The organism is Lysinibacillus parviboronicapiens, assembly GCF_003049575.1.
GTDB lineage: Bacteria > Bacillota > Bacilli > Bacillales_A > Planococcaceae > Lysinibacillus > Lysinibacillus parviboronicapiens.
This window is the reverse complement of the sequence record NZ_PYWI01000008.1, coordinates 1-57,671: the sequence shown is the minus strand read 5'-3', so window position 1 is coordinate 57,671 and position 57,671 is coordinate 1. Positions and strand designations below refer to the sequence as shown.

Genomic DNA, 57,671 nt, shown 5'->3' with positions numbered 1-57,671 from the left:
TTTTGGTACTTCAACATCCTTAATGCCGTATGCCATGCGCTTGATATTCATTAAATGTCTAGCTGTAATGTTATCGGACGTTATATTGCCGCCAAATGTCCCACAGCCTAATGTGAAGGATGGAGCAAGGCCAGTCGTTCCTCCAACAGCACCGATGGATGAAAGCGTATTGACAACAATGCGTGACACAGGCAAATCAATGGCAAACTGCTCAGCTAAGGCTTCGTTTTCCGTATGAATTGCACAAGAATGTCCACGCCCACCAATATTCAATAAATCAATCATGACCTGTTTAGCCTCCGTACTTCCTTCTACTGTGTACAAGGCAAATATCGGAGAGAGCTTTTCAAGTGAAAATGGAATATTCTTCCCAATCATCGTTTCGACACCGACAAGTACTTTGGTGTCATCTGGCACCGTGATGCCAACCGAATCTGCTAAGCAGGAGGCGGATTTCCCAACAATTTGTGGGTTGACTTTGCCGGGCACCGGTGAAATCATTTTCTCCATCTTCAATTTTTCTTCATCACTCAAAATATAAGCATGGTTTTTCTTTAACTCCGCCATGACTTGCTGTGCAATGCTGCGATCGACAATAATGGCCTGTTCTGTTGCACAAATGGTGCCATTATCAAATGACTTACTTTGTACAAGCTGACGCACGGCTTTTGCAATATTGGCGGATTTTTCGATATAGGCGGGCACATTGCCTGGACCTACCCCATAAGCGGGCTTGCCTGAGCTATAAGCCGCTTTCACCAACGCACCTCCACCAGTCGCTAATATTAAATGAATATTAGGATGCTTTAACAATTGCTGTGTTGCCTCCATCGACGACATAGTTAAACATTGCAGTAATCCTTCGGGTGCTCCTGCCTTTTCAGCAGCGATTCTACAAACATCCAAAGCTTCCTTCGTACATTTAACGGCATATGGGTGGGGACTTAACACAAGGCCATTTCTTGTTTTCAACGAAATAATCGTTTTAAAGATGGCTGTTGACGTCGGATTTGTCGTTGGCACAATGCCTGCAATAACCCCAAATGGGCTAGCAATTTCTGTAACTTTTTTCAGGTGATCGACACCAATAACGCCTACCGTCTTTAAATCTTTTATATCTTCATAAACATCTCTTGAAGCAACTTCATTTTTCATTTTCTTATGATTGGGTATGCCCATCCCTGTCTCTTGCACAGCCATTTTCGCCAATCGATCTGCCTCTTTAAAGGCTGCGTCTGCAACTGCCTTGACGATTGTATCTACTTGTTGCTGTGAAAATTGTAGGTAGGCAGCCTGTGCACTATTAGCACGGGTTACAGCATCTCTCATTTCTTGAATAGCTAATAAATCTTTATCTAATGTGGCCATAACGCCACCTCCTTTCTAAATCACTGGGTTTCTCGCCAAATTGTCAATGGCTTCCCTAAAAGCATCTGCTGCCGCTTGGCACGACGATTGACTACCACTTAATAAGCCACCACCAAAATTGGTTTCAGAAGGTGGGCCATAGAATACCTTGAGCTCTACATCTGCTGCCTTTAATGCGGCATCTAAGCCAACAACGGCTTCGAGTGGTGGTGCGATTAAGTAAGCAAGAGCTGTGCCCACTTTGACATTAGCCTGTTCAGCCAGATACGTTCCGCAACTCGCTACCGTATGCGCAAAAAGTGCATGCTGTTCATTGCCAAGAATCGCTTCAAAATACGTATCAAACTGTATTTTCTGCTGAATTGCCTCTAAACCACTGCGTATTTCATCTGGCGAGCTGCCTGCGATAATGCCAATCACTTCCCCAGATAACGGACCAGATGCATGCGCAGCACCTGCATAAAAGCTTTTCGCATAGACCACTTCGACATCTGCTTTTTTTGTTGCTTCGTCAAATGCTACATAGCCAACATCATCAATGGTCAGCGTGACAATGCCAATGCTCGTGTGGTTCGGTTTTAAGGCTAATTGCTCGGCTAACTCGTTATTCACTCGAGGTATTATTTGCATGGCTAATAGTTGGGCCATTATTTTTTGAGGATTCAATGCGCATCACCTCTAACTTTCTTTTGCCACAAGACCAACACCACTTGCCTTGTACTGCAATATTTTTTCAACAACCGTTCCTAAATAAGCACCTGCCTCTAATGGCGGGATACCACCTTTATGGATGTTGGATATAACCATCCGATCTGCTTCTACTGTGCCAAATCTCGGCTTGTAGCAAAGATAGGCACTCATCGACTCAGCAGAGACAAGACCAGGCCGTTCGCCTATTAAATAAACAACTACCTCTGCTTGTAAAAGCTCGCCAATCTCATCCATTAGTGCCACTCGCCCTTTATCAATATAAAAGGTAGTTCCTATGTCAATATTTAAATTGCTTAAGCTCTGCTGTAAGGCTAAATAAACATCTTGGATATTGGTTTCAATTGCACTGGCACTTAAGCCATTCGAAATAATAATTTGGACTTGCGGATTATTTTGACATTTTGCTTGAATCAGTGCCTTTGATTCATCCGATAAACGGCGACCTAAATCCGGTCTTGTAATGTACTCCTCTTTGTTTGTTACTCTCGTTGTGACTTGGAAGACATTTAACTGCTTCAATAAATTGTCCGTCACTTCTCCATAGACCGCATCCACCGCAGCTGCATGATCGAGTCGAAACTTAAGCCATGTTTTCGTTTTAGGTCTAGTGCCTGCACGTCCAACCCCTATCCTTGCTGGTGTATGCTTTCTTGCGGCCTGTACACTTTCAGAGACGTTGTCATCTTCAAATTGAAATGTGGTGATAGGGGCTATACGGTCAGCCGGCTCACCAAAGCTTGGCTCATACGACTGTTGTTGCGTATGGGATGCATGGTTGTAAAGTTTAATCAATGTATCGTTAGGTGCTGCAGTTGGCATTTCATGGGCAACATTGCCTGCAGTCTCATCCAATTTACTTAGCTTTTCTTTTGATTTTTCGCTTGGCGTAACAGTGTTTTTAGGAGCATCTGTTACCGTACTCCCACCCATTTTTTCCATTACGAGTTGTGTTATCATCGATACTAATTGTTCATTCACGTTATTCACCTACCTTTCAAACAAAGATAAATCGCCTGCCCTCGCTGAAAGACGACCATTTTCATAAATCCCCATTTTTTCTAGCCACGCTAAATAGGCAGGGGTTGGCTTTTTGCCAAACGTTTGCAGCAATGTGGCTACATCGTGGAAGCTCATTGACTGGTAGTTCAGCATGACATCGTCTCCCATTGCCGCGGCAATGATAAAATTCACACCAGCCGCCGTTAGTAAAACGCTTAAATCCTCAATATCATTTTGGTCTGCTTTTATATGATTCGTATAACAAATATCGACGCCCATTGGGATGCCATGCATTTTGCCCATGAAATGATCTTCCAGACCAGCACGTATAACTTGCTTATTGTTGTATAAATACTCTGGGCCGATAAAACCAACAACCGTGTTGACGATATACGGATTAAAATGTCGGGCAAAGCCATAATTGCGAGATTCTAACGTGACTTGGTCAATGCCCATATGTGCTTCTGCGGAAAGCTCCGACCCCTGTCCCGTTTCAAAGTAAAATAAATTTGGCCCCGTACCAGTGCCTTGCTTTTTCACAAGCTCTTGTGCTTCTCTTATCATGTCAGCAGAAATACCGAACGAGCGATTCGCTATTTCTGTCCCAGCGATACTTTGGAAAATCATATCTGCTGGTGCCCCCTGCTTAATGGCCTTCATCTGTGTTGTAATATGTGCCAAGACACAGTTTTGCGTAGGAATCGACCAGTCATTGATGAAATCTTTCGTGGCATGCAAAACTTTTTTGACACTTTCTACTGAATCATCTACAGGGTTAATACCGATGACGGCATCGCCAATCCCATAAGACAAACCTTCTTTTAATGAGGCAATGATGCCATCAATATTGTCTGTCGGGTGATTTGGCTGTAAGCGGGAGGCCAGTGTACCCTTTTGTCCGATGGTACTATTACAGGTCGATAATATTTCTACTTTATTGGCCGCATGAACGAGATCTAAATTAGACATGAGCTTTGTCACAGCCGCAATAATTTCTGAATTCATGCCCTTACTTAAACGCTTTAACTCCCGATCACCTGTGTCATTCGACAAAATGTATTCTCGAAGTTGCTCAATGCTCCAGTTTTTAATTTCTCCATAGATTTGCTCATTGACGTCTTGTTCAATGATACGTGTAACTTCATCATTTTCTGGAGGAATTAGTGGATTTTCTCTAATGTCTTTTACTAATAGTTCACTTATTACTGCTTTTGCTGCAATTCGCTGTTGTACAGATTCGGCGGCGATCCCAGCTAGCTGATCGCCCGATTTTTCTTCGTTGGCCTTGGCCATGACATCTTTTAATGAATCAAAATTATATTTTTCTCCACCAAACATCATCGATAGTTTCACATTCATCCTCCTTTACTTTGAGTGGAATGCAAGTGTTTTGACAACAACAGGGACCACACCAGACGGTAGTACTTCCCCTATGTCGATATAATCACCTGTTTCTACTTTGATTTGATCGATGCAAATAATTGGGACAGTGCGATGAAGAGCTTGTATTGTTTGCCCTATGACCTTTGCATAATCTGATTGCATAACGATAATAATTGGCATTTCTTTGGAACTTTTTGCCGCTAATTGTTGCAAGATGACCTCACATAATCGATGGACATCTTGAAAACTTAAATAGGGTAAATGACTAAAATATAGGGCAAAAGGTGAGCGGTTCTCTTGTATTGAAAAAAGGGTGTCTGCTCTTTCTACAGCTGTTTTCACCACATGTTCAACCTCTTCCAATGGGCTAGCCATATGGCAAGTAATAACAGGGACATTTTTTAATGGCAAAACATCGGCATTCACTTGAATCGTTGCACCACTAATTTCAGTTGTCTGTGTACCTGCTCCGGTCACCGTTGCCCGTGACGTTTCCTGCGGTTTTAGCCATAAAAATGATTGTAGCTGCTCATGTTGCAACAGCATTTTCGCTAGTTTTTCGCCAATATCATCATACTGACGTTCACTACAATCATTTTCATAGAGACAAGCGGCAACCCCGCCGGAAAACATAATGGCATCTATCGGTTTATCCCAGCTGGGCAAATGCCCCAACAATAACGGATGCCGTTCATCTGTTAATTGCCCACTTAATGTCATTGCTAAAGTGTCTACCATTTCTTCCATACATCGAATGACACGCTTATCCTCTGCCGCATCACCAACGCTTAATGGATCGGGCCATGTGTCCATTAATTTGCGAATGGGTGATGAAATCGATTGGACAACTCCATGATGAAATTCGATAAGTCGTCCACCGATATGTAATGTGCATGTGCCAATGACTTCTCCAAATTGCATAACAGCAATATTTGCCGTCCCGCCACCGATATCAATATTGGCGATGACTTTCGCTGTATTCTTTGACTGCTGTAACGTGCCTGCACCTTTTGCTGCAATAATTCCTTCTAAATCAGGGCCAGCAGTGGCGACTAAAAAATGTCCCGCAGTGTTCGCGATAGCATGTATAACCTCGCTGGCATTTTGCTTTGTTGCGGATTCACCTGTGATAATAATTGCTCCGGTTGCAATATCTGCCGGTGCAATACCCGCCAGTTCATATTGCTGAAAAATAAACTGTTCTATTTTTTCCATATCAATTACTTCTTTGTTGATAAAGGGTGTTCTAATAATGGGACTTTGATGTAAAATCGTTTTTTCAATAATTTCTATTCGTGGTACATGTGTCAGTCCAGCTACGTTTTTTAGCAACAAACTACTGACAACCATCTTCGTTGTACTCGTTCCAATATCGATGCCTGCACTATAAATTTTCTCTGTCTTCAACTCACTTCACCTTCCATCCCCTATTGGCTATACATGAGATATGGACTATCACTATTGTTCACAAATTGGCGAATGTCTTCGTCACAATTGAGCTGAATCAGCGGTGCAATATACTCAATACCCAGCTTTTGCCATGCAGAGGTTTTTATGATAGGGCCATGTGTCATGACTTTTTTTAATAAGGCGGTGGCTCTCTCTACATCTGCAAGGGGTGCGTCAATTTTCGTAATGACGCCAATTTGTATTTTGGGAATCCCTAAGCTAAATTGCGGTGGGAAAACACTCCTTGATGACGTGGCATCTTGTAAATAGATGACATGTGTTACTTCGAGTGATGTCGCCATGATATTTCTGTAATACATTGGATTTTCAATATATTCTCCGGGTGTATCGACAATCCAGTCATCATAAACAAGTGCCTGTGTTTTATGGGCGAGTCCATCTTTCCCTAATAGTGCATTCATGAGCGTGGATTTCCCCGCCTGAACGCCGCCTATGATCATTACTCGATTTTTCATATGGCACATCCTAAGACTTCGTAATTTTTGATGGCGTATAGCCTAAGCTTTCCGATAAAAATCGATTTATCTCTAACATCGCCATTTCAACCTCAGACACACTACCCACAATAACCAGACTGCCAGTAAAACGATCTAAAAATCCTAGTCGTACATTTGCCGCCTTTGTCGCTAAATCACCCGCAATAATAACTGTTTCACTCGGTGTACAAGTCATAATACCTAGCGCACCCGCTTCTTGAATGCCAAGTTTTTGAAACATATCGGGATCAGGATTGGCGATTAGATGACTTAATGTTAGCTGTTTACCTGGCACGAACTCCTGAATAAAACGTTTTTTTTCTTCACTCACACATCATCACCTCTTCATCATTTTTGTCTTGCTATTCGGACTTTCGATCTGTTAAGTATTCGTCTGCTTTAATAATGCCCGCTTGACGATCCTCTTGTTCGAGCCTTAGTGCTGTTGGAACCGATAGTTTATAAGCTAGATAAATGGCAATAATACCTGCTAGTAGTTTCCCGGTAATAACCGGCAAGATAATCGTTGGTTGGAAATTCGCCGTAAACGATAAATGATCCCCTAGTAGGAAAGCCGCACAGACACCAAAGGCAATATTGATGACCTTATCTTTCGGTGGCATATCTCGAATAAGTGTGAACATCGCTAAAATATTGGCAATCGTCGCTAAAATACCAGCACTGCCTACAGAAGATAAACCTAATTTTTTACCAGCTGCTTCAAGCGGCACAGAAGCATATTTTCGAATTAAGTACACCATCGGGAACGCGCCCGCTAACATAATACCGATATACCCTGCTGTTTCTAATGCACGGAATTGATCGATTTCATCGGCCATGATTGGGTCAAAGCCCCACGCGCCAAAAATCTTAGTGAAAATGCCTGTGAAAATTTCCACGATGGAGAACACTAACACTAATTTAATCGCTGCATCCATCACACGTCCAAATAACATGAAACCTGTAATCATACCGTTTGGAATAAGCTTTAGACCAAGTGCAATCAACACGACAAATATAAACAGTGGCAATAAATTGATTAGTATTTGTAACACAGAGATGGCGAAAACATAGGTTGGAGCCTCTGTTGTACTAATTACTTCACGGACTTCCGTATTAAATAACACGATCATGATAGAAGAAATAAATGCACCAATCGGAATCGTTAATACACCAGCCATAATGCCTAGTGCCATATATTTATGATCACGCTTGTCCAACATCGCAAGCCCCATCGGAATAGAGAATACAATGGTTGCACCTGACATAAATCCGACAACCAAGGCCATAACCCAACCTTCATAGGATTCTTTCAAGGCATTTGCTAGCTGATAACCACCCATATCGGAGGCTAAAATAGTTGTTGCCGCAATGGCAGGATCTGCCCCAATCAACTCAAAAATAGGACTTATAAAATGACTAATAAACCAAGTTAAGTAAGGAATTGCAGCCATTATCCCTGCAGCTGGCACAAAAATATGGCCAACGGTATGGATGCCATTCATAAACTCTTTACCAATTCCATACTCTGCATCTCGAATTGCACCGATTGCCCCTAAAACAGCACAAATCATAATAATATAAACGATTACCGTTCCGATCATTGCCATCCTTCTAACCACCTCTCTTGTTTTTTATCTATATAAAAAAGACGCATTAAAGAAGAAATCTCTTTAAGCGTCTTTGCTTTAACTATTTACTTGTAGGGTATTTATATATCTCTCGGCAATGCGTACCATTTCCTGTTGCGTTTGCATACTCTCATTACGAATTTTCTTATAGGCCTCGTCCTCACTGAGGTTTTCTGCCTCCATCAGCAAGCCCTTTGCCCGTTCTATGATCTTTCGTTTCTCTATTTCGGTTTGAATATGCAACAATTCACCGTTTAAACGGTTGAATTTCTCAATTTGGTGAAAAGCAACCTCCAGCGCCGGAAGTACATTCTTCTCAGAAAACGGTTTCATGACATAACCAAGGATATTGTCTTGTTTCATGTAGAGTAATAATTCTTTTTCACTGTAGGCTGATATAAAAAGCACTGGTATACCGAGTTGCTGTTCAATGATTTTACTAGCTTTTAATCCATCCAGCTTCGGCATTTTAATGTCCATTAAGATTAGATGTGGCTTATAAGTAAAGGCCAGCTCTATCGCGGACTCTCCATTATTTGCCTGTGCTACGACCTCATAGCCATTATCTTCTAGCATAAATTTCAAGTCAATCGCAATGAGTGATTCATCTTCGACAATCATAACTTTCCTAGTCATTTACGATAAATACCTCCTCACTTACAGGAAACTGAATCTGAGTATGCGTACCTCTTTCACTAGGGACAATTGTAAATGTGCCTGCTAAATCATATTCAACGAGCCTTGTGATAATCTCCATTCCAAACGATGCTTTCACTTCCTGCATTCCAACGCCGTTGTCAGAAATATGGAGTGAAATAGTGGATTCGTTGTGAAAAAATTGAATGTCGATTATTCCTTCTGTACGACCAACAAACGCATATTTTAGTGCATTCTGTAGTAACTCACAGATGATGAGCGCAAGCGATACTGCTTTTTTGGAATGGCAAAATAATTGAATGTTTTCGTGATGAAAGGCTAATTGTATGGATGGTGAACTTGCTGTGCCAACCATTTTATGCCCAATCTTTTTAGACAATGCGATAACATCAACTTTTTCTTCCGCATTATCTTCATTTTCTAAAATAAGTTCATAGACAGATGAAATGCTATAAATTCGATTTAATGCCTCTTGAAACGCCGTGACATTTGATGCTGACAATTCATTACGCATTTGCAAGCGCAATAAACTCGTAACTGTTTGCAAATTATTTTTCACACGGTGGTGAATTTCTCGAATCGCAAACGTTTTCATCGTCAGTTCATTTTCTTTCAGCTTAAGCTCTGTAAGATCTTGAATGATGAGCAGTGTTACTTTGTCATTTTGATTGCGGATAGGTATTTTTTTTACGATAAAGGATTTACGGTCAAAGGTAATTTCTAAAAAGAATACATCATCACCTTCAGCATAGACCTCTTGTAAAAAAGGTAAAATCTTATCTAATGCAATCTGCTCAAAGGATTCTAATCCTGAAAGTTCGGATATAAAACGATAGCCGGCAGGATTGGTATAGATCACTTTGTTTTCATGATTTGTTAAAATAATCGATTCCACTAGCAAATCGGAAACAACTGGAATTGGCTGTAGATTTGGTGCTACGATATGCTCGATTAATGCAAATGGCATATTTTGAAAATCGTCTGGTTGTGTGAGCGTTTCCACTTGTTTTTCTTGAATCAACACAGCAATCACTTGCTGTAGCTCATTAAAGATTGGGATGACGTTTTGCTCAACCGTTAAGCCTTCCTGTGTAATAGCTCGTGGAATAGACGATTTTTCTCTATTTTTAAAAGCAGAAAAGACAGCTGGCTCAAAACTTTCAAAAACAAATTTTCCAATAACGGTTTTTTCATATAAACCATGTTGTTTCTTGGGGTAGGCCTCTGCCACGACAATTGCATGCGGTAAATTTTCCATCATGCAATCTATGAACATATAACAATCTGTCAATTCAGCATAATACGTTAGCGTAGCTTCAATCTCTATTAACTTCTCTATATCTGTTGCTGATAAGTTTGTATATTTTCTACACAATGATTGAATGTTCGACAGGTTTAAAACCCCCTATCACAAAAATAACCAACATTTAATTTGATTATTATAAATTTTCTTGTCATTATTATAAACCTTTTGCAAAAATATTTTCAATAAAAAAAATAATTTCTTTTACTAAAATAGATGCATTACTAAGGACTATATAGCTTAAAAGAGAAATATTCAACACTTTTTTAATCGAACCGTATATTTTTGCAACATTTTATTATTCTAATATAAAAAAGTGATTCTGTGAAATTCACAAAATCACTTTTCCATGTTATTTAATTTCTGGACTTACAGCTAAAATATTCTCAAAAGATTGACGTTGTTTTGCTTCTTGTTCGTTCAGCAAAATATGAATATCTCCATGGTCATTGGACGTACGAATTAAACGCCCCATCCCTTGTTGTAATCGCAGTTGCATAAATGGTAATTCGACCTCTTCAAAAGCGTTTTCTGCAAAAGTACGCTTGGCATCAAATAATGGGTCATGTGGTGGGAATGGCAAATCATAAATAATGACGCGTGTTAGTGCTTCCTCCGGTAGGTCCAACCCTTCCCATAAATGATATGAGCATAATGTTCTAACAGTACCTTCTTGGAAATCGCGGACAATTGCAGAGAGCTCACGATCCCCTTCAAAAGCTATATACATTCGTTCCATAATTGGTAATTGTGCCTTAAAATCTAACATTGCCTGCTTTGATTTAAAGAGAATTAACGTTTTTTCACCATCTTTTAAAAGCTTTTGCACGCGTTCTGCTTTCTCCTGCTGAGATAGCTCATGCAAGTAAATTTTCATCACTTCTTCATAATCAAACGGTGAAGGGACAGAGAATGATTGGTAATTTCGGATTCCTAAACTATAGGCAATATAAGAAAAATCTTTATTCACCGATAATGTTGCAGAAGAAAATACGATTGGTAACTTTTTCGAGAATAGCTTTTCTTCTAAAACTTCGGTAATCAGACGTGGCATAATAACGAGTGTTTCTTCCCCATCTGTTTCCTCAAGCCAATCAACTGCATCACCTTGCGCTGTGAAAATGCGCAGGGATGCTTCGTATTGCTCTAGATATTCCTCTGCCATATTTAACTCATACTCTGGAATCATATACATTTCTGATTCAAAGACAAATTCTTCAAGTAATACTTCTACATCGGCAATTAATTGCTTGCCGTATGTTAATAGTGTCGCGGATTTATTGATACGTTTGCGCTCTTCTTCCGATGCTACGATATCGTCACGTAGCTGGTCGAAAAATAGTTCGTGATCGTCTTGTAATTTTTCCATTGCATACAATGTACGCTCACGCACACCATCTACCATTAAGCGCTCCAATAGTTGCACAATTGTTGTGGCCTGCACTTTATATGTCATCGCTTTTTGAGCAGCATATTCCAATAAATGGCCTTCATCTAGCACCATCATGGAAACTTCAGGTAGTAAAGCTAGCTGCCCTTCACGTTCACGTGATTCCTTTGTTGCTAAGTGTTCCATTAGGAAGTCTTGTGAGCAAATAATAAGATCTGTTGATTTACGATAATGTGCACGGTGAAGCGTTTGACCACATCGATTTCGCAGATCACAAACTGAACATTGCATAATCGAGTTATAATTTACTTTTTGCCAATCCTCGTCACTAACCGTTGGATAATCACTGCGATCTCCGTATGGTTGCACAGCAATCATCGAGCCTTGTGCGTACACGCCATCAGGAATCGAGAACGCAATATCATCAATCCATTCGTCTGTTTCCACCTTTTCGGCTTCCTCAAAACGTTTTAAACACAAATATTGGTCACGAGATTTTGCTAAGCGCACATCGATATCCAATCCGAGTGTTTTTTGTAATTTATAAATATCGCCGCCCTCTTTAACAAGCTGGTCGATTAATGTTTCATCTGCACAGGCAATCAGTGCCGGTTTTCCTGTATAACGTGCATACGATACAGCTGGCAGTAAATAAGCGATTGTTTTTCCTGTCCCTACGCCGGCTTCAGCAAATAGCACGCTTTTCTCTTTTAAGGCCTGCTCAATTTGATAGGCCATGAAAATTTGCTCATCACGGCATTCAAAGCCCTTTTCTGGTAGTTCATCATAAAGGACATCTCCCATCCAGTCACCTAGTGACTCGAAAAATGAGCGATCCTTCGTTAATACAAATGGTAAAGATTTACGCAATTGACGTTCCCCCTCTTACAATCTGCTCCTATTATACGCGACGAAACGGAAGATAAGAAAAAATCTCACCTTCCGTTAGCTACATAGTCACTCTTTTTTTGACTTTTGTCCCCAGAATTGATAATAATTCGTTTCGATAAAGCCATTGAATAATTTACGTTTCTTCGTCGATTGGCGACCATATAATTCTTCAAAGTTTTTCATTGAGGACAACATGTACACAGACCAAGTTGGGTAATTTTTCATGACCTGACCTAAATCGCGAATCACTTGTTCCACAACTTCAACATCACCAATACGCTCGCCATATGGTGGATTACCTATCATAACACCGTCTGTTAGCTGGGAAGTAAAATCACGTGCTTGCATTTGCTTGAACGTAATAATGTCGCCAAAGCCTGCTTCTAGTGCATTTTCTTGGGCAATGCTCACCATGCGATGGTCAATGTCCGAACCGATAATTTCAAGTGGTTGGTCATAATTCGCTAGGCTATCTGCCTCATCACGTGCCGCATCCCAAATTATAGCCTTCATCCATGGCCAGTCTTCTGAGATGAATTCACGGTTATAGCCTGGTGCAATATTTTGTCCGAACATTGCTGCTTCTAAAGTAATTGTCCCTGAGCCGCAAAATGGATCAACAAAAGGACGATTTGGATTCCATTTTGAAATTTGAACAAGAGCCGCCGCTAATGTTTCTTTCAGCGGTGCTTCCCCTTGTACTTGACGGTAGCCACGTTTATGTAAGCCAGCGCCAGATGTATCAAGTGTCAGTGTAGCCACATCTTTCAAAATTGAAACTTCAATTTTATAAGTCGCACCAGATTCATCTAAAAACCCAAGACGTTTATAATGCTGTTTCATGCGTTCAACAATTGCTTTTTTTGTAATAGCTTGACAATCTGGTACACTAAATAATTTTGATTTTACTGATTTCCCGGATACCGGAAACGCCGCATCCACGGGTAAATATTTTTCCCAAGGTAGTGCTTTTACACTTTCAAACAATTGCTCGAAAGATGTTGCAGGGAATTGTCCCACAACGATTTTCACACGATCAGCCACGCGCAACCATAAGTTTGTGCGGGCAATGGCCGTTTCATCACCTTCAAAATAAACCTTGCCATTGTCGACTGTCGTTTCATATCCTAATGCCTGTACTTCTTGTGCCACAATGGCCTCTAAGCCCATTGCTGAAGTTGCTACTAATTTATAATTTGCCATACATTATTTCCTTCCTTGATGTTCAATTTCCCAAAACTCAATAAATTCGAGTAATTCGTCGAGTGGTAATGGTTTACTGTAATAATAGCCCTGAATAATATCACAGTTCATTTTACGTAGTATATCCACTTGTTGTGCTTGTTCTACACCTTCAGCGACAACTTTCATTTTTAAGCGATGCGACATTTGAATAATCGCATCCACGACTGCTTGTTTTTCATCCAGTGAGGATATGTGTTGAATAAAACTACGATCAATTTTTAAGCAATCGAGTGGGAATCGAACTAAATAACTTAATGATGAATAGCCTGTACCAAAATCGTCGATTGAGATTTTAAAGCCTAGCTGTTTGAGACGTACGAGCTTACTGACCGTTTCAGTCGCACTGTTCATCACGGTACGCTCCGTAACCTCAATTTCAAAGTTATTAGCTGGCGTGTTATAACGTTCTAATATTACTTGAACGGACTCTAAAAAGTTCGACTGTTTGAAATGAATGCTTGATATATTAATCGCAATTGGAATTTTCAGACCGAATTGCTGCAATTTTATAACTGCTTCACAAGCTTTTTCGATGATTATTTCACTTAATGGAATGATTAAGCCGGTTTCCTCTGCATATGGAATAAATTCTGCCGGCGATACAAAACCAAGGCTCTCACTATTCCAACGCACCAGTGCCTCTAAGCCTTGAATTTGTTCATTGTCCATTTCAATTTTCGGCTGGAAATATAGCTCAAATTCACGCTCATCTATGGCTTTCCGTAACTCAGAATCTAACAATAGTACACGCTGTGAATCTGTTTGCAGCTCATCAAAGTAAAACGAATAGCCATTACGTCCATTCTTTTTTGAATATGTCATCGCTTTATCCGCGCAGTGCGTTAGCTGTTCAGTTGATTCGCCATCAACCGGGTACATGCTAATACCAATGCTCGTTGAGATAAAAATATTTTGGCCATTGATGTCCATCGGCTGTTCAATCACTTGAATAATTTGCTCTGCAAACTTTGCTGCTTCTCGAACATTTTTCACATTCGTTAATGTAATGATGAACTCATCCCCGCCGTACCTTGCAATGATATCTTTATTTTTTAGCAATGTTTGCAGACGTGTTGCTATTTCAATAAGGATAGTGTCGCCCACTGCATGTCCTAATGTATCATTAATTTGTTTAAATCTGTCCAGATCCAGAAAATAGACCGCATGTTGTACTGAATGAGAAATAGCGGAAGTCGATTCTAACAGACTATCCATTCTCTCAATATAAGCAAATCGATTTGATACATCTGTTAAGGAGTCTGTTAACAAACGTTTTTCTAGTTCATTTTCTACTATTTTTCTTTCAGACAAATCTGTGAAGATGCCACAGTAATTTGAAATCTCTCCCGCATCATTGGTGACACCAACAATGGTTAACCATTCAGGATATACGTCTCCAGTTTTACGGCGATTCCATATTTCACCCTGCCAAATTCCTTCTTGTCGTATCTTTTCCCACATATTTAAATAAAAAGGTAATTCATGCACACCCGACTGTAATACTGCCGGTGTTTTCCCGATTACTTCATCTCGCTTGTAGCCTGTAACGAATTCAAACGCGGGATTCACCATCTCTATTTTTTTATGTTTATCCGTAATCATGATGCCTTCAGATACATTTTCGAAGATTTTCGTAATTAAGGCAGTAGGATATTTGGAAATCGAATTTAGCTTCTCCAGACTATTCCAATTGTTCACTTCGTTCATGTTTCCGCTCCATCCTATCTCTCTATACTACCCTCATTTTTATAAGAAAAGCGCACTTGCTGCTCCACACACACGTTGTCAAAAAGTAATGTCCAGGCAGCCATTCTTCTGCGTGAAGGCGTAACAAGAGCAGCGACGGCCACAAGTTTTTTGTGCAACAATTAAGGACAAAGGCATAGCCAACTCTTGTTAGCCTGTCCTTGAACGGGTGGTGGAAAATACCTAAAGAGTGAATATAAGTTTATACTTTCTTAATTAGTTCAAAATAAAAGCTCTCCACCAAATTGGAGAGCGCTTGTTATTCATAGATAAGCATCAAAAAATTCAGTAAGCCATGTTTTGTTCCCGAGTACTCAAACAGCTTGCGCCTCGTACGACCGGGCAGTAATCATCTATCTACAGAGCGAACTCTGTCCCTCTATCCGTTCAATTCCTTCAAGAGAGTGCCCCTACCATAATTTGGGTTTCTCACTCGTGGGGTTTACCTCGTTCCACCTTGCATGTTTCCAAGCAAGCTTCGTCACTGTGGCACTTTCAGGAAGTTTCAACCATATCCTAAGGACTTAGGTCTTCCTTCCGCCGTCAGCCTTAAGCTGCCTTACCTTATTTTTTCAGTAAGCACGAACACTACGGACATCTCAGTACCGTGTGAGCATGGACTTTCCTCTACGACGTCTAGCGTCGCAGCGATTACTCGAATTTCATGATGATAGGAAAGATTATACTAGAGTTTTATGATAAATACAATGTAATTGATAAAAATTATTCGTATAACTTACTACCAAATACATGTTTTTCTAAATTCGAAAGACGTTTTAAAATATCAAAGTTTGTCGTACCTGCCGCTGAAACTGCAGGTTGAGGTTGTCTTTTTGGTGTGTTTTCAATATCTTCTTTAAGTTGTTTATTCTCTTCTCTTAGTTGGGCCACTACTTTTTCAAACGTTTCATAATCTTGAATAATTTCATCAAGAAATGAATCGACTTCTTCTACATTGTAGCCTTTAAAGTTTTTCTTAAATTCCTTTTCAAGAATCATTTTTGACGTTAATTTAATGTCCATTCACATCGCCCTTCCTCACACTACATACACGAATTTATTATAGCATATTTCATAACATTATATCGTCTGCAAACATCAATTGTAAGGCTAAACTTGTCGTTTCTTGCGCTTACCCGGGAAATTATTTCTTATTTCCTAATCTTCGCAATCTATTTTCCCAAGTAATTTCCCATTTTTCCTTCTGTTCTATTCGCCATTCCTCAGTCTTATTAATCAGTTGTATGCCTTCTAGTGTATAAATAAGGGCCTGCTGGTAATCTTTGAATTGATGTTCATAGATTATCGCTAACTGTTCGAGTGCCTGCAATTTTTTTCTTGGTTCAATAAAATGCAATGAAGCCACAAAAGCATCAATGGCTTCATTGAAATTTTTATTTTTTTTATGCTGCATAGCTAAGTAAAATTGAGCATTTCCTGCATCAAGTGCATCGAACCGTGTGGTTACCTTTTCTAAAACCTTCACACTTTGTGTGCTTGCCTTTAAATCTGCATACCATTTCCCTATATTGGTGTAGGTCTTTGCAGATTCCTCGCTCGCCTCTTCAAACAACAAGTTAGTAGAGTGTACATATAAGGTAATGAGCGAAAGTAAGTCCCATTCGTTGTGCAGTAGAACCTTCATCAGGGCATCTGGTACGCCACTTTTCACAGCATCTAAGTAAATAATCGGCGCTAAGAAGCCGGGAATGTCCCCTACGCGTGTAAAACCAAGCTTCTCTTCTTCAACAGATTTTAACTTCAGACGTTCCATATCATTTTTCCATAAACGCTTCGAGCTATGCAACAAATCAATGTGACGTTGTGTGCGTAATTTCGGTAATTGTTTTTGATTGAGCGTCCAGCGAGTTTCAAGTTGTTGCCAATCAAAGCTCTTGCCATTGTAAGTAATCATGGTCGCCGTTTTTTGCCAGAGCTTGGACTCAAATAGCAAAGCTACCTCATGACCAGGGTCTGCAAGAACATATTGCGTTAAGACAAAATCCTCGTCTGTTACTTCTAAAAAGCCTAGGAGGAAAATTTGTGTGCCCACACCTTTTAAACCCGTAGTTTCTGTATCAAAAAACAACACCTTTTCATCCATCTCTAATGCATAGGGATGCTCAAATTCAGCTGACTGCCATTTTACTAACGCATCGAAAAAGCTCTGCAATTGATAGTGACCATGCTGATAAGTGAATGGATAATGCACCTGTCGTTTAAATACTATGCCATAGTCATTATCGATACGCGTCAATCCTGCATTTTCCCAGCGCTGTGTATAGCCAGGGACGGTGGGCTTTTGAAAAGCTGGTTTTTCCTCTACTTGGACTGGTTTTTGCGCTTTTTTACCGAGCATTTTTTTCATTTGTAAGATTTTATTTTCATAAGACATCGACTTCACTCATTTTCTGGCATTAAATTATTGTAGTACGCTTCCTGTTATGTGTTGCAGGTTATCTTGTGCTTTCGTAAGGATGACACAGCCTACTCCACAAGCACAGTCCTCTCTATGATACGTTTCTGTGCTGACAACAATAACCAAGAACTGCTTGTAAATATGGCTTCTGGTAGGTATTAATTGGAACCTAAACACATGTTACCGTGTGTGCCCAATCGACTGTTATTAAACAACCTACATAGCTTCAATTTTGAATAGGCTGTTGTCTTTACCACAAGTATACCCCATCCTCCCCTAACCTTTAATACCTTTATGTTAAACCATTCCCCAGAAAATGACGAAAGATTGGCAAAGGACGAACAAATGGATGGGATTTATTTCCTTGCAAGGAAAAGAAAAGTGTGAATGCGCATGCATGTTTAAAACTTTACACAAACAAAAACTGCAAGCGATTTTACCAAACACTTGCAGCTCTCTGTGCTATTCACCTAATTCATTCGATTAACTCTTATTGCCAGACGAGTTGCCATGTCACTCCGAATTGATCCGTGACCCATGCCACTTTACGGAATTGCATCACAGCCTCAGGTCCCATCATAATAGAGCCTTCCTTGGCAAGCCCGCTAAAAACAGCATCAAATTCTGCTTCGCTTTGACAGTGCATAAAAAATGACGTCGCCCAACTAAAATCCGGAGCAGGGTTGGCAGATGGCATATCCATAAACATAAATTGCTGACCCATCAAGGAAAGAGTACCATTTAATACCTTGCCCTCATCGCCGTGAGGCTGTCCCTTTTCATAACGCACAAGCGACGTAATTTTTGCGCGAGGCACAACAGAGACATAGAAATTCAGTGCTTCCTCCGCATTGCCTGTGAAGGACAGGAATGGGATTATTTTTTGATCATTCATTTGAAAAACCTCCTTTTTCTCCTGTCTCAAAAAGTCCCATGCTTTTTATGATAAGCTTCTCACCAGCAGTGATGGAAATATAGCGATACTTCGCCTTTCCAGAGTGGTGATTTGAGCTACCCGAGCGGTTTTCCGTCTGACCTGAGCGGTGGCTTCGGCTACCCGAGCGCTTCTCCGTCTGATCTGAGCGTTTGTTTGATCAGTTTTGGAAGGAGCTAGAGTTTGTCTTTTTCACTTGCATCCTTATGGTAGAAAGGATTTCCACCTTATCTTGTCATATTGCAAAGACTATTATTTTTATGATAGCATACCCATTATGGCATGTACTAAAATATCCATTTTTATATAATTTTACAATCCAAATTTTAAACAAAATATCAACTGGAAGTGAATGGAATGCTAAAAGTTAACCGAGACGATAAAAATCCTATATGGCAACAATTACTTGACCAAGCTATACATAACATTACAACGGGAAAATGGCCTCCAGGCGAGTTACTGCCCCCCTCTCGAGAGCTCGCCTTATTAGTCGGTGTTTCGCGTTCAACAATTCAAATTGTTTATGAGGAATTATTCAGTCGTGGTTACACCGTTACAAATTGGCGTGGTGGCACAAGGGTTAGTGAATGGGGATATCAAACCAACTCGTCAGAGCAGATTACGCCGCAAGGACCATCCACGCCAGAGATACCTTTATTAAACACGGCGGTTGACCAGTTGAACAGTTGGTTTAGAGGCAAAGAAAAGCAACACGTAGAATTTGATTTTAGCCCCCATGAGCCGTATTTAGATGAGCATTTTCGTAAACTTTGGCGACAATCCTTTTTACAGGCATCAGCCGAAGCAGATTTGGTCAATTGGGGTTATGGTAACGCCTATGGTTTCATACCACTCCGAGAGCAGATTCAGCGTTACTTAACATTCGAAAGAGGCATTCATGTAGATATTGACCAAATTATCTTAACTTCCGGTGCACAGCATAGCATAGACTTAATTGCTCAAGCACTTTTACATGAAGGAGATACGGTTTCTGTTGAGGATCCTGGATTTCCCGCTGCCTGGATGACCATGAACTATCGGCGCATGCATGTTGTGCCTGTGCCTGTTGATGAGTACGGATTACAAGTAGATCGCATTCCTCCACAATCCAAACTTACGTTTATTACGCCTTCGCATCAATGTGCAGTTGGTGTCATTATGTCTGAACCACGCAGGCAACAATTGCTACAAAAGTCTGCGCAAGATCAATTTTGGATTGTAGAAGATGATTATGATGGCGAATTTAGGTATCGTGGCGGTCCGCTTCCAACCTTGTTTAGCCAGCAACCTCAAAACACATTATATATGATGAGTTTTTCCAAAATGGTTGCGCCCGGCATACGAATTTCGGCAATCGTTGGTCCAAAAAAGGCCATCCGCCAACTTGCTCAAGTACAAGAACTCACCTATCGGCATCTTCCGATTATGGAGCAATTAACGCTTGCTCATTTTATTGAGCACGGCCATTTTATGCGCCATATGAGGAGAGTAAGAAATGTCTATCGACGCAGACATGAAGCTATGACGAAGGCTATCATTGCAAGCGGACTCGCTGAACGTTTCAAACTAAGCGGTATTGAAACGGGCTTACATATGCTTCTTGAAGCCGAAGAAGAATTTGATGAAGAAGCAATGACAAACCTAGCGTTGGAAAAAGGTATTCGTGTTTATCCGCTGAGCAATTATTGTTTGAACAGTCATCGTAAAGGATGGGTACTGGGATTTGCTAAAATGGATGAGGCAGCAATTGAAGCAGGCATTTTGCGACTTGCGGGGATACTTTTATAAGACCAATCACGCTCACCAACTTTATCGTTGCTTAACAAAAAACAGGGCTGCCTCAAAGTCCTTCAATATAATAACAAACGCTTTCCACATGGTAAAAATCTGTTTGCTTTTTGCAGGGTGTCTACACAGATTTTTACCTTTCTATCAAAAACAGTATGCTATGAGGACTTCTAGCACCGCTATTAGTAACTTGTAAAGCTTTTAAGTACTAACGGAAAAGTACAATGAATTTCTTCGTTCATGAAAAATAGCAAAACGATGATGTTTACTAAAAATATAACAGCATCGTTTTGCTTTTAACCTCTTACTAGCACTGGACACTTACTGTATTCATTTTTTAGTTGGGTGTAGTCCATTCATCTGTTGTTTACTGAAAAATTGACCATTCATCACTAAATGGGCCACTAAACCAGCAACAAGTCCCCAAAATGCCCCTCCGACTCCAAGTAGTGTAACATTTGCGGCTGTTGCCAAAAAAGTAATGAGTGCTGTTTCGCGGCCATTCGGTTTTGTTAGCGCATTGGCAAGGCTACTACCAATTGTACCGAGCAACGCTAATCCCGCTAATGTCGCAATGAACGTAGCAGGAAGAACTAAAAACAATGCGGCCAATGTCACGCCAAAAATGCCAACAATACTATAAAAAATACCACAGGCAATACCCGCAATATAGCGTTTCGTTGCATCCTCATGGGCGTCTTTTCCGGTACAAATGGCCGCTGTAATCGCTGCAACGTTAAAAGCATGAGAGCCAAATGGTGCTGTCAGGAGCGAGCCCAATCCGGTCACAATCAAAATCGGATTCGCACTCGTTTTGAATCCGTCATTTCGCAACACTAACATTCCTGGCATGTATTGTCCCGTCAAAGTAATAATAAAAAGCGGCAATGCGACGCCCAATAAAGCATGAAGCGAAAACTCTGGCATAACAAACACTGGAGATGCGATAGACAATTTGACATTGCTGAAATCGACTTTTCCAACACTTACCAAATAAAGCAAGCCAATTACCAAGATCCCTACGATTGCATATCGAGATGTAAATCGTCTTAATAGGATATACGCAGTAAAAAGCACAATGACAAGTAAAGGGTCCGATTTCGCACCACCAAAGGCTGAAATGCCAAACTGTAATAGAATACCTGCTAGTAGCCCAGAAGCAATGCCTGGCGGAATAAGTTGAACAAAACGTTCGAACATTCCTGATAAACCTAAAATGACAAATGCTACAGCAGAAATGATATAAGCGCCAATGGCTTCAGCATAGGGCGTAACTGCCAAAGCTGAAACAAGAAATGCCACACCTGGTGTTGACCAAGCGGTAATAATGGGTTCACGGTATCGGTAACTTAACCAAATACCAGTTGCCCCCACACCAATGGAAATCGACCATATCCATGACGCAGTCATTTCTGGACTTAGACCAGCTACCTTTGCCGCCTGAAACACCAGGATAAAAGTACCCCCGTAGTTGACTAGGACGGATATAAAAGCAGCTATGGTGGGCGATAGTAAATCATGCCCCCGCAGTGAAACTGATGTTGTGTTCATTGCATTTCCTACCTCTCTACTAATCTACCTGAACCACATTTTCATTCCAGTAATATTCATCTGGTAAATAACGTTGACCAAATACGCTTGTCCCTACTCTTATAATCGTAGCGCCTTCTTCAATGGCCACTTCGAAATCTCCAGACATCCCCATCGAGAGAATGCCCATTTCTACACGTGGAAAATTTTTTGCTATTATTTGTGCTTGAATTTGTTTTAATAATTGGAAGCAATGTCTGGTCTCATCCTGTTTGGCGTTTAATTTTCCAATCGTCATTAACCCTTTGATATGCAATGTGTCGAATTGAGATAATTGTTCAACCAACTCTAGTGCTGATTCCGGTAAGACGCCAAATTTGCTGGATTCGCGGGATGTATTAACTTGTACTAAAATAGCCATCGTCTTGTTCTCTTTGACAAGTTGTTGATGTAGCGCCTGCCCTAATTTCAAACGATCCACAGAATGAATGAGTGTAACATGTTTTACAACGTACTTCACTTTGTTCGTTTGCAGGTGTCCGATAAAATGCCATTCTACCTGGTTATATTGCTGCATAAGTGGAAATTTGTCCCGAAGTTCTTGAGCTTTATTTTCACCAAATAAAGTTTCCCCTGCTTCGATCGCCATTGCTAATTTTTCAAGCGGTACCGTTTTTGTTGCCAACAACAATTTTACGTCCTCTTTCTTGCGTCCTGAAGCTTGGCAAGCTAATGCCATTTGCTTCCTCACAGCTAAGAGATTCTCTTCAACTAAATTGACCATGTTATGCCCCCTTATTTGTCAGTTTATGAATGAACGCTCTAAGCATATCGAATTATGGATTAAGAAAAAACATCCAAAAACACAATTTTCAACAGTCCATATTTAACCTTATACAGTTATTATAGACAATCCACTTACTAGAAAACTATATTTCTCACACCATTGCATAAGCGCTCGCCCTGCTGTTCGTTGCTGTTGTGACCTTTAAAAAGGTGACATTTTCATGTTTTAGCATCCACAAAAGCCACTGTCCCTGTGTGACCAAGGTTAGTGGCTTTTAACTAGAATTGGTTGATTATTCATACCAAATTCTGCACATATTTATTTCCCCATATTTTTTCCAATAGGCCTCCTCCAATCAATGTCCAATCGATTGGCGAGATCTAATACATTGTAAATCACATCGCACAGCTCCAAGCCTATGTTTTCCTTTGCTAAACCCACTTTTCCCTCTGTTGGATGAAAAGAAATACTTAAAATTTCTTTAGCTAGTTCGCCAACCTCAGTCACTAAATACAATGTTCTCGTGTGAATTGTATTAACATGGAACCCTTTTCTTCACTAAACTGTTTGACATATTTTTGCATGCTAGCATCAACATTTCTCAACTAGCTAAGTTAACGCTTTATCAACATCATTGCCATTGAGCGTTAATTATTTGCTTGTGTATAACGATTTCGTACTAGCACCGCAACACACACCAAGTGCCACATAGTCGGTCCTTTTCGACTGCAAAATAACTGGCATTTCTCACAGAGAACTAAAGTGCATATCTATATCTGTCATTTTTAAGAAAGCTCAGGTTTGAACATTTGCCCTACTTCGATTGGATTTTCCTTCGCAGTAATGTGTTGTGGATCGATGCGGTAAACTTGAACTGGACCACCGAAAACTGCTGATCGATATTTGTTTACGTGTTGCTCGGATAACGGACGATTATAATAACCAGGCACATACTTGTACATCATTTCTTGCAGCATGTGTGTTGCCTCATCCAGATCGACGATGGGTTGTGCCTTGCCAAAAACCATGACACTCATATAGGCGGTGTCCGTCTTCGCTGGTACTGGATTCGTAATCGTTCCATACTCTTCACACACGGTAAAACAGACCTCTGGATTGTCATCCATCACCTGATTTCGTCTCCCGCCAGTGGCGCCATGAAAATACAGCACCCCGTTTGTCCACACGAAATTAAGCGGCACAACATAGGGCAAATGTCCATCAACCATGCCAAGATGACCAATTCGCGCTTGCTGCAAAAATGTATCAATTTTGCTCTTGTCCAACACTTCTCTTACCTTGTAACGTACTTCAACCATTGTTATCACTCCTCTATGTAGTATTGTGTAAGTGTATCAACCACTGGCTTGAATATAAATGTCCAAAACTACCAACATGAGGCAATCCATATTTCCATTGAAGCAGTGCTTCTCGATGTCCATTAATAGGACTAAAGACAACAGAAGGACTCACCAATCGGTAAGTCCTGCTAAGCATTAAATATGGAATTTCAAATGATCTTTGACATCCACAACTTGTGGTTCGTATCAAACGACTAATTCTAAAGTTGCCCTAGTTTTCGATTCCTAAACATCCCAACATTTATAAAAAATGGTATAGTGTAAGCATTAAACACAGATTACAAAGAAGGTGTGATTCATCAGTGGTTTTTCATTCAAAAGGGGACGTTTTCCTTTTAACACTTATATTTTTAGTGATATTTATAACGGGGGCTATACCAATGCTAGCCATTTATAAGGAAGCATCATTATCAATGATAATGATTATATCTGCTATCTTTATTATGTCCTTAGGTTGTATAGTGTGGTATGGAACTTCTAGACAACGCCGCAAAATGGGTAGGTGGCTAGCCGACCTCTCACACCACCGTAGGATTGTTCCGTATACGCCCGTTCAATCTATGTATTAAAATTATGCTATTCTTAATCATAAATTCCCATTAAAATGCAATGTATAAATAAAATATAATTTATTAAGGAGTACGGCAACATGGATTCATTTTTAATAAATAACAAAATATGTAGTGTTAATATCGTTCCTTATGAAGACAAATGCGGACTAAAAACCGATGGAACTTACTTAATTTGTTATAGTGGATGGAGATTCCATTTTCACTACGATGATAAAGAAATATTAAATGCTTCTATATCTGAAGAAAGTCCAGAATTAATAAGTTTTAAAAGAAACCCATTGCATACTTTTGGTAAAGATATAGCGAGAGTAAAAGAATATTTACAAGAAAAACACGGGATAAGAGAATTCCAATATTTTGACCCAGACAGAGATGAAGATTGTTATGTAACATTTTAATCATGAATTAAAAAATGACCAAGACGGCAAGTAAGCTATCTCGGTCTTAAAGAGGTAGAGTGAACTGCTCTATCTTTTTTGTGTCCTCTCACAAGCCCACAGTCACACTAAAACACCTTGAAGCTTCTGAGCGAGATTTAGAAAAACTAACAGGGTTTAACCGTAAAATGTTATATACACTTATCAAAAAAGAGGGCTTGAAGGATTAGCCCTAGACTTTTCCTCTCAAACCCTCTTTGGTATCTCGTGTTAAATATGAAGAAGCTTGACTACTTTTTGTTTTAAATTACCGAAAGAATCTTGCGCTCCTATACAGGATGGACAGCCTGATTCACAAGGACAATTTGCCACATGATGTTGTGTCTTTACTAGAAGCTCTTCCCACAATTCGTAGACCTTCTCACTTAAACCGATACCGCCTGGGTACTTATCATAGACAAAAAACGTCGGTTGCTCGTTGTGGGTTGCCTTTACTTGTGGCACGACTGCTACATCACTGCTATCACATTGGATGAATAAGGGGATAAATGCATTCATTGCATAGGCAGCTCCTGTCATAGCATCTGTTAACTCTTCCTCTGACCACTTTTCGGGCGCTGCAAACGATAACCACGACGAACTGGTATGCATTTCATCTGGTGGTAAATGAATAGGACCTGAGCCAATATTGTCGTGTGTGCCAAAACGAATCTTTTTGAAAATCGTAGCTTGGGCTACTAAGCCGACATCACCGAAACCAATTGCCCCTCCCCCGTAAGTTCGGTTACGATCCTCTTCTAACACTTTCATCTCTACCGCTAGATTAGCATCTGTATAGTAATCGACATCGACCTCACGCACAAACGCCTTCTTTTCTTCCCAGTCTAGCTTCTCGACTTGAAATTGAATCCCTTGATGCAAATAGATGGCTTCCTCATGTAGCAAGGTCATTGCGCTATGACGGTCCATTTCTCCAATCACCTTGGTCTGAGCAGGTACTGTCATATCAATAATGACGACATTTTCCTGCGAGGCAGAACGGAGACTAATATCGTGTGCTGGGAAACGATCACTCATCCAATGCCACTTGTCACTTGTTTTAAAAACAACGCCTTCTTCCGCTAAATAGTCGAGCAATTCTTGAATATCATATTCACCGTACATATCTTGTGTGGTAAACGGCAGTTCAAAGGCCGCACATTTTAAATGGTCCATCAAAATCAACATATTTTCAGGATAAATGCGCGCCTCCTCAGGAGCACTGCCAAGTAAAAATAACGGATGATTTACGACATACTGATCGAGTGCTGTAGATTGCGCCACATAGATAATAAGCGCCTCATCCTGACGACGCCCTGCACGTCCTGCTTGTTGCCATGCACTCGCAATATTCCCCGGGTAACCCGTCATGATACAAGCCTGTAATTGACCTATATCGACCCCTAGTTCTAATGCGTTTGTACTGACTACTGTTTGAATCGTTCCATCACGCAGTCCACGTTCAATAACACGTCGCTCCGAAGGTAAATAGCCTCCTCGATAGCCACGCACAGATTCATCTAACAATTTATCACGTGTCAGTTCCTTTAAATAGGTAACAATCATTTCCACACGTACTCGGCTTTTAGCAAAAATGATAGTTTGAATGCCTGCTGTATAAAGCCTTTTTGCCACATCACTTACTTCCAATACCGCACTGCGTCGCACACCAAAAGTTTTATGGACAATGGGCGGATTGTAAAACAGGAATGTTTTCTTGCCTACAGGTGCTCCAGAATCGGCGATTAAGCTATGTCTTTCATTCGTTAAATTTTCTGCGAGCTCTTGTGGATTTTTAATGGTCGCCGACGTACAAATAAAAACAGGCTTACTCCCATAAAACTCACAAATACGTTTGAGTCTTCGAATAACATGCGCAACATGTGAACCAAATACACCCTTATATGTATGCAACTCATCGATGACGATAAACTGTAAATTTTCAAAGAGTGACACCCATTTCGTATGATGTGGCAAAATGCCTGAATGCAGCATATCAGGATTTGTCATCACAATATGGCCTGCCTTACGCACCTTCTGGCGAATACCAGGGGCTGTATCCCCATCATACGTATAGCTTAAAATGTCCTCTCCACTCTGCTCAATCAGGTCATTTAAATCATTTTTCTGATCCTGTGCTAAAGCTTTGGTCGGAAACAAATAGATTGCACGGGCATTTCGATCCTCTAAAATCTTTTGTAAAACAGGTAGATGATAGCAATAGGATTTACCCGAAGCTGTTGGTGTAACAGCGGTAAACGATTGCCCACTTGTCGCCAAGTCAAATGCTTCACGTTGATGGGTATACAATTGGTGAATGCCACGTGTATGCAATGCTTTGACAAGTGACGGATGCAAATTTGCTGGGAACGGAGCAAGCTTTGCATCGCGGCCTTCTAACGTTTGCCAATGTATGATGCGTTCTTTTAATTCCTCATCGTAACGCCATTCATTCAAGAGCGCACTAATCGTCCGTTTTTTCGATAGCATCGGAATGCTCCTCCTTCACTAAGCGATAAAAATTTTTCAGTGTATAGGAAGCCGAATGGGTGGCATCTAAAAAACGTTTTTTACTTGTTTCTTTATAAAAAGATTGCACAACAAATTGCTCCATCGATTCAACCGCTGAAGCAATTTGTTGTGTATGCATATATTTCGGCCGATTTTTTTGTATCCACGTATTTGCCTGCTGTTGCCAGTCCTTCAACAATTGATGGATCACATCAGCATGTGGCTTAACCTCTGCAAAAAAATCTGGCGCACGATCCTCCTCACGCATTTGCCAAAAGCGTGAAACACATTTATCACATTCATCTATTAATATGGAAGTTTGCTGTATCAATAACAATTCCGCACCTCATTTATTTTTAATCTTATGAGGATAGTGTACCAAAGTCTATCATTTTTCACTACTAATAGGCGAACAAGCATTCTTTACTTGCCAGTTCTTTTCTGCTAAGCTTACTTTCTGGCTTACAGATTTGAGCTGCATAAAAAATTGCAGGCTATGTGCATTGTCTTCCAATGACACTCTCGTTAAAAGTAATTGATTGACTAGATCCAGCTGCGCAACTAATTGTTTTATCTTATTCAATACAACGCCTCCTTTTACTTTACTTATGTATTCCTCGCATGTATAAAATTACCTTCATGCGTGACAAAATAAGCGTAAGTTAGCTGAAAGAAGAAGTATTTCGATAAATATTTTTAATGCTCAATGACAATGAACAACTTTGCTTCAAAATAGTACCAATTTCAAGGGACACTGGCCTATTCCTCTCGTAATGAAACTGGAGATTTATCGGAGATGTTGACGGATGTCATAGCGAAATTTCGCTGCTCTACAAGCGCATTTTCGACTTCTAACGGCGATTTTACTATTATCCTGGCATCCACTACACAGACAATTTACCTTAGGTTTTAATATTTTTAGCCGCCACCTTTCATCATGTAATTGATGGCTAGTCAACCACTAATTGGCATAGGAAAACCACATCTTTCTCACTACTGATGGAAGTGGAGAACTTCTACTGAATCATGGTAAACTATTGTGTATAATAGCAGTATTATAGAGGGTGATTCTAAATGACAATTCGTTATCCAAATGGGAAATTGTATACCCCTGCCTCATCTGTAGCAAAAGCTGAGAAACAGGGAAAAACGAAAGATTTCTCCTTTAGTAATCGCGGTAAAACGTTAGAGGATGAAATTAATGAAGCAAACGACTATTATTTAGAAAGGCGGCTTGCCATCATTCATAAGAAACCTGTTCCCGTGCAAATCGTCAAAGTAGAGTACCCATCGCGAAGCGCTGCAGTCATTAAGGAAGCTTATTTTCGAACGCCCTCTACAACAGACTATAATGGTGTTTGGAATGGGCATTATATTGATTTTGATGCAAAGGAAACAGCCTCAAAAACAAGTTTTCCGTTAAAAAATATACACACACATCAAATGACACATATGCAGCAAGTGACGGAACAAAATGGTGTGGCATTTATAATCATTCGTTTTTCAGCCTTTGAACGTTACTTTATAGTGCCATACGAAGTTTTACAAAAGGCCTGGCAAGCGATGGCCCATGGTGAACGTAAATCGATACCCTTTTCGACAATCGAAAAAGAAGCCTATGAAATTCCAACAAGCTATTATCCACGTATCGATTATTTACCCGTTCTCCAACAGCTCATCGTTGCAAAAAGTCATGGCTTTGAAAGTGAGGAGATAGTAGAATGACTGAACGTCGTCAAACACGCGGTGAGCATCAAAAAGCTCGCGCTCAAAAAAATAAAAAGAAAGCACCAAAATCAACATCACCATCATCGGTCAAAACATGGGTAAAGCGTATTTTCTTAACCTTGGTAGCCATTGGGGTTGTAGGATTTATAGGTGGCGCTGGATTATTTGCCTATTACGCCAGCACAGCTCCAGAACTAAATGAAGAATTATTGAAAGACCCTGTTTCTTCCGAATTCTACGATAAAAACGGTGAAATTTTTGCGACAATCGGGGCAGAAAACCGGAAATATATAAAATACGAAGATATTCCTGAGGATATGGTCAATGCCATCCTTGCCACAGAAGATGTTCGCTTCTTCCAGCATCATGGGATGGATTTTTATCGTCTCGGTGGTGCCATTCTTGCCAACTTCCGTGATGGCTTTGGCGCACAAGGGGCATCGACATTAACACAGCAAGTTGTCAAAAACTCATTTTTACAAAACGAGAAAAAATTAAAACGTAAGGCACAAGAAGCTTGGCTAGCTTTCCAGCTTGAGCGTAAATATTCAAAAGAAGAAATTTTTGAAATGTACTTTAACAAAATGCTGATGTCTGGTCGAATCTACGGTTTTGGTACAGCATCACAATATTTTTACGGTAAAGAGCTAAGTGAATTATCGCTGGATGAAGAAGCATTACTGGCAGGTATGGTGCAACGACCAAATGCCTACAATCCATTGAAAAATCCAGATCTTGCTGAGAAGCGTCGTAATATCGTGTTAGGTTTAATGTTACAACACGGTAAAATTTCCAAGGCTGAAATGGAAGAAGCAAAGGCTGTGGATGTAACAGCAGGTCTAGCTGATGACGCAACACGCCAATCATTTGCAGGCTCTAAATATGATGCTTTCTTAGATATCGTCATTAATGAACTTGAGAAAAATGATGATGGCACAGCCATGGCAGAGGGCATTAAAGTTTATACAACACTTGACCCGAATGCTCAGAAAATTGTAGAAAACATTATGAATGATGACGCTAACTTCCCTACTGAAAACATTGAGTCAGGTATAGCTGTCGTTGATACAAAAACGGGTCAAATTCAAGCAGTTGGCGGCGGACGCAATTACGGTGCTGAACGTGGCTTCAACTATGCGGATGACTTAACAATGAATCATCCAGGTTCTACGATGAAACCACTACTTGATTACGGTCCGGCAATCGAATATTTAAAATGGTCAACAGGTCAAACACTTGTCGATGAGCGCATGAATTATACAGGTTCTAAACAAACCATCACAAACTGGGATGGTAAATACATGGGTGCAATGACAGCACGTAAAGCTTTATATGCTTCTCGTAACGTGCCAGCAGTAAAAGCATTGCAGGAAGTTGGCGCAGATAAGGCGAAAGAATTTATTGGTCGCCTAGGTGTCGAAGCGAAAAATGTTTATGAGGCCGATGCAATCGGTGGTGGTGATATTACCATGTCCCCTATCCAAATGGCAGCTTCGTATGCAGCCTTTGGCAATAACGGTGTGTATACAGACCCATACGCAATTACAAAAATTGTTTACCGTGATGGAAAATCTTCAAAAGACTATACACCTGAATCGAATGTTGCGATGAGTGACTATACAGCTTATATGGTCACAGATATGCTACGTGATGTTGTGGGCAACAAACCTGATGCTTCAGGTAAAGCTGCCAATGTTCCAGGCTTAGATATTGCTGGTAAAACAGGTACAACAAACTATTCAACCGATGAGTTTAACAAATATAATTTACCAAATACGAGTGTGCCCGATTCTTGGTTTGCCGGGTATACTACCAATTACTCTATCGCTATTTGGAGCGGTTATGAAAAACGTTCTGATCCAATTACGACATGGGATGAACGCCGATTACCACAAGAGTTATTTAAAAATATTATGAAAGACCTTTCCGCAAATGTGGAGACAGCTCGTTTCACGAAACCAAGTTCTGTAGTAGAAGCTACCATTGAAGTCGGGTCAAACCCACTGAAATTAGCGAGTGATTTTACACCGAGCGATCGACGTCAAACGGAATTATTCGTTCGAGGTACAGAACCTACTGAGGTTTCTAACGAATACGAGGCACCTGAACTATCTACGCCTTATAATGTAAGTGCAAACTTAGATTTAGGTGGTCAATCGATCAACATCGGATGGGAACATGATGCATTGTTAGATCCAGAAACAAATGAGCCACTGCCGACTACATTTGAAGTATCTGCTACACTTGAGGGTGGCGAAACCATTTCTCTAGGTACTACTGATAGTAAAGGCTTAACGGTCTCCAACACACTGGCGGACGGCAATTACGTCATTTCTGTAGTAGCCATTTTTGATGGAACGCGCAGTGAACCAGGTACCACGTCCTTCCAAGTAACAAGTATGCCTGATGAGGATTTAGAGACAGAGAATCCAGATGAACCAGACATTGAGAACCCAACGCCACCAGACCAAGGTGACAATAACGGCAACCATAATGGCAACGGCAACGATGGAAACAACGGAAATAATGGCAATAACGGCAACGGTAACGGAAATGGCAATAATGACAACACCGGCAATAACAACGGTGGCCAAACGCCAACTCCGCCAACCGAACCTACAACGCCTGATGGTGAAGTCGAAAGCACCGAATAAATGGAAAAAGCAGAGAAGCTTGAAGCTTCTCTGCTTTTTTATGTTCTATACGGTTGCGTGTTGCTTGGTTCTATCCGCCAGTTCGACGGTGGCGACTTCAACGCCACTTCGACACTGCTATTTGTTTACCCTAACGTTTTGCTGCTTGTAGCCGTAAGCGTGCTGTGCGCTTTTTTGTTTCTTTAAATAATTCATCTAATTGCCGGTAACAGGCATATTGGCCTGGTTTTGCTTGAATAAAGCTTAAGCGCTCCATGCCGTTAATTGGCATGACCTCTTCACCGGCCTCCTGCATTAAACGTTCAAATAGTGCAATGCCCTGCTCCATCAAGCCCTTTGCAGTGCCGTTGCGCCTATCATGCGCAACATGGATTTGTCCTTCTAGCGCTATCCATTCAGCAAACCATGCCTCGACCTTGTCTTGTGCTATTGCCTCTACATTCACGCTTCCTTCACCAGCCCTTTTTTCAATCGCTTTTGACCTTCGCGGCACTCGCCCAATAATGGACATGTATGGCAGCCGGGATTTTGTGCCTTACAATGATAACGTCCGAAGAAAATCAGCTGATGATGGGTTTTCGACCATTTATTCATTGGCGTTTTTTTCATAATTGTTTCCTCAACCTCTAGCACGGAATCCTTCCAGCGGCACAATCCTAGTCGCTTAGAAACGCGCTCCACATGAGTATCCACAGCAAGTGCAGGTACGTCAAAGGCTACGGACAACACTACATTGGCAGTTTTACGACCTACACCTGGCAATGTCACTAATGCTTCTCGGCTTGCAGGGATTTCCCCACCGTATTCAACAAGCAGACGTTCACACAGTGCTTGAATATTTTTTGCCTTATTGCGATATAAGCCGATCGAGCGAATATCCTGTTGTAGCTCCTCTAAAGGTACGGCTAAATAGTCCTCTGGCTTTTTATATTTTTGAAACAAGGTTTTCGTTACTTTATTGACAAGTACATCCGTACACTGTGCGGATAATAAGGTTGCAATTGTTAGCTCAAATGGATTGTCATGAACAAGCTCACAATGTGCCTCGGGAAACATTCGGTCCATCTCTGCTAGACAATGCTCCCATTGTTTTTTCGTTAACATGCCTCGAAGCCCCCTATTCTCTTTCTTCTAACCAATTATAAAAAGCTACTTTGTTTGTCGACTGTATCTCTTGCTGTGTTGAACGGGCTGGTGGTCTGTTAAAGCTTTGCTTTTCACGGAACTGTTCCCCCTGCTTTTGTGCCGCTTGTGGCGTGTTAATATTTTTCTTTTTCCACTCCAATAAAATACGGTCAATATATCGAATACTCAGTTTGCTAGCAAACACCGCTTCCTTGAGCGCCTCTTTAATAAGTGCTGGACTGTGTTTATCTTCATCTAGCCAAGAACCGATTTTTTCAAGCTCTAAAGGAGATAAAAGACGCCCCATTTCCTCTTCGAACAAACGGAATAACTCGCCTTCTTCTTGTTGAAGGGTAGTCGCTGATTTTTTTTGTTCCCTCATTTCAATGATTTGCATGATGCGCTCCCACAGTGGGTAGACCGAATATTTTTCGTATATTTTGCCACCTGCATCAACATCGCGTGTAATTTCGAGGAAGCCCTTTTGCATTAAGCGCTGTAGCCGTGATGAAATAGCATCACTTGGCATTGTTAGGCGGCTCATCAAATCATTCGGTGTAGGGAATTCATTGCCCTCGATATGAAAAGCAAGTAAGTGCACGACAATCAAGGCCTCTTCATCCTCTATGTTTAACTCCTTATAAAACTGAAAAAAAAGCTGAGGAATTTGAATCGTTCTCTGCTCAGTCCATGTACGGAGTCGATTATTATTTGTGCTCATGTAGACATGACTCCTTCTTTCTAATTAAGTAGAAAAGCCGCGTAGACATTTCACTACGCGACTTTTAAATTGTTTTTAGTTTGTTGCCAACCGCTTATGGGTATAGACGGTTTAATAAACGTGGGAATGGAATTGTTTCACGGATATGCTCCGTACCTGAAATCCAAGCCACCGTTCTTTCTAATCCTAGACCAAAGCCAGAATGCGGAACAGAACCTTGTTTACGCAGCTCTAAATACCATGCATAAGCATCTAATGATAAATTATGCTCTGCAAGACGAGATTTTAATAAATCGTAATCATGGATACGCTCAGAACCACCGATGATTTCACCGTAGCCTTCCGGTGCGATTAAATCCGCACATAAAACAACGTCATCACGATCTGGGTGTGGTTGCATATAGAACGGTTTGATGCCTACTGGGTAGCATGTGATGAATACAGGCTTATCAAAAGAATTGGCAATAGCCGTTTCATGTGGTGCACCGAAGTCATCGCCCCACTCAATATCGTCAAAACCTTGTTCGTGTAATAGTTTAATGGCATCATCGTAAGAAATACGAGGGAATGGCGCTTTGATATTTTCGAGTGTCGATGTATCACGGCCAAGTCGTTCCAATTCTAATTTGCAGTTTGCCAGAACAGATTGCACGATATGCTCTACATATTGTTCTTGTACTTCTAAATTTTCTTCAAACTCCACAAATGCCATTTCCGGCTCAATCATCCAAAATTCGATTAAGTGACGACGTGTTTTAGACTTTTCAGCACGGAATGTTGGACCGAATGAGAATACTTTTCCTAACGCCATCGCAGCCGCTTCCATGTAAAGCTGACCTGATTGAGATAGGTAGGCATCTTCATCGAAATATTTTGTCGCAAAGAGCTCAGAAGTACCTTCAGGAGCTGAACCAGTCAAAATTGGTGGGTCCATTTTTGTAAAGCCATTGTTGTTGAAAAACTCGTATGTGGCACGGATGATTTCATTACGAATTTTCATAACCGCGTGTTGCTTACGCGAACGCAACCATAAGTGACGGTTATCCATTAAAAACTCAGGACCGTGCTCTTTTGGCGTGATTGGGAAATCTGTTGCCGCATGTAAAACCTCAATACCTGTTACAGCAAGTTCACAGCCAAAGCTTGAACGCTCATCTGCTTTCACCTCGCCAGTAACATACATAGAAGTTTCTTGTGTCATTCCTTTGGCAATGGCAAAAATTTCTTCGCCTACCTCTTCCTTAACAACTACACCCTGCACAAAGCCTGAGCCATCGCGTAACTGTAAGAAGGCAATTTTACCACTTGAACGTTTGTTAGATAACCAAGCACCTAGCTTGACTGTTTGACCGATATGCTGTGGCATATCTTGAATCATAATTTTTTTCATAGATATCCTCCAAAGTTGGTTAGAAGGATTAGTCTTGCCATTTTGATTTTACAAATGCATCAATTCGACGGACTGCCTCTTCTAATAATTCTAAAGATGTAGCATAAGATAATCGCATTGTAGTTGGTGTACCAAAACCAGAACCCGGAATTACCGCTACGTTTGCTTCTGTTAAAATATCCGCAGCAAATGCATCTACTGAATCATAGCCAGTATGAGCCATAGCTTCTGCAACGTCTGGCAATAGGTAGAATGCACCTTGTGGTTTCAAGACCTTAAAGCCAGGAATTGCACTTAGCTGTGGATAGATTTTCTCAAGACGTGATTCGAATGCTTGACGCATTTCTTCTACAGTGTTTTGAGGTCCGTTATAAGCTTCCACTGTTGCATATTGTGCGGTTGTCGTTGCGTTTGATGTAGAGTGTGAAGCAAGGTCAGTCATTGGTTTAATAATGTCTGCATTACCTGCTGCATACCCAATACGCCAGCCTGTCATCGAATGCGATTTTGCTACACCATTTACTACGATTGTACGTGCTTTCACTGCTTCAGATAATTCAGCAATTGAAAAATGCTCTATACCATTGTATACAAGCTTCTCATAAATTTCATCTGACACGATTAAAATATCTTTTTCTTCTGCAACAGCAGCCAATTCTGCTAGCTCTTCACGAGAATAAATCATACCAGAAGGATTACTTGGCGAGTTAATGATGACTGCTTTTGTTTTATCTGTTATAGCCGCACGTAATTGAGCTGCAGTAATTTTATAGTGTTGTTCACGCGTACCTTCCACATAAACTGGTACACCGCCTGCCAATTTTACTTGCTCAGGGTAAGAAACCCAATATGGGATTGGGATAATCACTTCATCGCCTTCGTTTAAAATAACTTGGAATAACGTGTACAAAATATGTTTTGCACCAACGCCTACGATGATTTCATTCGGATTGTATGTAAGGCTGTTGTCGCGTTGTAGTTTGTCGATGATTGCTTTTTTAAGCACTGGTAGACCGCCAGCTGGTGTATATTTTGTGAGGCCCTTTTCCATTGACTCAATGGCAGCGTCTAAAATATTACGAGGTGTGTTGAAATCTGGCTCACCAGCTCCTAAACCAATTACGTCGATGCCTTGTTCTTTTAATTCTTTCGCTTTCGCAGTAATTGCTAAAGTTGAAGATGGTGTTAAAGTATTTACACGGTTTGCTAATAGTTTTTTCATACGGAATCTACTCCTCTTATAAGTTCTTAATGCGCTTCACCCAGTCGCCGTCCTCAAACAAAATATAGACATAGTTGAGCTTATCGTGGTTATTGACGTACGTAATTTCCCAAACAACCCCGGGCTCCTCATAACCTAATTTCATATGTAGTACCTTTTGTACATTTCCTTCATCTTTAAAAACCGATAATGCTTGTTTTTCCGTAATGCCATCTTTCAAAAACACTTCCTGAATGGAATCCTCTTCTAGATTCGTCGGAACAAAGACGGCCTTTTTTTCACCATTTTCGTCTACCCCGAACACAGTGACATACGAATTTTTGCCATTATATGTGTAGGACTCCGAAACAACTGCGAGGGCTTTGGCTTCGAGGGCCAACTGTTCAGCCTGCTCTTCAATTGAACGGAACGGAGCCTCGGCTTTCCAGAGTACTAAAATACTTATTACAAGTGACAAGGAAACCATAAAGACAGAAATGAAAATCAGCCAGTTTTTCATCTATTCACCTTATGTCCCACACCTAGTATATTCCTCACTAAGAGTGCATGATGTTTTTGTGTGTCTATAACTGCATTTACTTTCATTTTGCTTACCATTTTTGTCAACCTGCTTTCTTTCCTCATACCACAACATTATACACCAATTATGCGCTGTCGTGTTTCCTAATTTTATATATTGTACGTTGATAGAACAACGTTTTCAAATGATTCGAGCAACCAATTTAATTTTCCGCTTTTTTACGAAAAAAGATAGCCCTGTTACGTAAAAAATTCCTATTCACCTTTGCAAATAGGAATGTAAAATCAATGATCCGATCGTTAGCCTCATTCCATTCATAGCTCACTAATAACATAGGTCGCCCGTCCATCATTTTTGGCTCTATACAAGCTACGATCGGCTAGCTCAAATAGATTTTTAAAGTCATAATTTTTTTGATCATTGATACAAGCGCCCATGCTTACCTTGATAGGATAACGTTCATTATCGTAATCAAGCGCTAATGTCAAAATATAAGCGTGCAAATCCATCACAAGCCTGTTTATAGCTGCCCCATCTTTGTTGCGGATGCAGATGATGAATTCATCGCCACCATAGCGAATAATCTCGGCGTCCTGCTGCAGTAAAAAATCTCTTAAGCCTGAGGCAAGAAGCTGTAAAATCATATCGCCAAATAAATGGCCATGCCGATCATTATATGTTTTAAAATAGTCGATATCGAGTACGATGATCCCTACAAAGAGTTGGCAATTTTGCGCTCCTTGTATCCATTCATGTAAATCAGAATCTATAAAGTGGCGGTTCAGCACCCCTGTTAATGGATCATATAGCGCCTTTTTCTCCAACTTTTCCTTTTGTTGATTAAACTCTAAATACATCACCTGTTGAAGCAAATTATCGGCACTCATTTTTTCCGTGAGGTCGATATAAGCTCGTTGCACTTCAAAAATTTCATCACGGCGATCTAATTCATAGAGCACATGTAAAAGCATGCGCATCACTTTCTTTAATATGGGTTTATCGCCATAAGATTGTGCAAGCTCAATCGCTTGCTGATAATAGACCACTGCCTCTTCAAGTTTGTGCTGTTTTTCATATAAAAAGCCATAGCCAAACAAAGCTGCTACCTTTTCACGTTTATGATTATGAACAAGCACGGAACTCAGCGAACTATCTAGCAATGCTTGGGCAGTGTCAAAATCCCCTTCCCAAATATAAACGTCCGCTATGTTATTATTGATGCGAATTTCTTGTAATTTCGCCAATTCTGGTTCGACCTTAACCAATTCTTTATTGTATGCAATCGCTAAAAGTCCTGCTTGCATCGCCTCGCTGTAACTTCCCTTTTCCACTTCAAGATAACAGAGATTATTATGACAACGTACAAGCATGACTAAATCCTTTAGCTCCGTAGCATACTCAATTGACTTTTTGGTCATTTCCACCGTCTTCTCGTGAACACCCACCAAATCATATATTAACGACATCACGAGGTAAAAATGCATGATATCTTTTGCTGTGCCATACTTTTGACAACATCCTTCGTACTCATCAATGAGATTCACCATACTTAATGTATCACCAAAAGCATGATGAATTAATATTTTTTGATAGTATAAATCCAACCCATGGCCATAATTACCATTCTCTATAGCAACCAATAAACCTTGTTTTGCAAGAACTAAGGCTTCTGACAAAAGTCCTTTCGTGCGCATTTCCATGATCGTTTTATTTAATTCATCTAATGTTAATTCCAACTAATCACCACTTCTCTATGCCTAGAATTTTCTTTATTTCTACTATATCTTAGCGTAGTGAATAAGCTATCTATCAATTATAAGCCAAGTCGATATCCTCGTCCTTCTTTTCTAAGACATCCCATAAATTACCGCTCACCGTCACCAGATGATAGCTCGGTACAGTTTCTGCAATATGTGTGGTAAGGCATCAAAGCTTTGTACTTGATGAAAAATAACATCAGCAAGCTGATTGCCAACGTGAAAAGTCACTCCATTGTCATCTTGCCGATTTACGAAAAATTGCCTGCTCATTGCCCACCCCTTCTTAGTACGAAAGAAACGTTCCCTCTCGACAAATAGTTCCCAATCCATTATAAGAATTTTTGCACTTCGATATTTTTTTATATATTAGCACAATTACTTCCATTTTTGTCCTAGTTTCTTATTATTTTCACCCATATGATGTAATGGATTGTGTATTTATCTATGTAAAAAAATAAGGGACGTGATGACTTGTATAAAAAAGTGAATCCTTCTGATCCAGCTTCTATTCCTAAATTTGTAGATGAGCTACCGAAGCCAGCGATTGCGAAACCAAAATACTGTAGTGGCCAACCAAGGAGAGAGTATTATGAATTACAGATGATGGCAGCCGAGCATCGTTTCCATAAGCGTTTTCCACTGTCAACCATATGGGGATATAACGGACTCTATCCTGGGCCAACCATCGAGGCTTCAAAAGACAAAACCATCTATGTTAAATATAAAAACCAACTACCGAACAAACATTTTTTACCAGTAGATGTCACCCTTCATGCCGCTAATGATTCACAGGAGGTAAGAACTGTTACTCATTTACATGGGGCAAATGTAGATTGGGAAAGTGATGGACATCCAGAAGCTTGGTACACGAAAGATTTTATTCACACAGGACCCAAATTTACGAAAGAAATACATGAATATACCAATCATCAACCCGGAACAACGATGTGGTATCATGACCATGCGATGGCATTAACGCGATTAAATGTGTATGCAGGGCTTGCTGGTTTTTACTTGCTTCGAGATACACTAGAAGAACGCTCCAACTTACCTTGTGGGGATTATGAATTCCCGCTATTAATCCAAGATAAAACGTTTAATCAAGACGGCTCTCTGTTTTATCCCGACGCGCCAACATTCCCTGTTCCCGTAGACCCTTCGATTACACCAGGATTTGTCGGTAATACAATTGTTGTCAATGGTAAGGTCTGGCCTTACTTAAATGTCGAGCCTCGGAAATACAGATTTCGTATACTTAATGGTGCCAATAGAAGAGGCTTTGTCATCAGCCTTTCAAATGAACAGTCAATGATTCAACTCGGTACGGATGGTGGCTTTTTAACAGCCCCTCGTGAAATTCAGTTTGTCGAGTTATTACCTACAGAGCGCACAGATGTCGTCATAGATTTTACAGATTGTGCAAGACAGGAAATTACATTACTCAATACTGATACAGATTTTATAGATGAGCATACAAGTATGATTATGAAATTTAATGTTAATCTCCCACTGCAATGTGAGGATACCAGTGATATACCCGAGAGGCTGGCTGTATCGATGGATTTGCATCCGCATCATGCGCATATCGAGCGTAACCTGCCACTTAGCGCTACTACAGATGATTTTGGCAGGCCAATGTTATTACTAAATAATCGCATGTACCATGACCCTGCTACTGAAAAGCCAGCACGAGACACTATTGAAGTATGGAATTTTATTAATACCACGCCCTTTATCCATCCTATTCATATCCATCTCATTCAATTTAAAATTCTAGAACGACGGCCCTTTGATGTTGAACTATACCAAAGCGAAGGCAAGCTTGAATTTACAGGACCTCCTGAAGAGCCTCATGACTATGAACAAGGTTGGAAAGATACCGTAAAAGCTGACGCAGGCAAAGTAACAAAAATTATTATGCATTGGAAAGATCATATCGGGCATTACATGTGGCATTGCCATTTCCTTGAACACGAGGACCATGATATGATGCGTCCAATACTTGTCATGAAAGATGTTCACCCTGTTCAACAGCCCCATGCCGAAACACAGCATACTTCGGAACAACATCAAAGCACGACTACTGTCACAAACACCCCCCAGCAAACAACCCCACTATTAAATAATACGCACAACATCGCGTCCTCAACCAAACAAACACAACACTCTGCTGAAGAGCATTCTGCAATGCAAGACGATGATGTCCTACATGAAGATGACGTGCAAGATACGGATGCTCAAGAAGATGATCAGGTTCGTCCTCTAACCCAACCGATGCTCCCGTCCAACAGGCTCCGTCCTCGTCCGAGGCCCAATAGAAGGCGCAGAAGACGACGTTAATAACAGAAAATACGATTTTTTTCATTACAAACAAATAACAACCACCTATATTTAGTGTAGGATACTTTCACTACTACTATATAAAGGTGGTTTTTTGATGTGCTTAATGCCATAAGGCTACCCTCTGTTTTAGCAGCAACTTTGCAGGCTGTGTCACCAGCATAATGGTCGTTCCTAACTGATTGATATCTGTTAAAATATTCATCATGTCAATTGTTGCTTTTGTATTTAAAGCACCGGTTAGTTCATCGCCAAAGAGAATCACAGGGTTGTTAATAAGAACTCGGCAAATGGTGATTCTAGTAATTTGCCGCCTGATGCCATGAAGAAATAATTCCGCAACACTCATCATCAATTCAGTGGCTCATTTGCCGATGACTACTCATGGTTTTTGCTAAATAAGCTAATAAAAGGATGTTATCAAAAATATTTAGGTTTATTAGTAAATGGCCATTTGGAATTGAACTCGTTATCGTTGGTTTACTAATAATAATTGATGCTTATTTAGTCGGGAAAAAGCACTACGAGGGAAAACTAGTAGGAAAATGGCAGTTTTTTTAATTATCTTTAGGAGGAATAATTATGTTTTGTCCACACTGTGGTGAGGAAATTGCAGTACAAGCAGAAATTTGTCCAAAATGTGGTGTTCGTGTACATAAAACACAACCAGAAGTTGACGAAGCCAATGTTACGATTAACATCCTTTCCGTTTGTTGTACCCCACTTATAGGGTTTATTATGTATTTTTTATGGAAGGACAATAAGCCTAAAGCGGCGAAATCAGCTTTAGTATGGGCGCTGATCGCGATTGCTTTATACATAGTCTTAATAGTAGGCTTTGGCGTACTAGGATTTTTACTTGATGATGGCTATTAACAATTAGTATCAATTAGTTACAACATGAAAGGCAAAAATTATTATTTAGTTTTGCCTCAGATTGAAGACAAAAGGTTTCGGGAATGCTGGACATTCCCGAAACCTTTTGATTTTTTGTTCAAATGCGAGTTAGTCTATTTCTCTGTAAGTTTTTCACCATAATTGCACCACATACCCCTGATTTGCGTATCGAGAGGGAAAAGTTGTGAGATTCCTGTGGAGGACCGAGCTAGCTGCCCCCACGGAAAGCGAGTGGCTTTTTCCTTTTTCATTTCATATTCAGTTCATAAACTAGTGTTATAGTAATGACATAGCAGTACTAAACATTTCTTTACGAAAATTGAGGAGGATTTTGAACAATGAAAGCAATAAAAAAGGAAGCTAAATCGACAGATTGGCGACGTTTTATACGACTTATAAAACAAGCAGAACCCCCAACACTGCTTTTAATCGTTGCCTTATGTATGAGCTTAGCGACGACCGGCGTGGGCTTTATCGTGCCATTATTTACAAAAAAACTGGTGGATGGCTTTTCATTGGAATCCCTTGATTATTGGCAAATCATTTTATTAGGTGTTGCCTTTATCGCCCAGGCCATCGCGAGTGGGCTTTCAATCTATTTTTTAAACCGTGTTGGTCATCAAGTTGTAGCAAAATTGAGAGATCAATTATGGAGAAAACTACTGCACTTACCTATCCCTTACTATGATAATCATGATACAGGGGAGACGTAAGTCGCGTCACAAATGATACAGCAGTGGTTAAGGATCTTATTACTGAACATCTTGCGAACTGTTTAACAGGCGTTATTTCCATTATTGGTTCCGTCATCATTCTATTATTCTTAGATTGGAAAATGACAGTAGTCATGCTAATTGCTGTGCCGGTAGCAATGATTATTTTAATGTTATTAGGAAAACGCATGTTTGTGATTTCAAAAGGGATGCAAGACGAAACGGCGAAATTTACAGCGGTCTTAAATCAAGTTTTACCGGAAACACGTTTAGTGAAGGCATCTAATGCCGAAACCATTGAATATCAACGTGGTAAAAAAGGCATTACCAATTTATTTAACTTTGGCTTAAAAGAAGCAAAAATCCATGCACTTATTTCACCGTTAATTTCCTTTGTGCTGATGTCTGTACTCGTTGCGATCATCGGCTATGGTGGTGTGCGTGTTTCTTCTGGTGAGCTCACAGCTGGCGACATGGTAGCGTTTATTTTATATTTAATTCAAATCATCATACCAATGACGCAATTAACAATGTTCTTCACACAATTGCAAAAAGCGATGGGTGCCACAGAACGCATCAGCGCCTTACTTGAACACGAAGAAGAAGATATTTATGTAGGTCAACAATTAGATACCGTAAAGGACCCGATTCATGTAAAAAATGTAGACTTTGCATATGGTGAGGAAGCCATATTATCTGCTATCAATTTCTCCATTGAACCAGGTAAAGTGACAGCTATTGTTGGACCAAGTGGCGGAGGAAAAACGACGACATTCTCTTTACTAGAACGATACTATCGCCCTACTAAAGGCATCATTACACTCGGAGATACACCGATTGAAACATTCTCCCTCCATTCTTGGAGAAGCCTAATTGGCTACGTTGCGCAGGAAAGTGCGCTGATATCCGGAACCATTCGCGATAATATTTGCTATGGTATCGGCAGAGAAGTGCCAGATGAGGAACTGCACAAAGTGACAAAAATGGCTTATGCTGATCACTTTATTAATGAACTGCCCGATAAATTCGAGACAGAAGTCGGCGAACGCGGCATAAAGCTTTCTGGTGGACAACGACAACGCATTGCCATCGCACGCGCATTATTGCGTGATCCACAAATTTTAATGTTAGATGAAGCAACCTCAAGTCTTGATAGTAAATCAGAAATTTATGTTCAAAAAGCGTTGGATAATTTAATGCAAGGCAGAACAACAGTTGTTATTGCGCACCGCCTCTCTACTGTAGTGGATGCCGATCAAATACTATTTGTTGAGAAAGGCCATATTACTGGTAGTGGCACCCATGAAACGTTATTTAAAACACACGATATGTACAGAGAGTTTGCCAAACAGCAATTACGTATTAAAGAGTAAAGTTGAAAGGATTTGTTATCATGACAAAACTATTAGTTGTGGATGATGATAATCACATTAGGGAATTAGTCAAAGTATTTTTACAAAATGAAGGCTTAGAGGTTGTTGAAGCAATGGACGGTGTAGATGCACTGTCCAAACTTAATACAGAAAAAGTGGATATGGTCATCATGGATATTATGATGCCGAACATGGACGGTTGGGAATTATGTAAGGAAATACGACAGTATCATCATGACTTACCCATCCTGATGCTAACGGCAAAAGGAGAAACCGCCCAGAAGGTGAAAGGTTTTAACCTTGGCACAGACGATTATCTTGTGAAGCCATTTGAGCCAGCTGAGTTAATCGTTCGCGTAAAATCCATTCTAAAGCGCTATCATATTTCCTTATCGCAAACTGTGGAAATTGGCAACGTTAAAATGAATCGTAATACGTACGAACTCGTGTATGATGGCGAGCATATTACACTACGCTTAAAGGAATTCGAGCTTTTATTTACATTAGCAAGTTACACGGGGAAAACATTCTCGCGTGAACAGTTAATAGAAGAAATTTGGGGCTACGACTATGAAGGTGATGAACGGACCGTGGATGTTCACATTAAAAGACTGCGTGAACGGTTTCCAGAAGAAAACAGCGGGTTCACTATACGAACGATTCGAGGTCTAGGTTATCGATTGGAATTGCACGCATGAAAAATGGGAAATTTGTCCTCAGACTACTCATGGTACTAACTGTCTTTTTGGTGGCAAATATAATATTTGCGTTTATTGCCTTTCATATCACTTCTTGGATTTATAGTTGGTTAGGGAAACATCCCTATGGATTTTGGCAACAATTCAATACAGTCATCGCTGTATTTGTGCTGTTCGCCTGCTCAGCCGCCATCATTTTTTTACTAGGTTTAAAAAAACAACGTAACTATTGGGACACCATTGTCGATGCGATTGGGCGCATTGCTAAAGGCGATTTTAGTGTTCAATTAGATCTCAAATCAGATGAGGATAATGATCATTTTGGTCAACTCATTAGTGGTATTAACAATATGGCGGTGGAATTGGGTGAATTAGAGCGCATGCGGCAAGAATTTATCTCAAATGTTTCGCATGAAATTCAATCACCCCTCACCTCTATTAACGGCTTTGCCAAGGCTTTGAAAAACATTGACTTATCGGAGGACAAACGGCATCACTATTTAGAAATCATCGAGATGGAAAGTCATCGGTTATCGAAAATTAGTGATAATTTACTAAAGCTGACTTCCTTAGAATCTCAGCACCACCCGTTCGAACCGAAGCTTTATCGGCTAGATAAGCAATTACGGAATGTTGTATTATCGCTTGAACCTAATTGGTTAGAGAAAAATATTGACATGGATATTCAATTGAAGCACCTTTCGTTTATCGCGGATGAAGATTTAATGAATCAAGTTTGGATGAATTTACTCAGCAATAGCATTAAATTTACACCGCATGCTGGCAACATTAGGCTTACGATGACTTCACAACTCGATACAGTGACCGTTGTCATTACTGATAACGGCATCGGACTGACTGAAGAACAACAAAAGCATATTTTTGAACGTTTTTATAAAGCAGATCAATCGCGGGTTGCTACAAATGGCGGCAGCGGCCTCGGATTATCCATTGTAAAAAAAATACTCGATATGCATCACGGTAACATCACGGTTCAAAGTAAGCTTGCCGAACATACAACATTTACTATTACACTGCCCCTTGAAGGTATAAAATGAACATGAAAGCAGACGTTGCGACATCCTTGTTGCATCGTCTGCTTTTGTCATCACTTACTAGGAAGCTACTTTGCTAAAATACTGATAGATTTTTTCTAATTTTTTGTGTTGCCCTCCCTTTTTACTCTCCATATTGCCAAATTCAAAGAACTTCACTTTCTTAATCCCTACGAAATTAAATAAAGCCTTTCTCATCAAAACTTTATGGGCATTATTTAGCCATAACAGTGGATATTTTGTAGGGCCCTTCATCGTCGATATACAAACGACTGATTTTCCTTTTAGCAGCCCCTCCGGTAGTAGTCCTTTTTTATCTCTGTAAGCAAAATTGGCCGCAAATAATTGATCTATATAGCCAAGCAGCATCGCTGGCGGTCTTCCCCACCATATTGGATACACAAAGACAATTTTGTCAGCCCACGTAAGTTGGTCTCTATATTTTGCTAGCTTAGGATCTCGATACATATCACGACGACGCTTATGTTCATTAAATTGTAAAATCGGATCAAAGTTTTCTTCGTACAAATCCAAGACTTGTAATTCACTTATGTACGGATTTTCGTTACAACCTTTCATAACCTCCTGCAAAAAGGCAAAGTTTAAACTTTTATGATTAGGATACGTGTAAATAATTAATGTTTTCATAATAGCCTCCATTACTTATCATTTGATAACTAAATAATACCCTCCTTTTATTTAGTTGTCAAATGATAATTGTTTTACGATAAGTTATTTGTTATCTTGTCAATAGAGGTGAGTTCTATGGACAAGAGTGCATTATTCAATCAATTTGTCACGTTTACAACAGCCGTACATGAGGTAACACATGACTTAACACAAAACGTTAACATCGACACCGTTACGCCTGTTCAATATAAAATTCTGGAATATATAAAAGTGAGCCAGCCTGTCACACCTACTGAAATTAGTGATTGCCAACATATGTCATTACCTAATACAAGCCGTGAACTCAAAAAACTCCAAGAAAAAAATCTAATCGAAAAAATTACTGATACCGAGGACCGCAGAAAACAATCTATTTGTCTTTCGAAGGATGGAGAACATATGATGAATGAGGCTTTTGCCTGTGTTGAAGTACGTTTTCAACAGCTCATGCAAAATGTCACAGAGGAAGATTTAGCAGAAATTCAACATGCTTTAAATGTGCTACAAAGTAAGCTATTCAATCGTCAAAAATAGACCACAATGCCTCAAAATTATCGTTAAAAAAAATTAAAAGAATCCATTTTGAAAAATCAAAGTGGATTCTTTTATGTTATCGTTGAATAAGACCATTGATGTTCACTGCGGGCGGAACCAAGCCGCTCTCATCATTTTGCTAGTCCAGGACTCAACTGTCCCGCTCTTCCCGCTACGTTCCACTCACGCTTTCGTAGCCAATAGGATTCGGAAGCGTTGCCCCTTCCGTTCCAATTCACTGACTACGTACATATCACTCAATACAAAACATCCAGATCTATCGTATCGAATTCACAATACTTTTACGGTCAGATGCCTTGATGACAAAACAGCTTCTTAATTTACATCGCCTAAATAAATCGGAGACTTTTGATTATTAATATGCTGTATTATGCACTTTCTTAGTTCTTTAGGATAGATCCGATATTGCAGTAAATCATGAATAGGTAACCATTCTACCCCAACCTGATGGCTATCTGGATTTGTTGGTATTTTGGTGTGGTCCCTGTCATCAATTAGGTTGCACAGAAAATAATACTCAACTTGGTGCACATCAAAATCAAAGGAAGCATGCTCGTGGTTTTTTCCTATATAATCCCGAATAAATCTTCTTTGCCCTTCTGATAGAGATGTGTATCTTCCGGATACTGATTGGCAAGTTTAATTTTTAAATTACCGTATTCTTTTGCTATGTCAGGGTTATTGAATAAGTATGCTTTAAAGTTTAGATGCTTTTCAATATTCTCATGCCCCTGTTGATAAATATGTACATGAAGCGTCCTTTTATCTAGGCCTTTAGGGAAGTATCTTCTACCAGCTATTCCGTATTGCGCTCTTGCGACATACCCTATTGATTGCATTTTATCAGCGTATACATCCACATTTTCAATTTTTTTTACTACGATTAATATATCTATTATTGGTTTTGCGTACCCAATGCATTGAACTGCTGTACTACCTATCTCAAGCAATTCATTGTGAAATATCTCTTTTAGTATTTTCGCCTTCTTGATTGTAGGATTCTTCCCAATTTTTTGTCCAAGGAACAATTTCAGTCTTTCTCAAATTCTCAACCCTCCTAGGTAATAATTATTGGTTTTTTATATTCACATAGAAATCGTTCTACACCTGGATACTTCTCTCCTAGACTCGTTATCGTAAAACCGTAGTTTCGATAGAATGCTATGGCATCATGATCCGTCTCTGCAGAAATCAGTGAATATTTATCAGAAATAGAATGTATCATTTTGCTGCCAATACCATATCCTCTTCGATTGGCAAATACTGCAATGTGTTTAATTTCGCACGCAATTAAACTTATTTGTTCAATCCCGATACATCCCACTATCTCTCCTGCAATGTCAAAACTATATAATGTTCGATTTGATGAAGTTACATATTTTTCATATTCTTGCTCAACTTTATGATGTGAGGTCGCAAGAGATAGCAGGTTGCTTATGGACCGAGGAATTAACTTTTTTCATCATCAACAATCATCACCTTTTTCCAAAATTAACGGTCAGTAAGACGCCCACCTCAAGTAGAAAGATGAGAACGAGTCAACTAGCCGGGCGATGGACTGACTGTAAAAGCTCGATTGGATCAACAACGAACCATCAGTGGAGGATGAAGCAAACCCCCACTGATTGAAGTTTCACTTTATCAATCTTCAATATGCTGTAGGAATAACAACTGCCTTACACGCTCTTTCATAAAATTCTAGCGGACCTGCTCCTCCAATAATGGCATATTCATAGCCGATATCATGCATATCTTTTAAACAATGATGCAGCAAAGAATAGCCGATTCCTTTCACTCTATTAGAGTGTGAGACGCCCATCGGACCGAAATAGCCTTTTCTATTTTTATATACATCAAAAGCGGCAAACCCTACTATTTCATCTTTACTATCAAATGCTATATAGATAGAAGGTTCATCTAGCAAAAATGCACTTCTAATCGTTTCTGACCATTGTTTTGAAAATTGATGTTCCACAAAATGAAGAAGGTCGTTTGCATCGTGTACATTAACTTTACGAATGAAGTTCGAATGCACTTGAGGAAATTGATATTGGTCAAGGTAAGCAATCATATCTCGGGAGGCCGTCCCAAGGCTTAATAATATTTTCTTATCTTCATCTGAAACAAAATGGTCAAGCGTGTGAGTCGTCAATAATGCTTTGAGTAAGTGCCCTTCATTCATGTAGACTTGCTTATATTTTTTCATATATTGAAAAGCCACTTCCAAGACGGTTAACACATCTTCCGTTACTGGAACAGAGAAAAATTCACTTGTTGCGGTATGTTGATTTAAATCCGTACACAGCTCCTCTGCCAAAACCCTCAAAGAAGCTACCTCTAAGGTGCTCTTCCATGATATTTCTCCAAGTGCTCCACCTTTTTCTGCTAAACAAGCAATCAGAAAATGAACCGGCTGTAACACTTTGTATGTTGACAGTTCCGCTTCATTTTCTGCGTTTGACATGATGCTGATCATACGATTTGTTACCTTAACAATTGATTGCTGCAATTCCTGTCACTCCTCAGAAAATCTCGCCAATTATTTTTTAAAACCACAAATTAACCTAAATTTTCAAACTTCTGTTATTTCTTCTACAACACTGTTCATGATACGATAAGTAATAGATAAATAATCATTTAATACCATCTTAGTTTTATTTTAACATCGCTGAATCGTTCGTTAAACAAGCAAAAGCATATGTATTTATTTCAAATAATTACGTGTGAGTCGTCACCCAATTAGTGCTTCATTAATAGTCTAAGGATGTAGAGAAGGAGGAGACTCAAGTGGATGCAGTTTTAGAAAAGCACTGGCTAGACAAACATGTAGAAACGCTTCCGTTATGGCAACAGACCGCTTATAAAGCCTTCTCTGCCATGGTTGCAGATGACGCCAATACGTTCCCTTGTATCCCAGCCAGAAAGGGCTATTTTTCGAATGAACTGCGATATGGTTTTGTTGGCGATCCACGCGAGGTTCATTCCGCAAAAGAACTAGCAGCATGCCTAAAGGCGTACAATTCATGTGCTCGAACCTCGGGGGAATATACTTCATTGGCGGTATTTTTTGAAACGCCTGAAGAGTTGCTTAACGACTATGAGGTAGAGGATTATCGGCAATTATTTTGGTCAGTTTTAAACAATTTAACGACATATGATGATGTGGATTGGCCAGTAGATATTCCGTCAGACCCGTCCAATTATCAATGGGAATTTTGTTTTGATGGGGAGCCTTATTTTGTATTCTGCGCTACACCAGCACATCAATTGCGAAGAAGTCGTTATTTTCCAACACTGTTTATGGCATTTCAACCCCGCTGGGTATTTGCGGACATGAACGACACGACTGTCTTTGGTCGCAATTTAAAAAAATTGATTCGTAAGCGCATTGATGCCTATGATGCCATTCCAGGTCATCCCGATTTAAAATGGTATGGGCAAGCGGACAACCACGAATGGAAACAGTATTTTATCAGTGATGATGACCGTAGTCCAGCTACATGTCCATTTTTCAAGATGTATCAGAATCTCAAGTTTCCACCACAAGAGTAACAGCTGTCATCATATACGCTGATGCTTACGCCATTTTTTCATCATCAATAGTGTCGCAATAACGATTAGGACTATAAACAGCAGGCTCACATAAAAGCCGAGTCTGCTTGTTTTCTCACCTAACGTGCCAGATACAGTGAACACAATCAATACCATACCTATGCCATTTTTCACGTGTTGCGCTGTCGTTAAATCCATAAGCTTTGCATACGTCACTAAAATAAAGAGCCAATTATAAATTAACATCAAGCCCGCAGCTGTAATCAAATACTCAAATATCTTTTCCGGTATTAAAAACCCAATTACAATCGTGATGATCAAACCACTTGCCAAAAAGAGCAATGCAGGCAACGGCACGTTCATCTTGCCTTTTTTCGCTAGACAAGCTGGAGCATCTCGATCTTCTGCAAGAGTCGTTATGATCGTCAAGACAGCATACAAGGACGCAACCATAGTGGAGAAACCTGCAATAATTAGAATGCCATTAATAATATCCGTTACATATGGGATGTGAAAATTTTCAAGCGCAGAAATAAAGGGACTTTTATCGACATGAAAATCTCCCCAAGGAACAAGCATAAGTGCCAAGGCAATGGCCATGACATAAATTGTGGTAAGTACGACAATCATTACTTTTCCAGCTTTAGGTGCTTGCTTTGGATCTTTTAAATCAATGACTAATAAACCCATTACTTCAATACCACCAAATGCATAAAATGCATACAATAGGCCTAGCCATATGCCTGTCACTCCTTCAGAAAAAAAACTCCGATAGTTTTCTATAAAAGCATCCATGTGTCTTGCTTCCCCATTGAGACCTTTAAACACAAGCATGATGGCTACAACAATGAACATAACAATGGCAGCGGTTTTCAGCACGCCAAAGATATGTTGGAAATTTTCGAAACCCTTCATCCCCGTAAGAATGACCAACAAACCAAGCACCGCATAAATGGACGTCGCAATCCATAATGGCAGTGATGGAAACCAAAATCGTGTAAAGATTCCTAATGCCATTAACTGGCTACCCATTATCAGCATTTCTGACATCAAATAGACCCATCCATTGCTAAAACCAGCCCACTTGCCAAAGGCCTGTTTGGCATAGGTACGGAATGAGCCCTTCTCTGGATTGTCAACAGACATCATTACTAGTGCATCATAAACGAAATAGGTACCTATTGCCGCTACTAAAAAAGAAATTAACACCGCTGGACCACTTTTCTCAATAGCCATACTCGTCCCAAGAAAAAAGCCTGTCCCTAATGTACAGCCCACTCCGAGAAGGGAAAGTTGCCACCATGACATACGACCTTTGCTTGTTTTCGATGTCATTCGAATCACTCCGATGCCTGTAAAATGAATTACTTTTTCCGCACTAACGGCAATGTCATACAGCGAATACCCCCGCCGCCTTTTTCAAGTTCTGTCACATCCATTTCGATGATGTTCTTCTTTTGTAATAGAGGATGATTTTTAAATGGTTGTTTCGTAGCCTTCTTACTAATTAACAATGTTTCTGGATTCAGGTTTAGAAAGTTAATATCAGGAATCGTATTATATTTATCGAGCCAATAGATGTCAAAGCCGTGGCGTTTTAGAAAAGTGGCTGTCATGTCAAAACGCGTTGATTGTGGCGTTAATACATGTACAGGGAAATAACGCATAAAGCTCTTAGCCATTACTAAGTCCTTATGTGCCACATTACAGTTCATATCCAAATGAAGGGTATCCGATTGCCGAGGTAAGTCAATAATTGCGATTTCAGAAAAGCCTGCCTTAAAGATATCCTCCTTTACACACTCCACACCTTCTATTGTTGTGCGTACGCCAATATTAATAAGCACAGCGTCTTTATTGAGAATCAGAACATCCCCAAACTCCAATGCTGTTCGCGGGTCTTTGATGTGTCTATAGCTTTTAGGGAACCATTTTTCGAGGAGTTCATGGGCTTGTACATATTCCGGGCGTCTCATCGAAATGCCCGCAGCTCCAGGTAATATCACCTTGCCAAAGACACAGGCAAGATCACGCACAAAATATCGATTAAGGAGCTGTTCACTTAATTGTTGTGCCTGTACTGGTAGCTCCTGCGCATAATCAATAACTGTAACCCCTGCATTTTCTAAGACATCTTTAAATGCTAGAAAATTTTCCAAGGCTCTGGCATGATGAACAGCTGCGCTCCATTGCACATTCTCAGCCGTTTTTAAATCTGGCACATCCCATTTAGAGGGTGCACAAAGCATTACAACCTCAAGTTCCTCGTGTTCTGACCAACAATTCGGTTGAAATGAGTACATAGTGAATTCTCCCCTTTTTCACGTCTTCTATTTAGGCTTACCATCGCCAAAAGGATTATACGGAGCTTGTTGCAAGAAGTCGCAAAAAAGCACATCAAAAAGATGATGTGCCCTCAAGTAAAATATTCTAATTTCGCATGAGGAAAAAATTTTTGCATATAGCCGTACAGATGCTCTTTGATATCTTGTTCTTCCTCTTTTTGATAAATATATTTGCCAATCCCATATTTGCCCCACTTATACCTTCGTACTGTCTCATCCAATTCTAGCTTGGTCATCGGGTAATTTTTTTCAATCACCCTTTTAGCAGGCTTCGTAAATCGATGTTGAATAAATTCAAAAGTAATATCCTGTCGTGCATCTTGAGGTAATTCTGCATCCAGCCGCTCAAACATATGATAATAGCCTTGTTCCCAACCTTCATGAAGATAAATCGGCGCTACGATAAAACCAAGTGGATAACCAGCCCTCGCCACTTTGCCCGCCGCCTCAATTCGCTTGTCTAACGGTGAAGTGCCCGGCTCAAAATTTTTAATGACATAATCGGCATTGACACTAAAACGAAATCGGGTCTTACCATTATGCTTGGCATCTAACAAATGATCGACATGATGAAATTTCGTCACGAAGCGTAATTGACCCAACTCACGTTGGCCAAAATGTTCAATCGCCCTTTTTAATGTATGGGTTAAGTGATCTATTCCTACAATATCAGACGTACAAGATGCTTCAAATCGTGTAATTTCAGGTGCTCGCTCTGCCATATAATGGTCAGCCGCTTGCAGAATTTCATCGACATTGACATATGTGCGGATATACGGCTTACTCCCCATCGTTGTCTGCAAATAACAATAATGACAATGCCCCATACACCCTGTCGCAAAAGGAATGGCATATTCCGCTGAAGGTTTGGAGGTATCGAATTTCAACGTTTTTCGAATGCCAACAACCAGTGTGGACTTAGCAATGCGATACTTTTGCAAATCATTATCACCCGGCAGATTGCGTACCTGATTATGAGAAGTCGTATAGCGAATTTCCACACCCATGTCCTCGAATTTCTCTTTCAGCGCTTGTCCGAGCGGATAATCTAATGCATCCGGCTCAAAATAAACAAGCTGAGGTGTAAATGGCTTTTTCATGTATACCCTCCATCAATGAAAATACTGATGATACGCCTGTTCCGCATCCATTTCACTTGCAAATACTACAAAATCAGTCGTTAGAGGATAGTACGTTTCAAACAGAAAAAGCGCTAATTCATTTGGATTTTCCGGATTTTTCACGACAGCTGCTTCCTGTATATTCGCTACATCTTGAATATGTGGATTCCGATAAAAAATATAGACAATATCCCCTGCATTATACTGTTGTTGCATTTTTTCACCTTCCCCGCATCTTTCCTGTTAGTTTGGCTAAAAAATCATAAATTTATGTAGTGTTTTTGGAGAAACATAAATTATTAAAATTGTTACCTGTGGCTAGATATTGCCACTTTATCCTTCCATTTGCACGAGGTTTCACAATTATCGTTTATTACATAGATTAGAGCCCTAGATGTAATACGAATATTACGTGATTCCACTAGCAAACTGACCTCTATTTTTTTCAATAAATTGATACTTTTAAATAGGCCAAGCGTTAGCTATGATTAGCAGTGCATGCAGATTTGATGTACATAGTAGAGGTTTCTACGGAAAAGGAAATTCCTTACAACTATTGCTTGATACCATTAAAAAGAAAAATAAGAAAGGTCTATGACTATGCAAAAAACAACGACTTATTCACACTCAAACACTTTTGATTTAATCCTATCCGCAATGTTAATTGCACTCGTATTCGTTGCAACTCTCACTTTAAATATCAAACTACCAATCACAGCAAATGGTGGGTTGGTTCATCTTGGCACGGCCATGCTCTTTATCTCATCGATACTTTTTGGTCCTAAAAAGGGCGCACTTGCGGGTGCTATCGGTATGGGCTTATTTGACTTAATATCTGGTTGGACATTATGGGCGCCAATCACCTTTATTGCTCGTGGCTTGCAAGGATATATAGTAGGAAAAATCGCTTGGTCGAACGGACGTAAAGGGAACAGTATTACGTTCAATCTACTGGCTACCATCATGTCAATTCCATTTATGGTAGCCATTTATTACGTAGGTGAAGGGATTCTATATGCGAATTGGCTTGCGCCAATGGCCTCCATTCCTGGAGACCTCATTCAAAATGCGTTGGGCATCTTTGTAGCCATTCCAGTTTGTGTTTTACTGAGAAAAGTTTCTATTTTCAAATAAGTACTTAATTGCAGCTGTAGTCACACGCAAATATTATCAACCGTCTAATGAAAAAAAATCCGCGCCACCTGGGCATAGAATTTGTGACGAAAGTACAAACGTCAGCCACAGGCAGGAAGCGGATTTTTTGCAGACTTTTATTGTAAAATTTAACTCACACCCCTGGCATAAATACGTGCTGAAAAACTGCACGGCATTTGACAGAACAAATGAAAAAAACAGTAGACAACCTCGTAACATGTCGAGATTGTCTACTGTCTAGCACATTCGCATGAATGAAGGTGCTTTATATTATTTCGATAAATCGATTTTTTTATTTAATAAATAAATAGTCACACCACCAACAGTCATTGACAATAACTCACCAATCCCCACCGTAAACCAAGTTGCCCAAAACGGAAGGTCATAGAGCAATGTTAATTGACCTGCTACGGTAAACATTGATAGCGCAAAAATCAATGCGGTCACAACCATTTTCAATATATCATTTGTGATATTTTTTGTTACTTTGCGGCACAGCATTAATACAAGAAATGTCGCAATCCCACCAATAGGTACATCCAATATCCAAGTTGGTGACATGAAATTTGCCAAGATTACGCCTATTGTCACTGCTACTACATAACGTTTGTTGTACAATGCCAGATAGTTGAACATCTCCGACAGACGTAGCTGAACAGCCCCAAAACTAATGACTGACAATACAACCGTTACAGCCACATACAGAGCTGCAACCAATGCTGTCTTAGTGAGCTCACTGACAGACATACGGGATGAGTCTTTTAAAATAGATGTATTCAATTTTATTCTCCTTTGTAAAATAGCTAATCTGCTATTTTAGTCATAACTACGACCAAAGGAAGAGAGCCTATTCGCCCTATCTGAAGTGTCGTAGTGCAAGCTAAATTTTGCTTACTTGCGTATTATAGCAGAAGAATTTATGATTGAACAATTTATTTTGTAAGCCAACCACCATCAAGCGGTATGATGGCCCCATGCATATAATCAGCTGCCTGACTAGCTAAATAGAGTGTTAAACTCGCCACTTCACTTGGTTGTGCCCAGCGACCTGCTGGTGTTTCATTGGCAACCCATTTTGCCATTTCGCCATCCCCTTCAAAATCAGCCTTGTTCATCGGTGTTTGAATGGCACCAGGTGCAATGGCATTGGCACGAATTCCTTCACGGCAATAATCTAAATCTACCTGTTTTGTATAGCCAACAATCGCATGTTTGGAGGCGGTATACGCTGCACCACCACCGCCAGCGACAAGCCCTGCAATAGATGCCATATTTACGATGACACCTGCTTTACGTTGTACCATATGGGGTAATATTGTATTCGTCACAAAATAAGTACCCTTTACATTGGTATTCATGATTTTATCCCAAAGTATTTCATCTGTATCAAGCGTTTTTGCGAAGCCATCTAACAAGCCTGCGGTATTTAGCAAAATATCCACGTGCTTATAGGTGGCTATCACTGCTTCATATGCTTGTTGTACATCGTCCTTACAGCTTACACTGCCCACCCTATAAGTAAAACGTTCAGGATATTGTCGACGCAGATTCAATAACCCTTGCTCATCCAAATCAAAACCGAATACATTGGCCCCATTTTCTAAAAAGGCAATAGCTTGAGCCTGACCAATACCTGAGGCAGCACCTGTTACAAATACCGTCTTGCCCATATACTCTTCAAACTTCATCACTTCACTCCTAATTTATATACTCAACTCTTCTTGTGTAACAGAAAGAAGCCATCTCCAATAACGATTGAGATGGCTTCTTTACCTACTATTCTACAATTATCCAATCTTCCGCTAACAAATCGCAAACAGTTGGTGTGAACATTGTATAGCCCTCACCACGTACATTAATTAAAAAATAGGGATTCAAATTCTCGCCATCATGTTTGCTTTGCCCAACAAGCTTCACATACAATTCAGCGCCGCCCCAGCCTTCACGAATACTTTTCTCGCCCGCCTTTAAACGTGGCAATACCTCTTCAAACGTCATCTATACTCATCCTTTTTCTCTGTCATTGCAAGATTTCGATACGGAAAAAAGTATACTGGATATTTGCCATGTTTACAACTGCAGTGTTGTAAACTCCCAAAAATCCTGTAGAAATACAATTACCCGTATATTAACGCTCGGGTGGCGGCAGTCAACGTTCGGGTAGTAGCAACTTTCGTCAGGTGACTACATCCTCCGCTCGGGTGGACCTGCTTTTCGCTCAGGTAATAGCATCCAACGCTCGGGTACCTCACCAGATTGTTCAGGTGTGCTACGTTTCATCGTAGCCCTTCTGCCAACAATGGAAAAAAAGAACCTTCCATCCAAACAGGATGAAAGGTTCTTTATTCTTATTTGATTAGTTATTGTTTAAACCAAGCACTTGTGCTGTAGAAGTATGAACTTCTTCTAGAAGCTCTGGGTTTTCTACTAATTTGATGCCATAAGAAGGAATCATTTCTTTTAGTTTTGGTTCCCACTCTTTTACTTGTT

General features: G+C 40.1%; 55 protein-coding genes, 1 other RNA gene and 1 pseudogene (1 of these 57 running past the window's edge). 12 read left to right on the top strand and 45 right to left on the bottom strand.

All coding sequences use genetic code 11. The features are described 5' to 3' along the window. The 17 genes from C9J35_RS09065 to C9J35_RS08985 all read right to left on the bottom strand — a co-directional run. On the bottom strand, window positions 1-1,368 hold the 5' portion of the coding sequence (locus C9J35_RS09065; RefSeq protein ID WP_107924255.1) for an aldehyde dehydrogenase family protein. The gene continues 123 nt to the left of window position 1, outside the view; 1,368 of the gene's 1,491 nt are visible here — the first part of the coding sequence; its start codon is at window positions 1,366-1,368; its stop codon lies off the left edge, out of view. A 15-nt stretch (window positions 1,369-1,383) separates the two neighbouring features. Continuing rightward, window positions 1,384-2,034: an ethanolamine utilization microcompartment protein EutL gene (gene eutL, locus C9J35_RS09060; RefSeq protein WP_107924254.1), complete on the bottom strand. Its 651-nt coding sequence runs from the start codon at window positions 2,032-2,034 to the stop codon at window positions 1,384-1,386. Window positions 2,035-2,046: 12 nt separating this feature from the next. Then, entirely contained in the window at window positions 2,047-3,057 is a 1,011-nt protein-coding gene (gene eutC, locus C9J35_RS09055) for an ethanolamine ammonia-lyase subunit EutC (RefSeq protein WP_107924253.1), read from the bottom strand. 9 nt (window positions 3,058-3,066) lie between these two features. Beyond that, a complete protein-coding gene (locus C9J35_RS09050; RefSeq protein WP_107924252.1) occupies window positions 3,067-4,437 on the bottom strand; it encodes an ethanolamine ammonia-lyase subunit EutB in 1,371 nt (456 codons plus the stop codon). A 6-nt stretch (window positions 4,438-4,443) separates the two neighbouring features. Then, on the bottom strand, window positions 4,444-5,868 hold the full coding sequence (locus C9J35_RS09045; RefSeq protein WP_107924251.1) for an ethanolamine ammonia-lyase reactivating factor EutA: 1,425 nt from the start codon (window positions 5,866-5,868) through the stop codon (window positions 4,444-4,446). A 20-nt stretch (window positions 5,869-5,888) separates the two neighbouring features. Beyond that, on the bottom strand, window positions 5,889-6,386 hold the full coding sequence (locus C9J35_RS09040; protein WP_107924250.1) for a EutP/PduV family microcompartment system protein: 498 nt from the start codon (window positions 6,384-6,386) through the stop codon (window positions 5,889-5,891). A gap of 10 nt (window positions 6,387-6,396) precedes the next feature. Further along, window positions 6,397-6,738: an ethanolamine utilization microcompartment protein EutS gene (eutS, locus tag C9J35_RS09035; protein ID WP_107924249.1), complete on the bottom strand. Its 342-nt coding sequence runs from the start codon at window positions 6,736-6,738 to the stop codon at window positions 6,397-6,399. A 31-nt stretch (window positions 6,739-6,769) separates the two neighbouring features. Next, on the bottom strand, window positions 6,770-8,017 hold the full coding sequence (gene eutH, locus C9J35_RS09030) for an ethanolamine utilization protein EutH (protein ID WP_107924248.1): 1,248 nt from the start codon (window positions 8,015-8,017) through the stop codon (window positions 6,770-6,772). 78 nt (window positions 8,018-8,095) lie between these two features. Beyond that, a complete protein-coding gene (locus C9J35_RS09025; RefSeq protein WP_054767538.1) occupies window positions 8,096-8,674 on the bottom strand; it encodes an ANTAR domain-containing response regulator in 579 nt (192 codons plus the stop codon). Then, a complete protein-coding gene (locus tag C9J35_RS09020; protein WP_107924247.1) occupies window positions 8,667-10,070 on the bottom strand; it encodes a histidine kinase N-terminal domain-containing protein in 1,404 nt (467 codons plus the stop codon). Before C9J35_RS09020 ends, C9J35_RS09025 begins: the two co-directional genes overlap by 8 nt. A 280-nt stretch (window positions 10,071-10,350) precedes the next feature. Continuing rightward, window positions 10,351-12,258 (bottom strand): ATP-dependent DNA helicase, encoded by a 1,908-nt coding sequence (locus C9J35_RS09015; protein ID WP_107924246.1) that lies wholly within the window; start codon window positions 12,256-12,258, stop codon window positions 10,351-10,353. Between the two features lie 87 nt (window positions 12,259-12,345). Beyond that, window positions 12,346-13,482: a THUMP domain-containing class I SAM-dependent RNA methyltransferase gene (locus C9J35_RS09010; protein WP_107924245.1), complete on the bottom strand. Its 1,137-nt coding sequence runs from the start codon at window positions 13,480-13,482 to the stop codon at window positions 12,346-12,348. A gap of 3 nt (window positions 13,483-13,485) precedes the next feature. Then, on the bottom strand, window positions 13,486-15,231 hold the full coding sequence (locus tag C9J35_RS09005) for a GGDEF domain-containing phosphodiesterase (RefSeq protein ID WP_107924244.1): 1,746 nt from the start codon (window positions 15,229-15,231) through the stop codon (window positions 13,486-13,488). Window positions 15,232-15,554: 323 nt separating this feature from the next. After that, window positions 15,555-15,933, bottom strand: an RNA gene (rnpB, locus tag C9J35_RS09000) — RNase P RNA component class B. Between the two features lie 60 nt (window positions 15,934-15,993). Further along, window positions 15,994-16,293, bottom strand: a complete 300-nt coding sequence (gene gpsB / locus C9J35_RS08995; RefSeq protein WP_054767537.1) for a cell division regulator GpsB — start codon at window positions 16,291-16,293, stop codon at window positions 15,994-15,996. A gap of 121 nt (window positions 16,294-16,414) precedes the next feature. Next, window positions 16,415-17,665, bottom strand: coding sequence for a ribonuclease H-like domain-containing protein (locus tag C9J35_RS08990; protein WP_107924243.1), 1,251 nt, complete (start codon window positions 17,663-17,665; stop codon window positions 16,415-16,417). A gap of 514 nt (window positions 17,666-18,179) precedes the next feature. After that, complete coding sequence (locus tag C9J35_RS08985; protein WP_054767536.1) at window positions 18,180-18,584, bottom strand: VOC family protein; 405 nt, start codon at window positions 18,582-18,584, stop codon at window positions 18,180-18,182. Window positions 18,585-18,980: 396 nt separating this feature from the next. Between C9J35_RS08985 and pdxR the strand changes: the two genes are divergently transcribed. Continuing rightward, the gene (gene pdxR / locus C9J35_RS08980) at window positions 18,981-20,411 is read left to right on the top strand and encodes a MocR-like pyridoxine biosynthesis transcription factor PdxR (protein ID WP_107924242.1); all 1,431 of its coding nucleotides are present in this window, start codon (window positions 18,981-18,983) and stop codon (window positions 20,409-20,411) included. Between the two features lie 330 nt (window positions 20,412-20,741). Here the strand turns inward: pdxR and C9J35_RS08975 are convergent, their stop codons facing one another. From C9J35_RS08975 to C9J35_RS08960, 4 genes are all read right to left on the bottom strand, one after another. Continuing rightward, a complete protein-coding gene (locus tag C9J35_RS08975) occupies window positions 20,742-21,962 on the bottom strand; it encodes a benzoate/H(+) symporter BenE family transporter (RefSeq protein ID WP_107924241.1) in 1,221 nt (406 codons plus the stop codon). 19 nt (window positions 21,963-21,981) lie between these two features. Beyond that, entirely contained in the window at window positions 21,982-22,725 is a 744-nt protein-coding gene (locus C9J35_RS08970; RefSeq protein WP_107924240.1) for a YggS family pyridoxal phosphate-dependent enzyme, read from the bottom strand. Window positions 22,726-23,046: 321 nt separating this feature from the next. After that, window positions 23,047-23,235 carry a MazG-like family protein gene (locus C9J35_RS25050; RefSeq protein WP_235616242.1) on the bottom strand — a complete coding sequence of 63 codons (189 nt, stop codon included), beginning with the start codon at window positions 23,233-23,235 and terminating at the stop codon, window positions 23,047-23,049. A 278-nt stretch (window positions 23,236-23,513) separates the two neighbouring features. Next, entirely contained in the window at window positions 23,514-24,047 is a 534-nt protein-coding gene (locus C9J35_RS08960; protein ID WP_054767535.1) for a pyridoxamine 5'-phosphate oxidase family protein, read from the bottom strand. A gap of 691 nt (window positions 24,048-24,738) precedes the next feature. Between C9J35_RS08960 and C9J35_RS08955 the strand changes: the two genes are divergently transcribed. Further along, window positions 24,739-25,059, top strand: a complete 321-nt coding sequence (locus C9J35_RS08955; RefSeq protein WP_054767534.1) for a hypothetical protein — start codon at window positions 24,739-24,741, stop codon at window positions 25,057-25,059. 249 nt (window positions 25,060-25,308) lie between these two features. Here C9J35_RS08955 and C9J35_RS08950 read toward each other — a convergent pair whose 3' ends face one another. Genes C9J35_RS08950 through C9J35_RS08940 form a run of 3 tightly spaced genes read right to left on the bottom strand, consistent with a single transcriptional unit; the run spans window position 25,309 to window position 28,171 of the window. Then, window positions 25,309-27,567 carry a DEAD/DEAH box helicase gene (locus C9J35_RS08950; RefSeq protein ID WP_107924239.1) on the bottom strand — a complete coding sequence of 753 codons (2,259 nt, stop codon included), beginning with the start codon at window positions 27,565-27,567 and terminating at the stop codon, window positions 25,309-25,311. Beyond that, window positions 27,542-27,925 (bottom strand): YppE family protein, encoded by a 384-nt coding sequence (locus tag C9J35_RS08945; protein ID WP_107924238.1) that lies wholly within the window; start codon window positions 27,923-27,925, stop codon window positions 27,542-27,544. Before C9J35_RS08945 ends, C9J35_RS08950 begins: the two co-directional genes overlap by 26 nt. A gap of 51 nt (window positions 27,926-27,976) precedes the next feature. After that, on the bottom strand, window positions 27,977-28,171 hold the full coding sequence (locus tag C9J35_RS08940; RefSeq protein WP_107924237.1) for an endonuclease: 195 nt from the start codon (window positions 28,169-28,171) through the stop codon (window positions 27,977-27,979). A 491-nt stretch (window positions 28,172-28,662) separates the two neighbouring features. On the opposite strand from C9J35_RS08940, the gene recU reads away from it, so the two are divergent. Next, on the top strand, window positions 28,663-29,313 hold the full coding sequence (recU, locus tag C9J35_RS08935) for a Holliday junction resolvase RecU (RefSeq protein ID WP_107924236.1): 651 nt from the start codon (window positions 28,663-28,665) through the stop codon (window positions 29,311-29,313). Continuing rightward, complete coding sequence (locus C9J35_RS08930; protein WP_107924235.1) at window positions 29,310-31,970, top strand: transglycosylase domain-containing protein; 2,661 nt, start codon at window positions 29,310-29,312, stop codon at window positions 31,968-31,970. Before recU ends, C9J35_RS08930 begins: the two co-directional genes overlap by 4 nt. A gap of 130 nt (window positions 31,971-32,100) precedes the next feature. On the opposite strand, the gene C9J35_RS08925 is transcribed toward C9J35_RS08930, so the two are convergent. The 8 genes from C9J35_RS08925 to C9J35_RS23540 form a co-directional block, all read right to left on the bottom strand. Further along, window positions 32,101-32,415, bottom strand: a complete 315-nt coding sequence (locus C9J35_RS08925; RefSeq protein ID WP_107924234.1) for a YpoC family protein — start codon at window positions 32,413-32,415, stop codon at window positions 32,101-32,103. Then, window positions 32,412-33,074, bottom strand: a complete 663-nt coding sequence (gene nth / locus C9J35_RS08920; protein WP_107924233.1) for an endonuclease III — start codon at window positions 33,072-33,074, stop codon at window positions 32,412-32,414. Before nth ends, C9J35_RS08925 begins: the two co-directional genes overlap by 4 nt. Before the next feature lie 13 nt (window positions 33,075-33,087). Beyond that, entirely contained in the window at window positions 33,088-33,816 is a 729-nt protein-coding gene (locus tag C9J35_RS08915) for a DnaD domain-containing protein (protein WP_107924232.1), read from the bottom strand. A 94-nt stretch (window positions 33,817-33,910) separates the two neighbouring features. Then, on the bottom strand, window positions 33,911-35,206 hold the full coding sequence (asnS, locus tag C9J35_RS08910) for an asparagine--tRNA ligase (RefSeq protein WP_107924231.1): 1,296 nt from the start codon (window positions 35,204-35,206) through the stop codon (window positions 33,911-33,913). Between the two features lie 28 nt (window positions 35,207-35,234). Then, window positions 35,235-36,428 carry a pyridoxal phosphate-dependent aminotransferase gene (locus C9J35_RS08905; protein ID WP_107924230.1) on the bottom strand — a complete coding sequence of 398 codons (1,194 nt, stop codon included), beginning with the start codon at window positions 36,426-36,428 and terminating at the stop codon, window positions 35,235-35,237. A 16-nt stretch (window positions 36,429-36,444) separates the two neighbouring features. Then, entirely contained in the window at window positions 36,445-36,927 is a 483-nt protein-coding gene (locus C9J35_RS08900; RefSeq protein ID WP_107924229.1) for a cell wall elongation regulator TseB-like domain-containing protein, read from the bottom strand. Between the two features lie 335 nt (window positions 36,928-37,262). Continuing rightward, window positions 37,263-38,684, bottom strand: coding sequence for a tetratricopeptide repeat-containing diguanylate cyclase (locus C9J35_RS08895; RefSeq protein WP_107924228.1), 1,422 nt, complete (start codon window positions 38,682-38,684; stop codon window positions 37,263-37,265). Window positions 38,685-38,825: 141 nt separating this feature from the next. Further along, on the bottom strand, window positions 38,826-38,978 hold the full coding sequence (locus tag C9J35_RS23540) for a hypothetical protein (protein WP_167395937.1): 153 nt from the start codon (window positions 38,976-38,978) through the stop codon (window positions 38,826-38,828). 201 nt (window positions 38,979-39,179) lie between these two features. Here C9J35_RS23540 and C9J35_RS08890 point away from each other — a divergent pair, with 201 nt between their 5' ends. After that, window positions 39,180-41,048 (top strand): multicopper oxidase family protein, encoded by a 1,869-nt coding sequence (locus tag C9J35_RS08890; RefSeq protein WP_107924227.1) that lies wholly within the window; start codon window positions 39,180-39,182, stop codon window positions 41,046-41,048. Window positions 41,049-41,151: 103 nt separating this feature from the next. Here C9J35_RS08890 and C9J35_RS08885 read toward each other — a convergent pair whose 3' ends face one another. Beyond that, entirely contained in the window at window positions 41,152-41,403 is a 252-nt protein-coding gene (locus C9J35_RS08885; RefSeq protein WP_153062949.1) for a P-loop NTPase family protein, read from the bottom strand. 227 nt (window positions 41,404-41,630) lie between these two features. Between C9J35_RS08885 and C9J35_RS08880 the strand changes: the two genes are divergently transcribed. The 4 genes and pseudogenes from C9J35_RS08880 (at window position 41,631) to C9J35_RS08865 (ending at window position 45,787) form a co-directional block, all read left to right on the top strand. Continuing rightward, window positions 41,631-41,924 carry a zinc-ribbon domain-containing protein gene (locus C9J35_RS08880; protein WP_107924226.1) on the top strand — a complete coding sequence of 98 codons (294 nt, stop codon included), beginning with the start codon at window positions 41,631-41,633 and terminating at the stop codon, window positions 41,922-41,924. Between the two features lie 359 nt (window positions 41,925-42,283). Then, window positions 42,284-44,031, top strand: a pseudogene (locus tag C9J35_RS08875) (ABC transporter ATP-binding protein). Between the two features lie 20 nt (window positions 44,032-44,051). Then, window positions 44,052-44,729, top strand: coding sequence for a response regulator transcription factor (locus C9J35_RS08870; protein WP_054767529.1), 678 nt, complete (start codon window positions 44,052-44,054; stop codon window positions 44,727-44,729). Then, window positions 44,726-45,787, top strand: a complete 1,062-nt coding sequence (locus C9J35_RS08865; protein WP_107924225.1) for a sensor histidine kinase — start codon at window positions 44,726-44,728, stop codon at window positions 45,785-45,787. The genes C9J35_RS08870 and C9J35_RS08865 overlap by 4 nt, the downstream gene beginning before the upstream one ends. A gap of 57 nt (window positions 45,788-45,844) precedes the next feature. On the opposite strand, the gene C9J35_RS08860 is transcribed toward C9J35_RS08865, so the two are convergent. Next, window positions 45,845-46,432 carry an NAD(P)H-dependent oxidoreductase gene (locus C9J35_RS08860; RefSeq protein ID WP_107924324.1) on the bottom strand — a complete coding sequence of 196 codons (588 nt, stop codon included), beginning with the start codon at window positions 46,430-46,432 and terminating at the stop codon, window positions 45,845-45,847. 117 nt (window positions 46,433-46,549) lie between these two features. On the opposite strand from C9J35_RS08860, the gene C9J35_RS08855 reads away from it, so the two are divergent. Beyond that, complete coding sequence (locus C9J35_RS08855) at window positions 46,550-46,987, top strand: MarR family winged helix-turn-helix transcriptional regulator (protein WP_107924224.1); 438 nt, start codon at window positions 46,550-46,552, stop codon at window positions 46,985-46,987. Between the two features lie 587 nt (window positions 46,988-47,574). Here C9J35_RS08855 and C9J35_RS08850 read toward each other — a convergent pair. From C9J35_RS08850 to C9J35_RS08840, 3 genes are all read right to left on the bottom strand, one after another. Next, window positions 47,575-48,036 (bottom strand): GrpB family protein, encoded by a 462-nt coding sequence (locus C9J35_RS08850; RefSeq protein ID WP_235616241.1) that lies wholly within the window; start codon window positions 48,034-48,036, stop codon window positions 47,575-47,577. Between the two features lie 29 nt (window positions 48,037-48,065). Next, complete coding sequence (locus C9J35_RS08845) at window positions 48,066-48,437, bottom strand: GNAT family N-acetyltransferase (protein ID WP_235616249.1); 372 nt, start codon at window positions 48,435-48,437, stop codon at window positions 48,066-48,068. Window positions 48,438-48,656: 219 nt separating this feature from the next. Beyond that, window positions 48,657-49,517 carry a GNAT family N-acetyltransferase gene (locus tag C9J35_RS08840; RefSeq protein ID WP_235616240.1) on the bottom strand — a complete coding sequence of 287 codons (861 nt, stop codon included), beginning with the start codon at window positions 49,515-49,517 and terminating at the stop codon, window positions 48,657-48,659. 278 nt (window positions 49,518-49,795) lie between these two features. Here C9J35_RS08840 and C9J35_RS08835 point away from each other — a divergent pair, with 278 nt between their 5' ends. Further along, window positions 49,796-50,560: a YqcI/YcgG family protein gene (locus C9J35_RS08835; RefSeq protein WP_235616239.1), complete on the top strand. Its 765-nt coding sequence runs from the start codon at window positions 49,796-49,798 to the stop codon at window positions 50,558-50,560. Between the two features lie 9 nt (window positions 50,561-50,569). On the opposite strand, the gene C9J35_RS08830 is transcribed toward C9J35_RS08835, so the two are convergent. The 4 genes from C9J35_RS08830 to C9J35_RS08815 all read right to left on the bottom strand — a co-directional run bounded on the left by C9J35_RS08830 (window position 50,570) and on the right by C9J35_RS08815 (window position 54,242). Next, a complete protein-coding gene (locus tag C9J35_RS08830; protein WP_107924222.1) occupies window positions 50,570-51,895 on the bottom strand; it encodes an amino acid permease in 1,326 nt (441 codons plus the stop codon). Between the two features lie 29 nt (window positions 51,896-51,924). Beyond that, entirely contained in the window at window positions 51,925-52,863 is a 939-nt protein-coding gene (locus C9J35_RS08825) for an arginine deiminase family protein (RefSeq protein ID WP_107924221.1), read from the bottom strand. 113 nt (window positions 52,864-52,976) lie between these two features. Beyond that, entirely contained in the window at window positions 52,977-54,005 is a 1,029-nt protein-coding gene (gene splB / locus C9J35_RS08820) for a spore photoproduct lyase (RefSeq protein WP_107924220.1), read from the bottom strand. Between the two features lie 12 nt (window positions 54,006-54,017). Further along, window positions 54,018-54,242, bottom strand: a complete 225-nt coding sequence (locus tag C9J35_RS08815; RefSeq protein WP_107924219.1) for a transcriptional regulator SplA domain-containing protein — start codon at window positions 54,240-54,242, stop codon at window positions 54,018-54,020. A 384-nt stretch (window positions 54,243-54,626) separates the two neighbouring features. Here C9J35_RS08815 and C9J35_RS08810 point away from each other — a divergent pair, with 384 nt between their 5' ends. Next, a complete protein-coding gene (locus C9J35_RS08810) occupies window positions 54,627-55,160 on the top strand; it encodes an ECF transporter S component (RefSeq protein WP_107924218.1) in 534 nt (177 codons plus the stop codon). Between the two features lie 291 nt (window positions 55,161-55,451). Here the strand turns inward: C9J35_RS08810 and C9J35_RS08805 are convergent, their stop codons facing one another. The 4 genes from C9J35_RS08805 to C9J35_RS08790 all read right to left on the bottom strand — a co-directional run. Next, window positions 55,452-55,961, bottom strand: a complete 510-nt coding sequence (locus C9J35_RS08805; protein WP_327323175.1) for a QueT transporter family protein — start codon at window positions 55,959-55,961, stop codon at window positions 55,452-55,454. Window positions 55,962-56,113: 152 nt separating this feature from the next. Beyond that, window positions 56,114-56,869: a 3-oxoacyl-ACP reductase gene (locus C9J35_RS08800; protein ID WP_054767528.1), complete on the bottom strand. Its 756-nt coding sequence runs from the start codon at window positions 56,867-56,869 to the stop codon at window positions 56,114-56,116. Between the two features lie 88 nt (window positions 56,870-56,957). Next, on the bottom strand, window positions 56,958-57,179 hold the full coding sequence (locus tag C9J35_RS08795; protein WP_107924217.1) for a DUF2829 domain-containing protein: 222 nt from the start codon (window positions 57,177-57,179) through the stop codon (window positions 56,958-56,960). Window positions 57,180-57,537: 358 nt separating this feature from the next. Continuing rightward, on the bottom strand, window positions 57,538-57,671 hold a 134-nt coding region (locus C9J35_RS08790), incomplete at its 5' end, for a malate:quinone oxidoreductase (RefSeq protein ID WP_153062948.1).

Bases quoted from the DNA above. Each gene is read 5' to 3' on its own strand.
- C9J35_RS09050 (WP_107924252.1), bottom strand. From the start codon at position 4,437: ATGAATGTGAAACTATCGATGATGTTTGGTGGAGAAAAATATAATTTT.
- C9J35_RS09040 (WP_107924250.1), bottom strand. From the start codon at position 6,386: ATGAAAAATCGAGTAATGATCATAGGCGGCGTTCAGGCGGGGAAATCC.
- eutH (WP_107924248.1), bottom strand. From the start codon at position 8,017: ATGGCAATGATCGGAACGGTAATCGTTTATATTATTATGATTTGTGCT.
- C9J35_RS09025 (WP_054767538.1), bottom strand. From the start codon at position 8,674: ATGACTAGGAAAGTTATGATTGTCGAAGATGAATCACTCATTGCGATT.
- C9J35_RS09010 (WP_107924245.1), bottom strand. From the start codon at position 13,482: ATGGCAAATTATAAATTAGTAGCAACTTCAGCAATGGGCTTAGAGGCC.
- C9J35_RS09005 (WP_107924244.1), bottom strand. From the start codon at position 15,231: ATGAACGAAGTGAACAATTGGAATAGTCTGGAGAAGCTAAATTCGATT.
- gpsB (WP_054767537.1), bottom strand. From the start codon at position 16,293: ATGGACATTAAATTAACGTCAAAAATGATTCTTGAAAAGGAATTTAAG.
- C9J35_RS08990 (WP_107924243.1), bottom strand. From the start codon at position 17,665: ATGTCTTATGAAAATAAAATCTTACAAATGAAAAAAATGCTCGGTAAA.
- C9J35_RS08985 (WP_054767536.1), bottom strand. From the start codon at position 18,584: ATGAATGATCAAAAAATAATCCCATTCCTGTCCTTCACAGGCAATGCG.
- pdxR (WP_107924242.1), top strand. From the start codon at position 18,981: ATGCTAAAAGTTAACCGAGACGATAAAAATCCTATATGGCAACAATTA.
- C9J35_RS08975 (WP_107924241.1), bottom strand. From the start codon at position 21,962: ATGAACACAACATCAGTTTCACTGCGGGGGCATGATTTACTATCGCCC.
- C9J35_RS08970 (WP_107924240.1), bottom strand. From the start codon at position 22,725: ATGGTCAATTTAGTTGAAGAGAATCTCTTAGCTGTGAGGAAGCAAATG.
- C9J35_RS08960 (WP_054767535.1), bottom strand. From the start codon at position 24,047: ATGGTTGAAGTACGTTACAAGGTAAGAGAAGTGTTGGACAAGAGCAAA.
- C9J35_RS08955 (WP_054767534.1), top strand. From the start codon at position 24,739: ATGGATTCATTTTTAATAAATAACAAAATATGTAGTGTTAATATCGTT.
- C9J35_RS08950 (WP_107924239.1), bottom strand. From the start codon at position 27,567: ATGCTATCGAAAAAACGGACGATTAGTGCGCTCTTGAATGAATGGCGT.
- recU (WP_107924236.1), top strand. From the start codon at position 28,663: ATGACAATTCGTTATCCAAATGGGAAATTGTATACCCCTGCCTCATCT.
- C9J35_RS08930 (WP_107924235.1), top strand. From the start codon at position 29,310: ATGACTGAACGTCGTCAAACACGCGGTGAGCATCAAAAAGCTCGCGCT.
- nth (WP_107924233.1), bottom strand. From the start codon at position 33,074: ATGTTAACGAAAAAACAATGGGAGCATTGTCTAGCAGAGATGGACCGA.
- C9J35_RS08915 (WP_107924232.1), bottom strand. From the start codon at position 33,816: ATGAGCACAAATAATAATCGACTCCGTACATGGACTGAGCAGAGAACG.
- asnS (WP_107924231.1), bottom strand. From the start codon at position 35,206: ATGAAAAAAATTATGATTCAAGATATGCCACAGCATATCGGTCAAACA.
- C9J35_RS08905 (WP_107924230.1), bottom strand. From the start codon at position 36,428: ATGAAAAAACTATTAGCAAACCGTGTAAATACTTTAACACCATCTTCA.
- C9J35_RS08900 (WP_107924229.1), bottom strand. From the start codon at position 36,927: ATGAAAAACTGGCTGATTTTCATTTCTGTCTTTATGGTTTCCTTGTCA.
- C9J35_RS23540 (WP_167395937.1), bottom strand. From the start codon at position 38,978: ATGAGCAGGCAATTTTTCGTAAATCGGCAAGATGACAATGGAGTGACT.
- C9J35_RS08880 (WP_107924226.1), top strand. From the start codon at position 41,631: ATGTTTTGTCCACACTGTGGTGAGGAAATTGCAGTACAAGCAGAAATT.
- C9J35_RS08870 (WP_054767529.1), top strand. From the start codon at position 44,052: ATGACAAAACTATTAGTTGTGGATGATGATAATCACATTAGGGAATTA.
- C9J35_RS08865 (WP_107924225.1), top strand. From the start codon at position 44,726: ATGAAAAATGGGAAATTTGTCCTCAGACTACTCATGGTACTAACTGTC.
- C9J35_RS08860 (WP_107924324.1), bottom strand. From the start codon at position 46,432: ATGAAAACATTAATTATTTACACGTATCCTAATCATAAAAGTTTAAAC.
- C9J35_RS08855 (WP_107924224.1), top strand. From the start codon at position 46,550: ATGGACAAGAGTGCATTATTCAATCAATTTGTCACGTTTACAACAGCC.
- C9J35_RS08830 (WP_107924222.1), bottom strand. From the start codon at position 51,895: ATGACATCGAAAACAAGCAAAGGTCGTATGTCATGGTGGCAACTTTCC.
- C9J35_RS08825 (WP_107924221.1), bottom strand. From the start codon at position 52,863: ATGTACTCATTTCAACCGAATTGTTGGTCAGAACACGAGGAACTTGAG.
- splB (WP_107924220.1), bottom strand. From the start codon at position 54,005: ATGAAAAAGCCATTTACACCTCAGCTTGTTTATTTTGAGCCGGATGCA.
- C9J35_RS08815 (WP_107924219.1), bottom strand. From the start codon at position 54,242: ATGCAACAACAGTATAATGCAGGGGATATTGTCTATATTTTTTATCGG.
- C9J35_RS08810 (WP_107924218.1), top strand. From the start codon at position 54,627: ATGCAAAAAACAACGACTTATTCACACTCAAACACTTTTGATTTAATC.
- C9J35_RS08800 (WP_054767528.1), bottom strand. From the start codon at position 56,869: ATGAAGTTTGAAGAGTATATGGGCAAGACGGTATTTGTAACAGGTGCT.
- C9J35_RS08795 (WP_107924217.1), bottom strand. From the start codon at position 57,179: ATGACGTTTGAAGAGGTATTGCCACGTTTAAAGGCGGGCGAGAAAAGT.